Raw genomic sequence first — 57,671 nt, 5'->3', positions numbered from 1 at the left:
AACCGCTGTCCTCAAACTGGGTAAGGTGCTTATGGTTGTTATTTCGGAACTGACCGGCCATAATCTTTACATTACCGAACAACCAGTACATCATATCGATAAAATGACTGAACTGTGTGTACAGCGTTCCCCCATCCTTTTCGAGTGTTCCGCGCCAGCCTCCCGGCAAATAGTAGCGTTCGTCGCGGTTCCAAAAGCAATTTACCTGTACGTGGTATAACTGGCCTAATACGCCGCTCTGTACTATCTCTTTCAGCCATTTTGCAGGAGGGCTGTAGCGGTTTTGCATCACACAAAAAATGCTTCTGTTGCATTCTTCCGCAACAGCTATCATCTCTCTGCAATCCTCAGCTCTAAGTGCCATTGGCTTCTCACATACAACATGTAGTCCATGCCGAAGCCCCGCAATTGTATGTGGATGATGCAAGTAATTTGGGGTGCAGACACATAAGACATCTGCCTGAATTCCAGAGTGCACGAACTCTTCAAGTGATTCAAATTTTGGCACCCCCGAGAATGAGGCTTCATCAAGAAGAAAGCCTTCTATATTATCAATTAAAGCTACTACAACGGCATCTTCATTCTGGCTCAGCAGTTGCGCATGGCGCCTGCCAATGTGCCCTAAACCAATGACTGCAAAACGCACTTTCTTATCCTGGAACTCAGCCATGCTTTTTCACAAATGCTAATACATGCTGGCATATATATACCAATTGTTCCTCTTTCAGCTCAGAGTGCATGGGCAAGGAAAGAACGCTTTTGGAAAGTAATTCAGACACCGGATAGGCACCTTCTTTATTACCCAAATACGCATAAGCCTCCTGCAGGTGCAGTGGCTCGGGATAATACACCATACTTGGAATATGATTATCCCGCAGGTGCTCCTTAAGCGCATCCCGAAGTTCTGGTGCTACGGTAACAGTGTACTGGTGGTAAACATGAGAACTGTATGTTGCCCGATGCGGAGCCTGTACCAGAGGTGTTTCAGCAAAGGCGTTATCATAAAACCTGGCTATTTCCTGGCGGGCTGTATTGTATTCATCCACATACTTTATCTTTACATCAAGCATGGCTGCCTGTAAAGTGTCTAGCCTGGAGTTTACCCCGATAGTAGAAAACTTATACTTCTCCGCCTGACCATGGTTGGCTATTTTCTGCGTGATAGCTGCTAACTTATCGTCGTTTGTAAAAACAGCACCGCCATCTCCCATACCACCTAAAGGCTTGGAAGGAAAAAAGGAAGTTGTACCTAAATGGCCTATGGTACCCGCCTTAACTTCATGACCATCCGGGAAAACATAAACAGCTCCCAGGGCCTGCGCATTATCTTCTATTACCCATAGCTGGTGTTCATGCGCGAGTTCCATAATTTCATGCATGGGAGCACTTTGCCCGAACAAATGCACAGGGATTATAGCCGCAGTGGCAGCGGTAATTACTTTTTTTACCGAAGCCGGATCAATTGTATAGGTATCAGGAAGAACATCTGCAAAAACAGGCTTAAGCCCCAGCAGGGCTACAACCTCGGCCCCGGACACATAGTTAAAAGAGGGAACAATTACTTCTGCTCCTGCAGGAAGTTGTAACGCCATAAGGGCAATTTGCAAAGCATCGGTACCATTCGCACAAGGTATGGCACGCCGCACCTGCAGGTATTGCTCCAAGCTTCTGGCAAAGCTGGCTACCTGAGGTCCATTGATAAACTCCATACTTTCCATTACAGCACTGAAGGCAGCATCCAATTCCGGTTTTAGCTTACCATACTGCGCCTTCAGGTCTACCATCTTAATATCTTCCATGTATGTTGCTCAGATTGGGACATAACAAATATAGCTAAAGCTTTTATTATATAATTCGTAAGCCGTTTTTTTGTGCCTGAAGCCTCCTCTGCTGCACGACCTGAAACCATAGCCTCCTCAGTGCGTTACAGAACATATCAACAAATGAATATAATTATGACCTTATCCATACGCTCCCTCTTTTTTGCAATTTGCTTGTTCGCTTTTATCTCCTGCACTGATCAGGAAGCACAACAGGAACGAGACCAGGCGCTGAACGACTACAGAAACTTTGTAACACAGGTGGAAGAAGATGCCCAAAGAGAATATACTGAGACGGAACTTCGCGCCATGGAAAAAGCAGCTGAAGATGATTCCAGATGGGAAACGGAATCAGCAGAGGTAATGCAGAAGTTCGACGACCAAAAGAGAAAAGTGGTACAGAACATCGACCTTTACGACGAAGCAGAACAACAGGAGGTTCGCGAACTGGAAGAGCGTTATAACAGGGCTTACCAACAGCAGAAAGAAAAATACCAGGAGGTTAGCCGCCGCTATAGACTAAGACGTGACCTGTTAGGTTTACGGGTAAATGCAGATGATATGAGTAGTATCACAGCAGAGGAACTGCCTGCTACCTATGAAAGATTTGTTCAGAACCTGGAGCCTAAAGCAACAGAATTAGAAGGAAGAGAATGGGAGTTGGTAGAAGGATGGTGGGTTGCTTTAAATAATCGTAAAAGAGCCTTGGAGAACGAATTGTCTGCTGATGCAAAAAGCAAAATCGAAAAAGCGTCCGAGCGTTATAGAAACATTCGTCAAGAGACCAAGATTAGCTGAACTAAGAAGTTGTCACTAGCTGGGGCTCCTGTTTTACTTTTAATCCAAACAGGTAAAGCCGGTACATATCATATAAAAGCAAGTTTGGATTTTTAGAATACAGATTTTGCTTAACTATACCCTCTAGTTTGGAAAAACATAAGGTATAGGCATTAACTAGTCCAAGATTTCCTAAAAACTCAAATGTTTTTACAAGCCTTATCTGATCCAATTCTTCTCCATCATGATAAAGTTGCACAAGGTTATGAACCGCCTGACTAGTCTTAATTAACATATCAGAGGTCTGCTCCAAGCCCAAGTGTACAACAGGATTATGTATATGCTTTACCTGTACCTTGTGCCTTCGGAGTTCATGGGCAAAAACAGTATCCTCATGACCATAGCGTTTTAACTTCTCACGCAGAGGAAACATCAGAAAAGTTTGCTTCTTTACTAAGGCATTACAAAGAAAAATATCAACATAAGGTTTTTTTTCGCGCTGCCAGGCACTTTTTGCGCCTCGCTCTTTGCCATATTTCCAGTGTAGTCTGTATGGTTTGTCAGGAGTTTTGGCTACATAAGCGACTCCCCCTATTACAACCTCGTTCTGTACGCCAGCAATCAGGTAATTGTGAAGAAAATTTGTTGAAACAGGCAGGCAATCATTGTCAAGCATAAGTAGGTGTGCATGCGCTGCATCATTCGCCATTTTATTGCGGATAGCAGCCCGCCCTACATTTTTAGGCAACTCCAGGTACACCACATGATCCAGACGGGATAAGGGCCTGTTCAGCACTTTGATTTCCTCTTCTGAACCATCATCATAAAGCCGTATTTCAAATTGTATGGACTGCCGGTTACACTGTGCCAGGAGCGTGTGTACCATGGCCGTAACATCCTGATTGAATACGGGAATAAGTATGGATATCTCAGAAACCATTGATCAGCGTAAACTGCTCCACCTTTGAGTCCAACACTTTTCCGTCCGCGCATTTTAATACGCGCTTCGGGTAACGATTAATGATTTCGTAATTATGTGTAGCCATCAAAATGGCAGTACCGCTATTATTAATTTCCTCGAATAGCTGCATAATTCCATCTGCCACCATTGGGTCAAGATTTCCGGTTGGCTCATCGGCAAAAAGAATAACGGGTTCGTTAAGCAAAGCACGTGCGATTACAATGCGCTGTTGTTCACCCCCTGATAGCTGATGAGGCATTTTACTCGCAGCCGCATCCAAACCAACCCGCATAAGGACTTCTGATATCCTTTGTTTTACTTTTGACTTATCTTTCCAACCTGTCGCTCTTAGCACAAAGCTCAAATTTTCAGCTACAGTTCGGTCGAAGAGCAGTTGAAAATCCTGAAAAATAATGCCCACTTTCCTGCGCAGGTAAGGCACCTGCTTTCGGGGCAGCTTAGTTAGCTTAAAATCAGCCACAGCAGCAGATCCTGTTAATAGCGGAAGATCGGCATAAAGTGTTTTGAGAAGGGAACTCTTACCGCTGCCTGTGCGCCCTACAAGGTATACAAACTCACCTTTCTCTACATCAAAATTAACATTGCTCAGAATAGTATTAACATCCTGGTAAATGGCAACTTCACGAAGCGATACCACAGGGGAAGAGGAAAAATTCATAAGGGCTCTAGATCTCTAGTTTCTGAAGTTTACCGAACTCAAGGGATTCAATAAGAGAGGCAAGAGCCTCTTCTTTACCCTCCAGACCATAACGATCCAGGTTCTTGAGCGGCCGATCAGCTCTAAAATAAGCAATTAGCACAAAATTGTCGTCACGGAGTTGAATATAATCCGGAATTTTAGCCTTGCCTTTTACTTTGATGATGTACATCTGTTAGAATTATGAATTAAAAATTAGAAATTAGAAATGAAAGCAATGATACCTCACTTCTAATTTCTAACTCATAATTTCTAATATAAGTAACTACTTATTTCCTTTCGCGTGATCTGCTAAGAATTGCTCCAGACCAATATCAGTCAGTGGGTGCTTCAGCAGACCTGTAATCACTTTAAGAGGGCATGTTACCACGTCTGCCCCTATCTCGGCACATTGTACCAGGTGCATTACGTGACGTACTGAGGCCGCCAACACTTGCGTCTGGTAACCATAGTTGCCATAGATCTGTACGATCTGCTCAATCAGTTGCAAACCATCAGTAGAAACATCATCTAAACGGCCTACGAAAGGAGACACATACGTAGCACCTGCTTTGGCAGCCAGTAAGGCCTGACCAGCAGAGAAAACCAATGTACAGTTTGTCTTAATACCCTTTTCGCTGAAGTGACGGATTGCCTTCACTCCATCACGGATCATAGGCACCTTTACCACAATGTTAGGGTGCAGCTCAGCCAGGAATTCACCTTCGCGAACGATTCCTTCAAAATCAGTGGCAATAACCTCTGCACTTATATCACCATCAACAAGTTCGCAGATCTGCTTGTAATGCGCAATTACATTATCATGCCCGAAGATTCCTTCCTTCGCCATCAGGGAAGGGTTTGTAGTAACGCCATCCAACACACCTAAATCGTGTGCTTCCTGAATTTCCTGCAGGTTTGCAGTATCAATAAAGAATTTCATAATGCTGGGTTGTAGGTTTTGTACTACAAATCTAACGCATTAATCGGGAATCAGGAAGGAATGAGCAGAAAATTGAGAGAAGGTGGAAAACCTTGAGGAGAGGGCAAAAAAAAGTGGCAAACCGACATCGCGCCGCTCAACCACTTACCCTTGCTACCTTCCGGTCCTGGGGGAGTTCAGCAGGAGCTGGCCGTGCCGATTTGCCGTTGCAAAAGTACACAATATTTCTCACTATGCAAGAACTAATCTCAATTTAAAGCCCCTACACCGGACAATATTTCAAAACTAACTCGCTTTCAAATGATTAATAATCCTTTACAAAAGAATATTTTTATTTTTCTGTAAGCTTTTCTTCTGCTATGCCCTGTCCCTCTTTAACCTCTTCTGCCACCCTGAAGTACAGTTTAAAAGTGCTGCCTTTCTTTTCTTCGCTCTCAACTTTTATGTTCCCTCCTGCATTGCTCATCAATCTTTTAACAATATAAAGGCCCATACCTGTACCGTCCACGTGGGAGTGAAACCGCTTGAAGAGTGTAAAAACTTTGGAAAGATTGTCTTTGCTAAAACCAAGGCCGTTATCCCGCACGGTAACTAGTACATGTCCATCGATACGTTCTGACTGAAGGACTACTTCTGGCTTTCGTTTTGGCGATCTATATTTTACTGAATTACTTAACAAGTTGTAAAGTATGCTATACAAGTTTTTCTTAGAGAAACTAACAAGTGGGGCATTTTTAAAATCAAAAGAAACCTTTGCCCCCTCTTTACTTAGCTGGTCCTGCATACTTTTCTTCACTTCCAGAAAAACCTTTTCCAGGTCCACTGTTTCGATTTCACCGTCAATATCCCGCTGCACCTTAGCGATATCTGTCAGATCTTTAATCACGTTTTTGAAACGAAGGATGGCATCTTTTACCATCTCAAATACAGGCTGTGTAGGCTCTCCTGGTATTGGTCCCATCGACTCTATCTGGTCTTCCAGCAGCAACAGGAGTCCTTCAATATTTGCTACAGGTGCTTTTAAATCGTGTGAGGCAGTATAAACAAAAGTATCCAGGTCTGCATTTACCCGACGTAGATGTTCATTTGTATTTTGAAGTTTCTCCTGCGTGGATTTAAGATCAGTTAAATCAATAAAGGAACCCAGAACCCTGTAAGGTATTTTATATTCATTTTGCATGATGTAAGCCCGGTTGGCCACATACGCATAGGAGCCATTTTCCTTACGGAAGCGGTACTCCGCAGCCCATTGCTCTTTACCATAGTTTATGGCTTGATTGATGGACTTTACAGTCTCCTCTCTGTCTTCTGGATGTATTTTATTTGACCAACTATCAAACCCACGGCCCATTAGTTCTACTTCATAGCCCAGTACGGAAGGAAGATTATCACTCCACCACAATTCATTTGTGACAAGGTTCCAGTCCCAAACCACATCATTTGTAGCCATGGATACGAGTCGGAAGCGTTCCTCACTGGCTGCCAGTTCTTTGGTACGCTCCTCTACCCTTACCTCCAGTTCATTATTAAGCCTGATGAGATCCTCTTCCGCTTTTTTCAGGTTTTCATAAGCCATAAGTATTTTTTCCTCGGCAACCTTCTTCTCCGTAACATCTACCATTGTTACAGTTAAGCCGTCCCCCATCTTTACAGCTGCAATCTCATACCAGGCTTTCTTGTTGTTAAACTCCAGGTATTGTTCTGTGTACAAGGATTGCCCCTGATCCACGACAGCGACAAACTTCTTGAGAAGACCTGTAACTTTAAGGAAAGGCATTTCAGAAAGAACAGTTTTGCTCTGAAGTTGTGAAAGCGATTTATCAAATAAACCCTCTGCCCTCTTGTTTAACAAACTCCAGGAAAAATCCCTTATCTTTTTATCGTCATCCCGGATAGCCTGAAAGGCCATTATGCTGCTAAGGGAGCTATCAAGCACCCCCTGTACCACGTTACTCAGCGCCTTCAGGGCGGTAACTTCCACAAAACTCAGCACCACACCATCTTTATTACCATTATGCTTCAGGTACGGGATGATACGCATCAGGAAGTACTTTCCTTGCTCTGTTTCTACCTCCTGCTCTACTTCAACTGAAGTATGATTTACCTTCTGGATGTCTTCGAGCAGTTTATCGTACTTCAGGTTATAGGACAAATGATGAATTGGCCTGCCAACATCGGTGTCAATAATATTGATCAGCTCTTTTACACTCGGAGTGAACTTTCGGATCACCAGGTGGTGATCAATAAAAAGCTGCCCGATGTTGGAGCTTCGGATATAATTATCTAGGTCTTCGTTCAGCTCCTGCAGCTCTTTGATCTTTAGCTGATGCTCTGAGTTTACAGTGTGTAATTCCTCATTCAGAGACTGCATTTCCTCATTAGAACTCTGCAACTCTTCGTTACTAGACATCAACTCTTCATTACTTGACTGCAGCTCTTCGTTTGAAGTACTTAAATCCTGAACAGTTAAACTCAGGCTTTCACGAGCATCTTTCAACTCCGACTCCAGTACAGCCAGTTGATTGTAATAATCGGGGTCTGAAACCATGGAAAGTTCAGACGTTTTTGGTAAAGGCGTGAGCTCTCCCATCTCCTGCAAAAGGATCAGGATAACCTTTGGAAGGTTTTTTTCTGTCTGAAGCGGCTTTACAGACACATGCAACAACTGGTTTTTGTCACCAATTTTTACAGCAACCTGTCTTGCCACTACTTTTTGATTCTGCTTAAGCGCTTTACGAAGGCCTACGCTAAGTGCCACAGCCAACTCTTCAGGCACCATCTTCAGCAGGTTGAAATGAAGCCTCTTATCCGGGAAATTCAGGAACCGGTTGATATCACCGATACCATGCAGCAGCTGAAAATTTTCATCCACATAAAGCCCTGTAACCTTAAAATCTTCAGAAACGGCATCCATAAAGGCGTCGTTATAACGCGCCAGATGTGACACCTGGGAAGTATCCATGGCATTGCCGGGACGAGATAATGCAGGAGTGTAGTCTGTAATGCCATAAGTCTGCCTGACACCCCTGCTCTCTTTTATCTTCCGGAATATTTTCCACTTTCTGTTTTCCTCCACAAAAAAAGATTTAAGGTCGCCTATGTGCTCGCTTGGCCCCAGGAACAAATAGCCATGCAAGTTTAAGGCGTAGGGGAAAACAGCCATCACCTTGTTCTGCAAACCAGGGTTAAGGTAGATGAGCATGTTGCGGCAAGAAATCAAGTCTATCCGGCTGAAAGGAGGATCTTTCTGTAGGTCATGCTGCGCAAATACAACCAGCTTTCGTATCTCCTCACTTACGATATACTTTTCATTTTTGAAGCGGAAAAAACGATTCAGGCGTTCCTCAGAAACCTCCTTTGCAATGGACAAAGGGTAAACACCTTTTGAAGCCTTTGAAATAGCATCCTGGTCTATATCAGTAGCAAAAAGTTTTACTGTTGCCTCTCTGCCTAACTTATCAAAGGCCTCCTGGAAAAGAATAGCCAGTGAGTATACCTCTTCCCCTGTGCTACAGGCAGTAACCCACACTTTGATAGGTTCTCCCGGCCCTTTTTCTTCTATTATTTTAGGTATAACTTCATTTTCGATAGACTCAAAAGCTTCCTTATCCCTAAAAAATTGGGTTACGTTTATAAAAAACTCCTGACAAAGAATACTTATTTCGGCTGGTTTCTTATGCAGGTAGCCTAAATACTCCTCCAGGCTCTCCACCTTAAGATGGTCCATGCGCTTTTTGACCCTGCGCTTGATGGTTCCTTGTTTGTAGTTTGTGAAATCAGTTTTAGTCTGCGAACAGATCAGGTCAAGTATTTCCTGCAACACTGAATCCTCACTTGGTATATTGCGCTCTATCAAAGACTTCACCAATGGCACTTGCCTGGTATAGCCTATGATCTTGCTTGGCATCATCTCCGGGGAAAGCACATAGTCTACCGATCCTGTATCAATAGCACTACGAGGCATGCCATCGAATTTGGCATTGCCTGGCTCCTGCACCACTACCATACCCCCAGCTGCTTTTATGGCTTTTACTCCACGGGTTCCGTCTGTTCCTGTACCAGACAGAACAACCCCTATAGCATACTTACCAAGGTCCTTTGCCATAGATTCAAAAAAAACATCGATGGCAAAATTAGGCTCTCTTGTTCGCTCTTTATCTGTTAAACGCAGGCGCCCATGCTTTAGAGTAAGTTGCTTACCACTAGGCAACACATAAACACAATTAGGTTTTGTGAGCATCTTATCCTCTGCCTCCTGTACCTGCATACGGGTATGTTTGGAAAGAAGCTCCGCCATCAGGCTCTTGTGGTCGGGCGAAAGGTGCTGAACGATTACAAAAGAGAAACTGGAGTTATTAGGAAAGTGGTCAAACAACTTGTGAATAGCTTCCAGTCCACCCGCAGACGCTCCTATGCCTACCAGGTAGTGGTCTGCTGAAAAAGACTGAGGTTGTTGATTGGGTGCTTGGGTTTTCATCTTTTCAACTGCATTTAATTGTATTGCTCAACTGTAGTTTCCTAGTACCTGTCTCTAACTATTTTTTCAAGAACAGCACTTCTGATAGCCTCCGCCGCCTCTATTTCTTCTGGCTTCCATGGTAAAGATGTAAATTTTACTTGTTCCTGGTAAACAGCAAAAGAGTTACGTGGGTGGTAAGTCTTTCCGTCAGGTTCCATTTGTATGGCTTGATGAGGATTTCCTCCCCAACTTACGGTCTGTGTCACTTCTTTCCGGAAGCCTAGTATAAACTCCCCCTGCTCTGCATTTATAGGCAGGACGATCAACCCACTTGCTATCTCTTTGAAGTCCTTGCTCTGTACAAACTCATTTGGCAGGTTGTCTGTAGAATATATCTTATCAAGCTTGTTTCGTCTGAACCAAGCTATAAGTTCCTTCAACTCCTGGTTCTTAGGCGTACTGCCACTTGTCAGTATACTACCCTCAAAAATTATGGCAATTCCTGATAAATCCAGTAAGCTATGTAGGGACGTTTCACCTTCTAACAGCCCTTCTGCGATAGATGAACTGTTATAAAACTGCTCAAGAAGCTCCGCATGAACACTTTTTAGCTGTGCCTTGAGTTGCACCGAGTTTTCTCTTTCTTTTCCGGATAGCTGACCTGAAACAATGCTACAAAGTAACTCCAGTGCAGAACGAAGCTCATAACCAGGTAATATAGGGGTTTTATGATGGCAGGAAATCAATCCCCACAGTTTATTTCCAACAATCAGGGGCAAAGACATGGATGACATGATCTTGAGATTTGCCAGATACTCCAAGTGCACTGGTGCCACGCTTCGGAGATTGCAATCAGAAAGGTCTGTAAAACGCTGAGTAAGCGGATTGATAACAGGTATTAACCGAACAGGGGTATACTCCCGCGTCGGGATGAGTCGATATGGGTTTCTGAAATATAAATCTCTGGCTTGTTTGGGTACATCGGAAGCAGGAAAACGTAGCCCCATATAATCATCCATGTTCTCTTCCTTAGCCTGAGCGATAACAATACCATTCCACTTCGGATCGAACTGGTAACCCAGCACCCTATCAAAACCTGTTAGCTTTTTTATAGAGTCTACTGCTATTTGTGCTATTTCAGGTATAGATGCAGCATTTTTTAGCTGGGATGTAATGTACTTAACTTGTTGGTAGAGCTCTAGAAAAGAAGTGTCTGTGGCACCCACTGACTGGCTTTTCTCTAGTTCTATCAATACGTAATCTTCTTTAGGGTGAATCAAGGCTGTAAAAGAGTTCTCCCTGCCATTTACTGAGAGTACAACATTTACGGGTATGTTCTCTTCTGTTTTCTGGTTGTTTATTTTGGAAAGAATTTCATCATATTGGTACCCAGGCAGCAAATTGGCAAAGGAATTCTCCAGCATCTCTTCAACCGAAGCAGGAACAAAATCACCCACATTATCACTAATCTGAACGATACGATGCTGCGGCTTATCCAAAACCATCATAAAACCATACGGCTGGATAAGGTTGACCAGATGTAGCGGAATGCTGCCACAAAAATCAGAATCGTAGTCCTTTTTGATAGTCAGGTTGACCATCGCGTTAGTGTCTTTCATAGGGCTTTTAAAATGACTGATAAAGCAGAAGTATGAATGCTTTAAATACAGGTTGAAATTTAGCTGGGTAAGGAAAGTAGTACTATAACCAACAAGATGAGGAGTTCAGGTAAATCATTCTGGCAAATTTTCTAACCAGCACCAACACCAAATTGTTATCAGCTTGTAACCTGTTGAAAAAAGCGAACTTTCGTGCTTCCCGGCACAAGCTTTAGTCCCTTTGGTATTCCCTGGTGCGACTCTTTCATGTGATTCTTGTACCAGTTCTGGTAGTTGCTTTCATCATCCCAAAAGGTGGTAACCCAGATTTCATTCAGATTCTCCTGTGGCGAAAGCACCTTCATCTCCAGGAAACCATTCGCTTTATCAACCAGATGAGGTCTGGACACAAAAGCTTGCTTTACTTCTTCAGCCATATCGTTGGCTACTTCAAAAATACTTACAGCTACAAACATTCTATTTATTTACAGAAAAAGCACCCTGCATAACTCCTGTTAAACAAGACTTAAACATACAGCAGTGAAACAACTGGTGTGGGAAGGGTGTGTAATTTACAATAATAAAGTAAAAAGGGCTCTTTAGCTAAAGAAACAGGCATAAATAATGATTTTCGCGCCTTATTTCAGTACATTTTAGCTATCCTGGCAATGGATTAAAATACTCTTACGCAAGATTAGCCGGGAACGCTGTCTAAGGCCCTGATTTCTGATTTGTAAGCTGAAGGAAGAATAATTGATTTGAGCAGCCAATCCAGGTGTAGCTTCCTACTTACTTTATAAACTCCTATGACTGGTGTTAACAAAGGTAGCTTGCCTAAACCGAGGAGCTTCTTCACTACTTTCGGCACAACCATTTTTTGAGCCTCCAGAAGTAACTTATACCTTACCGGACCCAGGTGCTTTCGGTACTGCTTGTACAGATCAGTGGTGTAGTTACTAAAGGCAAGATTATTTTTGAGATGCTCTTTTCTGGCTATCATCCACTCCTGATAAGTAATGGGTAAACCTTTGATCCCCATGCGGTCTCCTACCCTCCTGAAAACATCAAAAACCTCTGCTTTCTCTTCTTCATAAAGTTTCTGTTCCAGCACTTCATAGGATCGGATAGAGTAGTCGATCAACATGAAGAGCACGTCGCGGTAAGCCCAATCGGGTATAGCCATTCCCCGGGCAGCTTCCACGCCTGCATGTATAGTGGCCATCCTGTCTATCGCTTTGTTGGCCTTCTCTTCTTCAGAAAAAACAATTTGCTGTGCATAACCAACAGTAGAAAACAAGCGCCCCAGGGGGTCGGCAGGCAACCTGCCTGTAAAGTAAAGCCAGTCAACCGCTTTGTTCAAAGCGAACTCAGCCGAAGCACCTGCAAAAATAAAAAGCACAGTGTCACCTTTGCCCCAAATCTTTCTTACTACAGACTCTTTCGCTACGAATAATTTCATACTTCCTTAACGAACTGGGACATTAAATTGTGCCGGTAAAGTAAAAATCAATTAACTAACTCAGCAGGGTCAACTGACGGAGATTTAGGTGTACCACTTAAAGCAAGTATCAGGCTAAAAAAGGCAAGCAGAATAGTTAAAGGGGTAAACACCATTTTCTCTGTTTCATTTTCTGAGAGTAAATTCCCTATTGAATTCAGGAGAAAAATAATAAACATAGCCCACAGAGCGAATCTCACTAACTTACGGGGTATCCTCCACTTTACAAAACCTGCATGGGAAGCTACTACTGCCAACATTACCGTGTTTATAAACACAGAAAGAGACTCAAAAACCAGCATCTGAGAAGTATCTTTTAGTTTTCCGCCCCAAACGATATCGGAGGGTACTACTCCGATAATAACAAGGACATGAAAAACTACGATCCCGCCAAGTATAGTACACAGGCCATAGGGTGCTATAAGTTTTATACTAATCTTATTCATTTGAATCTCTGATATAAGATCCTTCAAATTCAATAAGATCCTGCAATAGGCTAAGCGTTACTTCGCCGGGCTTGCCTTCCCCTATTACGGCCTCATCAACTTTAACAATGGGTACTACCCTTTTTGTAGTACTTGTTAGGAATGCCTCTTTTGCTTGTAAAACATCTTCCAGCGTAATCTCCTCCTCCACTGCTTTAAATTTCCTGGCTGCAAGTGACAGCACATTTTTCCTTGTAATGCCCCGAAGGATATTTTGTGAAGGTGTAGCAACTGTACCATCCTGCTTAACAATGAAGAAATTGCAACGAGGAAATTCTGAAACGGCTCCATTGGTATGATATAGCACATCCGCTGCCCCTTTCTCTTTAACAGTTTTCTGGAGCCGTATTCCCATCGTGTAGTTAATGGTTTTTACCTCCGGAAGCTCCCGCACATATTCATGCGTAATAACTTTAATTCCATTCTCTACCATTTCCTTTCCGGGAAGAGTTAACGACTGCTGCTGAATTAATAAGTTAGGTACAACCGGATCAAAGCCATTTTCAGAGTAACCTCCTGTTAAAATCATTTTCAGACCGGAAGTTCCCAGATCATTCTTCTGAACAAGATCGAAAATAGTGGCCTTCAACTCCTGCTTTGTACAGGGCACTTTTAGGTTAAGCTCACCCGCAGAACTGTAAAACCGATCCAGATAATTTTGAAGGAAGAGGGGCTGTTTCCCTTCTACTTTAATAAAATCAAATACTCCATAGCCCCGCTGAATTGCCAGATCACTGACATGGAGAGTTGCACTTTTAAGAGGCAAGAATTCCTGATTCAGGTAGGCGTACAAAGGTAAGTCAGCTGCCATAGGAAAGGACTTTTTAAGTTGAATCCAAATGTATTGAAAATTATATCTGCTCAGTAACTTATGTCTTTGATTTTTCTCAGCTAACATCAAACAGTAAATGTGAAAAGGTCAGCCGTAAAAAAATACAATTGAAAGTGTGGTTTTTTAGAAATTAAAGACTTAATTCGAACTTAATACAATAAAGAATCCTTTAGGGAGTTTAGCTTTTAAGTTTAAAACCTATGTGTTGGAGTGCAACATCTACGGTTTTGAACATAAAAATGATTTAAGTGTTTTTATTCAATTTATTCCAACCATTTATGAAAGCATTCTTTTTATCCTTGCTCTTTGCATCTTCTCTATCAGTAGTTAATGCACAGGAAACGGCTACAGAAGAAGCTAAAGCATCAAGTAAGTTACAAAGCCAGTTTAACAACCTAAAGAGCAATGCAAACAGCTACAGGGAAGGCAGTAATGAATACAAAGTTGTAAGTGTTAGTGCACTCGACTCTTTCTGGAGTAGTGTGGAGCGAAACCTAAAAGCCACGGAGGGTCAACTAGAAAAAGCCCGTAGCGGCTCAAGAGAAGAGATAGAAGAGGCGCAGGCCGAAATCGAAGCACAGAAAAAGCAGATTGAAGCTTTAAAGACGGACAATGCACTAAAAGATGAAGAAGTAAAGAAGAGTGACAGCATTTCTGTATTCGGTATATTTTATATCCCAAAGGAGGCATTCGTTATCCTGATGTTTTCAGTAATAGCAGTGTTAGTTCTTATTTTGGCGGTAGTATACTTTCAGTTCAAGAACAGCAAAAAAGTTACGGACGAGAAGAAAAGAGCTTACGATGAGATAGACATGGAGCTGAATGAGGTAAAAAAGAATGCACGTGAGCGAGAATTAAGGCTAAAAAGAGACCTGCAGACTGAGATGAATCGCATTGAAGAGCTGAATCAGGAAATTAGTACCCTACAGAAAAAAGTAACGGCGTAGAGATATAAATTCTATTTTGTCAGAACAGCCTGAGAAATCTCTCAGGCTGTTTTTTTTTGCCTGAAACAGTGCTGAATCAAAACTGGTGCTGCTTTTTGAAACAGCAAAGCATCTGTTATTTAGAAAGTAGCAGATGAGCTCTAGTTGTAGCTGAAAAATTATTTCAAAAAAATTGTTGTTACTGAAACTTATGATCGTAATTTTACGATCATATAAACGTATGGGAGCAACTAAAACAGAAGAATTTACTCAGGCCGATATTGTAATTGCAAAATATGCGAAAGCATTGGCACACCCTGCCCGCATTGCCATATTGCGAATTTTGCTGGAGCGTACTTCCTGCATCTGCGGGGATATTGTAGAGGAGTTGCCTTTGTCTCAATCAACCGTTTCTCAGCACCTGAAAGAGCTAAAAGAGGCGGGCCTTATTAAAGGCGACATCGAAGGAAAGAAAGTATGTTACTGTATAGATGAACGTGCCTGGAAAGAGGCACAACAGTTATTACAGGTAATGTTTTCCAGATTTACCTCCTGTAATACCACTTGTTGTTAAATTTTTTTAATTAATTTGATCGTAATAAACCGATAATAAACTTATAAGACTATGAAAAACGCAGAGGATTTAAAGAAAATAGTAAAGGAAAAGTATGGTGAAATAGCCTTACAAAGCAAAGAGCAAAATGAAGCTTCATGCTGTGGCGCCACTGGTTGCAGCACGGTAGATTACGCTATTTTTGCTGACAATTATTCTGAACTGGAAGGCTATAACGCGGATGCCGATCTTGGTCTGGGCTGTGGTGTACCAACCGAATTCGCACAAATAAAGAAAGGTGATACAGTTGTAGACCTTGGCTCTGGAGCAGGCAATGACTGTTTCGTTGCCCGGGCCCTGACAGGGGAAACGGGTAAGGTTATAGGTGTAGACATGACCGAAGCCATGATTGCCAAAGCCCGTGTAAATGCTGACAAACTAAGTTTTAATAATGTGGAGTTCAGACAAGGGGAGATTGAGGACCTGCCAATAGCTGCCAACCGTGCTGATGTGGTTATCAGCAACTGTGTCTTAAACCTTGTGCCTGACAAGAAGAAGGCTTTTGCAGAAACTTACCGCGTACTGAAACCAGGCGGCCACTTTAGTATTTCTGATGTAGTACTGGTCGGTGAATTACCAAAAGGGTTAGTGCAGGCAAGTGAAATGTATGCAGGCTGCGTTTCTGGTGCTATCCAAAAGGAACATTACCTGCAGATAATAAAAAAAGCAGGTTTTGAAAATATCACTGTACAGAAAGAAAAAGTAGTACAGGTGCCTGATGAGATTTTGCGCGATTATTTAACCGAAGACGGTATAAAGCAGTTTCGGGAGAGCAACACTGGCATCTACAGTATCACGGTCTATGGTGATAAGCCAGCCGAATCTAACTGCTGCGCCCCTGGCTCTGGGTGTTGTTGACAAAACTCAGGCTCATAAAGGCTGTCGCCTTTATGAGCTTGTAAAGTTACAGGGTAAGAGGTACAAGTTGTACTGCACTATACTAAAAAAGGGCAACTATATGACAATTCAAAAACAGAAAAGCCTGGGTTTCCTTGATCGCTATTTAACTTTTTGGATACTCCTGGCAATGCTGATCGGAGTAGGCCTCGGGTATTTTATACCGGAAAGCTCAGCTTATGTTAACTCCCTCTCCAGCGGCACAACCAATATCCCAATTGCCATAGGGCTCATCCTGATGATGTATCCTCCATTGGCGAAGGTCAACTACAGACTATTGCCAGAAGTCTTCAGAAATGTAAGGGTGATTGGGTTGTCTCTGCTATTGAACTGGATAATAGGTCCACTGCTGATGTTTGCGCTGGCCATTACCTTCCTCAGTGAATACCCGGAGTATATGACAGGGCTCATACTTATAGGACTTGCCCGCTGCATTGCCATGGTGTTGGTCTGGAATGACCTTGCAGATGGAAGCCGTGAGTATGCTGCTGGTCTTGTGGCGCTTAACAGTATATTCCAGGTTTTCCTGTATAGCTTCTACGCCTGGTTATTCATTACAAAACTGCCGCCACTATTTGGCTTCGAAGGAGCTATAGTAGACATATCCATTGGTGTGATAGCTGAAAGTGTAGCTATTTACCTAGGTATTCCTTTTCTGGCCGGGGTTTTAAGCCGTGTTATTCTCGTGCCGCTAAAGGGGCAGGAGTGGTACCAGACGAAGTTCATACCTGCCATCTCCCCTATCACCCTGGTTGCCCTATTGTTCACAATTTTAGTGATGTTCAGCCTGAAGGGAGATTTGATTGTTTCCATACCTTTTGATGTACTGCGCATTGCTGTGCCCCTGGTACTATACTTTGCCGTGATGTTTCTGGCAAGTTTCCTTTTAGGTAAAGCAGCCGGAGCTGATTACTCCGAAAATGCTTCAGTGGCCTTTACAGCAGCCGGAAATAATTTCGAGTTAGCTATTGCTGTGGCCATTGCTGTGTTTGGACTGAATTCTGGTGAAGCTTTTGCAGGCGTAGTTGGTCCTTTGGTAGAAGTGCCTGCACTTATTGCCCTGGTAAGGGTCTCCTTCTGGCTCCGCGCCAAATTTTACAAGAAACAACTTGTTTAAACGTCAATGGATTTAATACCTACACTTGCTGACACAATCAAAGAGCTCACACTTTCCTTTGATGATATTCCTTCAGAACGGAAGAAGCTTTTGGAGCAGCTTGCACATTTCATCAAAGAGAAAGTTGCCCTAAATAAAACAGTATACCTTGTTTTTATCTGTACCCATAATTCCCGCAGAAGCCACATGGCGCAGATTTGGGCACAGGCTGCCGCTGCTTACTATACAATAGATAACGTGGAGTGTTACTCGGGCGGAACCGAAGCGACAGCTTTTTACCCCGCTGCCGTTAAAGCCATGAACATGCTAGGTTTTAGCATAATGCAGGAAAAGGAGGAAAAGAATCCAACTTACCAGATCCGGTTTTCTGCTGAGCAAGCACCCTTTAGCGTTTGGTCAAAAAGATTTGATGATCCAGCTAATCCGGCGTCCGGGTTCTGTGCCGTTATGACGTGCACAGATGCTGATGAAAATTGCCCGTTTATCCCTGGCGCTGAGAAACGCCTGGCCCTGCCCTACCAGGATCCAAAAACCTCAGATAACACGGCCACCCAGGCCAAAATATATGAAGAGAGGGCAAGGCAAATTGGCCGGGAAATGCTGTATACATTTAGCCTGGTTGAAGTGTACATATAAAACAGGAAGGGCTTCTGCTATGTACAGAAGCCCTTCCTGTTTTACATGAATAATATTAACCTTGCTTTACTAACTGAATATCGCTGTTGAGCCTGATTTCATCACTCACAACAACACTTCCTGCTTCAGTAACAGCATCCCAGGTTAAGCCATAGTCTTTACGGTTAATTTTACCTGTTACAGTGAAACCTGCCTTTGTTTGGCCGTAAGGATCCACTACTATACCTCCAAATTCAACATTCACTGTTACAGGTTTTGTAGTACCACGGATGGTCAGATCACCATGCAGTTTATAATCATCACCTGAAGCCTTTTCGAAATTTTTACCTTCGAATCGAATTTGCTCATGATTAGCTGCATCAAAAAAGTCTTCTGATTTCAGGTGCGTATCCCGCTGCTCATTGTTTGTGCTAATAGAATCAACATCAGCAGTAAAAAGAATCTTGGAAGCTTTGGTGAAGTCTTCCCCCTCAGTCTCTACTTCAACATTATATTCTCTAAAATAACCGGTTACGGTAGTAATCATCAGGTGCTTCACCTTAAACTGTACTTCGCTGTGAGTCGGGTCTAATACCCATTTTGTTGTTGCCATAGTTTTAAATTTTTATATCATTTAATGAGTTGTAGCTGTATGAAGATATACCTGCTAGTAAGGCAGTAAGCTTAAAGCCTATACTTGAGACTTCATGGTTCTTTACATATACTCTGTGACTCAGCTAAAGGTATAAAATTAATGTACATACATCAAATGTATGTACATTAATTTTTACTTAAATGTTGCATCTATTTTTTTAGTGCTTTTGAATTAAAGTTGGATTATGTATAATGCTGTAGCTTACCATATTTGCATCACGTTAAGAGACTATGTCAGAAACCTACAACGCTTATGCTTTTACTGAATTAAGAAGTTGGCAGCATAAAATGCTGAAATCGCCTTCGCTTTTCAACTCAATGGCAAGGAAAGTTCAGTATAAGCTGAATAGCTATATTCCGGAAAAAGTACATGCTGCCATAACCACTGCCATCAAGCAGATGATAAGGGCCATGCTATTTGGCGCAGGCAAACTCACCAAACCACCTTATACAAACCTCCCACTACAGGCAAGAGAATCTATGGCGCTGGAACGTATAAAATTTTACCAGCATGCTGCCGCAGCAGAAGGAGGAGTTACCGGCGCTGGCGGAATTTTATTGGGATTTGCAGACTTCCCCCTGTTGTTAAGCCTGAAACTAAAACTACTTTTTGAAATTGCAGCACTCTATGGATATGATGCAGCCGACTACAAAGAACGTGTATACCTGCTGCATATTTTCCAGCTTGCCTTTAGCAGCCAGGAACACAGACGGCAAGTATACTTGCAAATAGCTGATTGGGATAAAGCAGTACATGAACTACCTGAAGACATTAACCAGTTTGACTGGCGAACATTTCAGCAAGAGTACCGCGATTACATCGATCTTGCCAAAATGGCACAGATGATTCCCCTTGTAGGTGCACCTATCGGGGCAGTGGTAAACTACCAACTCATAAAAAAACTGGGCACCACGGCAATGAATGCTTACCGCATGCGGTTAAAAGAGGAGTCATGAAATTAAGCTTGATTTAAGCCTTCAGAATCAATAGGTTGTCGTATTTACTGCGGCAAGTATGTCCTCAACATATTCACGAGAGTTAGACAGCCTCGGCACTTTGTTTTGTCCACCTAATTTACCTTTGCTTTTAAGCCAGTTGTAGAATGTTCCTTTGGGTAAAATATGAACTACAGGAGGCAAAAGCGCCAGGTCCTTGTGCCGTCGTGAATCATAGTCTGAGTTAACGCTTCGTAATGCTTCATCAAGCGCTTCTTTAAATTTCTCTTCATTATCAGGAGCCGTAGTAAACTCCACCAGCCATTCATGACGTCCTTTTTCACCATTTTGCATGAAAACCGGTGCTGCTGTAAATTCATGTATCAAAGCGCCGGTCGCTTCGGATGCCCTTGCCATAGCCTGCTCCGCATTTTCCACCATCAACTCTTCGCCAAAGGCATTCATGAAATGTTTGACGCGTCCTGATATCTTAAAGCGGTAAGGGACAGTGGATGTAAAGCGAATCGTATCACCTATCTTATAGCGCCACAGACCAGCATTGGTACTGATCAGAAGAGCGTAGTTCTTCCCTACTTCCATACCCTCTAAACCTACAGCTGCTGTACTCTCTTCCCCAGATTCCTCCATCGGTAGGAACTCATAGTAAACGCCATAGTCCAGCATGAGCAACATCTCATCTTCTTCGCAATCACCATCCTGTAATCCGAAGAACCCTTCTGAGGCATTGTAGATATCAATATAATTTACTGAATCTGAAGGGATAAACTGATTAAAAAGCTCTCTATAAGGTCCGAAAGCAACGCCTCCGTGCGCAAAAAACTCTAAGTTAGGCCAAACCTCCAGTATGTTCTTTTTGCCTGTAATCTCCAGCACGCGTTCAAGTACTACTTTTGTCCAGGTGGGGAGCCCCATGATGTTGGTAACATTCTGCTCTGCGATGGACTTGGCCATTGCATCTAGTTTCTCTTCCCAAGGCAAAAAAGCTATGCTCGTGGAGGGCGTACGTGCATACTCGGCCCAGATGGGCAGGTTCTTTGTTATAATTGCCGAAATGGCACCAGTATAGATATCGTCATTCCCTTCATAGGTTTGGAGCGTTCCTCCCACCGACACTGTTTTACCTAAGAAGATTCTGCTGTCAGGGTTCCGGTCTAAATACAGTGTGATAAGATCCTTCCCTCCCCTGAAGTGACAGTCTTCTAATGCCTCCTCAGATACAGGAAGAAATTTACTCCGATCGCTGGTAGTACCTGAGGACTTAGCATACCATTGGATATCAGAGTGCCAGAGCAGGTTCTGCTCACCATTCATCATCCGCTTTATGTAGGGCGACAAATCATCATAAGCAGATAAAGGAACACGCTGCCGGTACTCCTCAGCATTTTTTATGCTGCTGTATCCATACTTTCTACCCCATTCGGTATTCTTTGCCTGAATAAGAAGATTAGAAAGTGTTTCCTGTTGCACTTCATGCGGGTGGTTCATAAAGTGTTCAATCTGTTCTACCCTGGATTTGGTGAACTGAGTTATAAGTAAGTTTAGTAGCTCCATATTTTTTACAGCATACGGAAGCTGCTAAAGAAGGATAAGCTTAAAGTTAAAGGTAAGCAAATTCAGGAGGCTTAGTTTTTTACCTATCCCAGCTTGAATGATGGCAGCACATACCAAGCACTACTCCTTGATAAAAAGATAGTTACATGCAACTTTCAGCATAGCAGACAGGTACACACACGGATAAATACCTAAAGGAGCAGCAGGTTATTAAAATAGGAGCCAACAAAATACAAATCTTTCATATACTATGAAAAAACCATTAGCTGCTTCTAACTTACTATTTCTCCTACTATGTAGTATGTATGCCTGCAAAAAAGAGGCTCCTGCAACAGAACAACCATACCTGTTTGAACCCACTCCCCTTTCATGGCCTATAGAACCAACTATTTCTGGTACATCAGGACTTGCAGATAGTAAGACCTGCGCTGAACATTTATGGGTACAGGAGGATGGCGGCAGCCCTACTCAGCTGATCCTTTTAGGGTATAACGGACAAATAAAGAGGAAAATGTTTTTGAAAGGGGTTGTGAATCGTGATTGGGAAGAATTGCAGGCAGCCGGTAAAGATTTGTTCATAGCTGACATTGGAGATAATAAGCAAACCCATAAAACCTATACCATATATCAGTTTCAGGAGCCGAGCCTGGATGTCGATACCGTCACCGACATAAGAAAAATAGAGTTTATGTATCCTGATGGCTCACATGATGCAGAGGCTTTCATAGTAGACCCTATCACAAAAGAAATTTTCATCCTTACAAAAAGAGATAACCCATCCAGGATTTATAAATTACCTGTGCCCTTCAGTTATACTTCCTTAAATAAAGCTATTTATGTAGGTAATTTACCATACAATGGAGTTGTAGGGGCAGCTTTGTCTGCTAATGGGAAAGAGATTCTGCTTAAAACTTATACTAATATTTTCTACTATACCCGACCAGATGATCAGCCTTTACTAAATGCACTGCAGAAGGAAGGGAAAATACTTACCTACCAGGTTGAGCCACAGGGAGAAGCAGTCGCTTTCACAAACTCCAACAGCGGTTTTTACACATTGAGCGAACAGAATTCCTCATCACAGGCTAGCCTTTACTTTTACAGAAGAAAGTAAAACGTGGTAGCTATGTGGAGCTTCAACAACGAACCATCTGCTTATATAAATCAATTACATTTTACAGGTTAACATGTATGCTGTAACTTTGGTCAGGCAAGATTAAGATAATACCCTGAATGACTAACAGCACACGTTACAATAAGAAGAGGTTTGCAATCAAGGGATGGGAACGAGAGGAGCATTTTCATTTTTTCAGAAGTTTTTCACAACCTTTTTTTAATGTTCATACCGAAGTAGAAATTACTACCCTCTACCAATACTGCAAACAAAATAAGGTTTCTGTATTTCTCTCTTACTTACACGCAGCTACTAAAGGCGTAAGAGCCACAGACAACTTTTTGTTAAGGTTAGAAGGAGATCATGTAGTAAAGTATGACGCCGTGGATATCTCAACTACTGTTCTTAAGGATAACAAGACGGTATCTTTCGTACACCTCCCCTTTTATGACGAGCTTAGCGACTTTTGCCAAAACTCATCTGAGATCATAGAGGAAGTAAAAAAGAGCAACAGGTTATTTTATGGGTATAATGGTCCTGATTTAGTACATGCTACCACTCTGCCCTGGTTCAAATTCAATGGCATGGAGCATGCGCATTTAGATGATGCAGATGATGCCATACCTAAGCTGGCTTTTGGAAGGCTGGAAAAAAGGGATGGGAAGATATTATTGCCTATGAGTGTAAGGGTGCACCATGCCTTGGCCGATGGCTACCATATCCACCTCTTTTTGCAGCAGATGGAGCAGTACATAAACTCAGGTGCAACTGAAGACATTAAGGTGAAGCAAAAGCCCGCTTCTGATTAGTAGCGGGCTTTTGCTTCACCTATCCATAAACTTCTTTCTTGGCTGCTTTCAATGTGTTCTGCATCAACATAGCTATTGTTAGTGGTCCAACACCGCCTGGCACAGGCGTTATATAACTGCATTTAGGGGCTACAGCATCAAAATCAACATCTCCGCGCAAGCGATAGCCCGACTTGCGGTTATCATCAGGCACACGGGTTGTACCAACATCAATTACTACAGCTCCATCTTTTACCATGTCAGGTGTAATCAGACCTGGCCTACCCACGGCGGTAATAATGATATCTGCCTGGCGGGTATGGTAGCCTAAGTCTTTGGTGTTGCGATGGCATAATGTAACGGTAGCATTACCGGGATATGCTGCTTTCGCCATCAGAATACTCATAGGTGAGCCTACAATATTGCTTCGCCCTACGACCACGCAATGCTTTCCGTCTGTCTCAATTTCGTAACGCTCCAGTAACTGCAAGATACCTGCCGGAGTGGCCGGCAGATAAGCCGTTAGTCCGGCTACCATTCTACCCACGTTTGTTGGATGAAAACCATCTACATCCTTTTTAGGATCAATTGCTTCCAGTACTTTCTCCGTATTAATATGCTTTGGCAAAGGTAGCTGCACAATAAACCCATCCACAAGCTCATCCTCATTCAATTCCTTTATTTTATTGAGCAGCTCCTCTTCAGTAATAGAATCCTCATACCGAATGAGAGTAGAACCAAATCCAATACGCTCACAGGCCATAACCTTATTATTTACATAAGTAACAGATCCGCCATCATTGCCAACCAGCACAGCAGCCAAATGAGGCACTTTACCACCTTTGGACTTGATAGCTTCTACTTCTTGGGCGATTTCTTGTTGAATGGCTTCGGATGTTTTTTTACCGTCGAGCAGGGTCATATTCTCTTGTATAATGATAAATAATGTATTAGGAATGATGAATTAAGTCAGTATAAGCACTGGTAACTAAATCTTCGTCACTGATCTGAAGCAGGTCTTTGTAGTAGTCGCACTGCTGCTGCAGCACTTCTAGTCCCACAGAGCCTTCTAAATCAATGGCTTCTATTTCGATAAAGCTCCCCAGTCCTTCAATCTGGTCGAGGTGAAACTTTACGTTATCAATGAAAAATATCTTACGAATTTTCTTTACCTGCCCCAGAACACCTTTGCCATGGCAAATTTCTGCCACAGTGCCGGCACTTGGGTTTTTCAGGTAAAGGAATACTTCAGTTTTCTGTGCCTCCCCCAGATAAGTCCTTCTATAATGGATCAGCACGTTTTCAATATTCCCCTGACGGTGCTTCAATTTGCCATTGTCAGTCTCGTAGTAGGTGTCAGTCTGTACATCCTGCCCCTGAAATACAGCATTCAGGCCCAGTAGTATACTTTCAGCGTCTTCGGGATTCTCGCAACGTGCCTTTATGGTAATATCAGCGTACAAGGTTACTGTTCTTTTAATTTGACTATATGACAAAAGGCAATGGGCTAATTATTAATAGTTAAGTTTTTAGTCCTTAGTCAAAGCCCCCTTTGTCAAAAGTGTATAAGCAACAAGCCCCGGCGCGCAGAGGCACGTCGGGGCTTGTTATATTTTAGTCGAGTTTAAGCACGGCTAAGAAGGCTTCTTGCGGAATTTCCACGTTACCTACCTGGCGCATGCGTTTCTTTCCTTTTTTCTGTTTCTCCAACAGTTTACGCTTACGGGAAATATCACCGCCATAGCATTTGGCCAGTACGTTTTTACGCATGGCCTTTACTGTTTCGCGGGCGATGATCTTCTGGCCAATGGCCGCCTGAATGGCAATCTCAAACATCTGGCGAGGTAGCAACTCACGCAGCTTTTCGCACAGGCGCTTGCCCCAATCGTAAGCCTTGTCGCGGTGTACGATCGCAGATAGTGCATCCACAGGTTCTCCATTCAGCATCACATCCAGCTTCACCATGTTCGACTGCTTGAAACCAATCAGCTCGTAATCAAGGGAAGCATAACCACGCGAAATAGTCTTCAGTTTATCGAAGAAGTCAAATACAATCTCAGCAAGCGGCATCTCAAAGGACAACTCTACCCTATCACTGGTCAGGTAAGTCTGGTTCTTCAGAATACCGCGCTTATCCATACAAAGCGTAATGATCGGGCCAACAAATTCAGACTTAGAAATGATCTGTGCTTTAATGAACGGCTCCTCTACGTGGTCAATATAATTCGGCTCCGGCATTTCAGACGGCGCGCTCACTTTTAGTAATTGCCCCTTTGTAGTATGTACATGGAACTGCACGGACGGCACAGTGGTGATCACCGTCATGTCAAACTCACGCTCCAGACGTTCCTGCACGATTTCCATGTGCAGCATTCCCAGGAATCCGCAACGGAAACCGAAGCCCAGTGCAGCAGACGTTTCAGGCTCCCACACAAGGGAGGCATCATTCAGCTGCAGCTTCTCCATAGAGGCACGCAGTTCTTCATACTCGCTGGTCTCTACCGGGTAAATACCGGCAAATACCATCGGTTTCACATCCTCAAATCCCTGAATACCCTTCGCCGGGCGATCTACGTGCGTAATAGTATCCCCTACTTTTACCTCTTTCGCGTTCTTGATACCTGAAATCAGATACCCTACGTTACCGGCCCCCATTTCAGTTCGAGGCTCCTGGTTCAGTTTAAGCACACCTATTTCGTCAGCCTCATAGGTCTTCCCGGTATTGATGAACTTAACTTTTTCACCTTTCTTAAGTGTACCGTTGAAAATACGAAAGTAAACTTCGATACCTCGGTAAGAGTTGAAAACTGAGTCAAAAATCAAGGCTTGCAAAGGTGCTTCAGGATCTCCCTTTGGAGCAGGAATCCTGTCACATATAGCGTTAAGGATATCCTCTATACCGATACCAGCCTTACCCGAAGCATGGATGATATCATCTTTGTCGCAGCCAATGAGCTCAATGATCTGGTCAGAAACCTCCTCCGGCATCGCGTGCGGAAGGTCAATTTTATTCAGAACCGGAATAATCTCCAGATCATTGCCAATAGCCAGATAAAGATTTGAAATTGTCTGAGCTTCTATGCCCTGGGATGCATCCACGATAAGCAGTGCTCCTTCACAGGCCGCAATAGAACGGGAAACTTCGTAAGAAAAGTCTACGTGGCCTGGCGTGTCAATCAGGTTAAGGACGTAATCCTCTCCCTTATAATGGTAGTTCATCTGGATAGCATGGCTCTTTATTGTAATACCACGCTCACGCTCCAGGTCCATGTTATCTAGCAGCTGATTTTGCATCTCACGCTCAGCGACTGTAGAAGTAAACTCCAGCAGGCGGTCAGCCAGGGTACTCTTACCATGGTCGATGTGGGCGATGATGCAGAAATTTCGAATGTTCTTCATAAATATCTATACGAAGAACAAAGTTAAGAAGAATGTGGCTTTGTTGCTGCTTTCAACCTAAGATTTATGAAGGGATAAGTTTGTATGAGCTATTTGCTTTGATCATTTTATCCTAACCCGGCTTCTTTAGCCAGGGAAACGAGGTCTGCTACATTGGTGGTGCCAAGCTTTTGCTGTATGTTCTTCCGGTGAGTGCTTACGGTATTAGCGCTGATAAAAAGCTTTTCAGCAATTCCCTTTGTACTCATTCCTCTGCATATCAGGGAAAGAACCTCTACTTCTCTTTTACGAAGGCTCTTTACAAGAAGCTTGTTCTTCTCTTTCAGGTTATCTCTTAAAGCCTGCACCAGCTGCTCACCTGTATTCATCTGAGGACTCATATCCACATCCACACAAAGAATTTCTTTTACTTTACCCTCTCCATTCTTTTGAAAAGGTCTGGCCCAGCCTATGAACCATTTATATTCTTTCTGCTCCTTGTGCTTGGCCCTGAAAACGCCACCATATTCCGTTCCATTGAAGTTCTGGTAATGATCGATACTATTATCAGGCACAGTATGATCATCAGGGTGTACAATTCTATACATGTACTCTATTCCGCCTAATTCTTTGATCTCCTCCAGTGTATAACCTAAGGTTTCTTCATTAGTTCTATTGCACCAGATTACCCCTGCTTCCAGATCAGAAATATAGATACTGGCTGGTACTTCGTTCACAACCCTTTCAAGGAAAGTACACTTCTGCTGTAATTCTGACAATTCTTTCTCTAATTCGCTTATTCTCTCCTCAGCAGACATAGTTGTTTCTTTATCCGGTATACTTTGAGTCATCTAAAAGTTATAGGCTACCTCATCACCACTACATTCACTAAATATAATATTATATATTTAAAATGAAAAACCTGAAGTTAATCTAGTTTTCAGGGTAATTGAATTCGGGCAGATCTTTAACCTAACGTCCAGCTGATACAGTTCCCTGGCTGTAAATCCTCATCAAAAATGACTATATTCGCATCAATTTTGAAATAACCTTGTTAAGTATACATGCAAGCAACTACTGTAGAACCATACAAGCCAGTCAATCATATCCGTATTGTTACGGCAGCGTCATTATTTGACGGTCATGATGCAGCGATCAATATCATGCGTCGAATTATTCAGGCATCAGGTGCAGAGGTAATTCACTTGGGGCATAATCGTTCGGTGCAGGAAATAGTTGACTGTGCGATCCAGGAAGACGCCCAGTCTATTGCCATCACTTCTTATCAGGGTGGTCATATTGAATATTTCAAGTATATGTATGACCTGCTGAACGAGCGGGGAAGCGGCCACATCCGCATCTTTGGCGGTGGTGGCGGTGTTATACTTCCTACCGAAATAGAAGAACTGCACGAGTACGGAATTGCACGCATTTACTCTCCTGATGATGGCCGTGCCATGGGTCTGCAGGGTATGATAAACGATATGCTGGAGAAATGTGACTTCCCTACAGGTAAGAATCTTAATGGCGAGGTAAAGCACCTGCAGGAAAAAGATCCGAAGTCAATTGCCAGATTGATCTCAGCTGCAGAGAATTTCCCTGAAGAAGCAAAGGCTATTCTGCAGGAGGTGAAAGAGCAGGCAAAAGAAGTAAAAACTCCGGTTTTAGGTATCACTGGTACGGGAGGTGCAGGTAAATCATCTCTTGTAGATGAACTGGTGCGCCGTTTCCTGATGGACTTCCCAAAAAAGAAGATAGCCATTATTTCGGTTGACCCTTCTAAGCGTAAGACTGGTGGAGCCTTACTTGGCGACAGAATCAGGATGAACTCTATCTCTAATGAGAGAGTGTACATGCGCTCCCTGGCAACACGCCAAAGCAATCTGGCCCTGAGTAAGTATGTGCAGGATGCTGTGGATATTGTAAAAGCAGCAAACTTCGACCTGATCATTCTGGAAACTTCCGGTATTGGTCAGTCAGACACAGAAATCATTGAGCACTCAGACACGAGCTTATATGTGATGACACCGGAATACGGTGCCGCAACGCAGCTGGAAAAGATTGATATGCTGGACTTTGCTGATGTCATCGCGCTGAACAAGTTTGATAAGCGCGGTGCCTTAGATGCCCTTCGTGATGTAAAAAAGCAGTACAAGCGTAATCACCAGCTATGGGACGTGAACGATGAGGATATTCCGGTTTTCGGGACTATCGCCTCTCAGTTCAATGATCCTGGTATGAACCAGTTGTACCGGGCTATTATGGCTAAGGTAACGGAAAAAACCGGTGTAGAATTTAATTCTAACCTTCAGACATCCAAAGAAATGTCGGAGAAGGTTTTCATCATCCCTCCCAGCCGCACGCGCTACCTTTCCGAGATATCAGAAACTATACGTAGCTATGACAAGTGGAGTAAGGACCAGGCAGAGGTAGCACAGAAGCTCTTCGGTATCAAAAAGTCTATAGAGGCTGTGCAAAGCATAGAGGTTGAAGATAAAGACCGCCTGGTGAAGCAACTGGAGCAGGCCTATGCTGAAGTAGAGTTGAGCCTGGACGGCCAGAACAAAAAGATACTGGAGAACTGGAAGGAGAAAGTACAGGCTTATAAAAATGAGTTTTATATCTTTAAAGTGCGTGACAAAGAGATCAAGATCAAAACGCATACGGAGTCGCTTTCTCATTTACAAATACCAAAAGTAGCTACTCCCCGCTATGAGGCCTGGGGTGACTTGTTAAAGTGGAACCTGCAGGAAAACGTGCCAGGAGAGTTCCCTTACACAGCGGGCGTATTCCCGTTCAAGCGGGAGGGTGAAGACCCGACCCGTATGTTTGCCGGTGAAGGTGGACCAGAGCGTACAAACCGTCGTTTCCACTACGTAAGCTTAGGTATGCCAGCCAAACGTCTGTCAACAGCCTTTGACTCAGTTACGCTTTATGGTGAAGACCCGGATTTCAGACCAGATATCTATGGTAAAATTGGTAACTCCGGCGTAAGCATCTGCTGTTTGGATGATGCTAAAAAGCTGTATTCCGGCTTTAACCTGGCAGATCCTAAAACTTCTGTATCCATGACCATCAACGGTCCGGCAGCTATCCTGACTGGCTTCTTCATGAACGCCGCAATAGATCAGCAGTGTGAACTGTACATTAAGGAGCATGGCCTGGAGGAAGAAATTGAGAAGAAGATTGAGGCTATCTATAAAGAAAAAGGCGCTGAGCGTCCGAGTTACCAGGGTCCGTTACCGGAAGGTAATGATGGACTAGGCTTGATGCTATTGGGCGTAACCGGTGATGAGGTGTTGCCGGCAGAAGTTTATGAGCCGATTAAGGAGCGTACATTAGCGGCAGTTCGTGGTACAGTACAGGCAGATATTCTGAAAGAGGACCAGGCACAGAACACCTGTATCTTCTCTACAGAGTTTTCCCTTCGCTTGATGGGTGACGTGCAGCAGTACTTTATCAATAATAATGTTCGCAATTTCTATTCAGTATCTATTTCAGGATATCATATTGCTGAGGCAGGTGCTAACCCTATTTCCCAGCTTGCCTTTACATTGGCCAACGGCTTTACGTTTGTTGAGTACTATGTGAGCCGCGAGATGGATATAAACAAATTTGCTCCAAACCTAAGCTTCTTCTTCTCCAATGGTATTGATCCGGAGTATGCAGTAATCGGCCGTGTGGCACGCAGAATCTGGGCGAAGGCGATGAAGCATAAGTATGGGGCGGATTCCCGTTCGCAAATGCTGAAGTACCATATTCAAACCTCTGGCCGTTCGCTGCATGCGCAGGAAATCGACTTCAACGACATCCGTACAACGCTGCAGGCACTTTATGCGATTTATGATAACTGTAATTCGCTGCACACTAATGCTTACGATGAAGCCATTACGACTCCTACAGAGGCTTCTGTTCGTCGTGCGATGGCCATTCAGTTGATCATTAACCGTGAACTAGGACTGGCGAAAAATGAGAATCCACTTCAGGGCGCCTTCATTATCGAAGAACTGACAGACTTAGTGGAAGAGGCTGTATTGACTGAGTTTGACAGGATCACAGAACGTGGCGGAGTGTTGGGTGCTATGGAAACGATGTACCAGCGTGGTAAAATACAGGAAGAAAGCTTGTATTATGAGACCCTGAAGCATACTGGTGAATACCCTATCATAGGAGTAAATACTTTCTTGTCATCTAAAGGCTCTCCAACCGTTATCCCGACAGAGGTAATACGTGCTACGGAAGAAGAGAAGCAGTACCAAATTAAAATGGTGCATGCCCTACAGGAGCGAAATTCAGACAGAGCATCAGAACTCCTAAAGCAGTTGCAGCAGGTAGCCATCCAAAATGGCAACATTTTCAGTGAACTAATGGAAACAGTAAAACACTGTTCACTTGGTCAGATTACGAATGCCCTTTTCGAAGTAGGCGGGCAGTACCGCAGAAACATGTAAGTTGCATCTGTTTTTATAATAAAGAAGGGGGCCCGAATAACCGGGCCCCCTTCTTTATTATAAAAGTCATCCCTGTTAATATTAACAAGCTGCTTCTCATCACGTATGAAGAATTCAAACGTAAAGAAAATGATATGAACCGGAATAGCACAACTCCGCTTTTAATATTTCTGGGAACTGTTCTGTTAGCTGGCACCGCTGTTTGTTTGCTGGTTTACAGCAGCTTCGACGAGGATGAATTTGAATTCGATACCTACGATGAGCATAATGAAGATTATCTGTAGATCAACTGATTACCACCTAAACAGCAACCCCTGTCCTACAAAAAATGGGGTGGCTTTATAGGTTGTATTTCATTTTCTGATCTTGTCATCCTGCCTCACTATCTGAAGTATAGATCCCAGGTATTTTCACCATAAGGAAGCAGGTTTTAAAACTGTCTTAAATATTACATTTTAAAGAAACCTTCAGGCAGGTTTACCGTTCAAATGGGCAATTATCCCCCTTACAAAACGAACCAGAGCCATGAAAAACTTCTCTACAATTACCTCGTTGTTACTCCTTAGTACTACAGCCGGACTATTACTTAGAAGCTGGGCTGTCCTGGCACCTGCACGAATAAAGAGCTTAGAAGAGGACGTTCCCCTTTATTTGTAGAAGAAAGACTGCTGCTTAAAAGAACGTTGTTGCCCTTATCGTGTAGATGAGGACGTGCTTTACACTTTGTTTATTTACAATCAAACCAGCATAATACTGCTATTTTAGCTAAAATTGAGTATTTTTGGCTTGATCAAACATGCATATCTATTTTTTCCATAGCACTAGCAAGTGCAAATACATACTCTATGAATCTTAAAGAGAAAATCAGTTACATCATTGGCCGGGACATGGCAACCAACCTTAAAAAGCAAGGCATTGATGTAGAAGCAGATCCATTTATGACTGGTCTTAAGGAAGTTTTGGCAGGCAAGCCTTCAACTCTTTCTGAGCAGGAAGTACAGCAGGCAATGATGGCACTGCAACAGGAAATGACAGAGAAACAAAGTGCGGTAGGCAATGTAAATAAGCAAGCTGGTGAAGAATACTTAGCCGCAAATAAAAATAAGCCAGGCATTCAAACTTTACCTAGTGGTCTGCAGTACGAGGTTTTGGAAGAGGGTAATGGAAAATCTCCTTCAGCTACAGACACAGTTACAGTGCACTATAAAGGCACATTGATTGACGGTACTACCTTTGATTCTTCTTATGATCGCGGGCAACCAGCTACTTTCCCTGTAAATGGTGTTATAGCTGGCTGGACAGAGGCACTACAGAAGATGAAAGAAGGCTCTAAGTGGAGATTGTTTATACCATCTAACCTGGCATATGGAGCACAGGGCGCAGGTGATGTTATCGGGCCACATTCAGCGCTTATTTTTGATGTAGAACTCCTGTCAGTGAAGTAAAAATACCGATCAGTCTTAGATTAAGGTTTAAAAGGCCTGCGGCAATATTCTGCCGCAGGCCTTTTATATTTTGTTTAATAAGGTCACATCTTCCAGCCAACGGCGCCCCTCTTCCTCATAAAGAAAATGATTTATAATCAGCAGATTGCCTTCAAAAATAAACTCATCTCCATTCAGTTCGCTCACCAATGTCTGGTAGGACTGAACAGGAAGAACCACAGCAACAAATATATCCCGACATAGTAGCCTCAAAGCCTGAGAGAAAATGTTCTTCAATACCCACTGCTGATCTTGGCTTTTGATTTGTTCCCGTTGGTGAACATCAATAATCCATTTATGTGGCTTAATTTCCTCAACTAGCTTTAATATAGCTTTATAACCTGCTCTTATTTCTTCAGAACTTACTGCACCAGCCCATTTTATTACCAATGTTTCACTGCACGGCTCAAAAGCCAGGCTTAATTTTTTATTTAAATAATCTTTATGCAAACTATAATTTGAGGCTGGGTATAAATTTGCCTCACTCAGATAGTGTCCCTCCATACGTTACGCTCTATGCTAATCTGATAAGTTGTTTGTTAATTATTGCTACTACCTTAAATACAGGACAATTGCTGTAGCAGCTGTGCCGACAAAGTTGACCATTAAATTGATTCTAAACAAGAATAATTTAAATTTATATAAGCTATTATGTCTATATGTTTATTCTTTCATAAAAATAACGTAACAATGCTTACATTATTTTAAACATTAAGCAGATTATATATCGTTATTTTAAAATATCTGAACAAAACAAGCTCATAACCGTTCAAAAATCATTGACTCACACATATAAAAAATAAAACTTGTATGGGAAATAGCCATAACGAAGGCAAAAAATTCTTAGACAGTGTACATCAGTATTTTGATCATGCTGCTAAGTTTTCTCGACTCGACCAAGGTATTCTAGCTCAAATCAAGGCCTGTAACAGTGTCTACAAAGTATCATTTCCAGTTGAAGTAGACGGAAAGATTGAGGTTATTGAAGGTATACGCGTTCAGCACAGCCATCACAAGCTTCCATCTAAAGGAGGAATCCGGTTCAGTATGCAGGTGGATGAAGAGGAGGTTAAAGCACTTGCCACCCTCATGACCTTTAAGTGTGCTGTTGTGGACGTTCCTTTTGGTGGTGCCAAGGGTGGCGTAAAAATTAACCCGCGTACCAGCTCCGTTAAAATGCTGGAGAAAGTAACCAGAAGATATGCAGCAGAACTGATCAAAAAGAACCTCATTGGCCCAGGAATTGACGTCCCAGCCCCGGATTACGGCACAGGGAGCAGAGAAATGGCCTGGATTGCAGATACTTATCAAGCGTTTAATTATGGTGAGATAAGTGCTCTAGGTTGTGTGACAGGTAAACCCATAGGACAAGGTGGTATACGAGGACGCGCAGAAGCAACTGGGTTGGGTATATACTTTGGAATTCGGGAAGCCTTGCAGGACACGGAACTTTTAGAAGGACTGGGTCTGGAAGGTACTACCATGGAAGGCAAGCAAATTATCGTTCAGGGTTTAGGTAACGTAGGTTACCATGCTGCCTTTTTCTGTCAGCAGGATGGGGCTATCATCACAGGGATTGCTGAACGCGAAGGAGGTATTTTCAATGAGAAGGGCATAGACGTACAGGAAGCTTTCAAGCATCGTAGTGAAACAGGTTCTATTCTGAACTTCAAAGACTGCAAGAATGTAGAGAACTCTACTGACCTACTGGAGTATGAATGCGACATACTTATCCCTGCAGCCCTTGAAAATCAGATTAATGTAAAGAATGCCGCCAGTGTTAAGGCTAAGATTATAGCTGAAGGGGCAAATGGCCCTGTAACACGCGAGGCAGATGATATACTAATAAAGAACAAAGTTGTAATTCTGCCAGACCTTTACCTGAATGCAGGTGGTGTTACGGTATCTTATTTTGAGTGGCTCAAGAATCTTTCTAATGTTCGTTTTGGACGCATGGGCAAGCGTGCCGAGGAAGCAAGCTATCGTAGACTAGTAAATGCCATTGAGTCCTCTTCTGGTAAAACTATGTCTGTTACAGAAAGAGCTTTGTTAACCAAAGGGTCGGATGAGATAAGCTTAGTACGTTCAGGATTAGAGGATACTATGATCAACGCCTATCATGAGATCCGCGGAGTAATGAAAGAGAAAAAAATTCCTGACCTTCGTACAGCAGCTTTCTTAACAGCAATAGAAAAAATTGGTGTAAGCTACGAGTCTCTAGGTATATTTCCGTAAGCATCATAAATTTTTAGTTAAAAGAAAAGCGGTGAGACTCTGGTCTCACCGCTTTTCTTTTACATTTCTATTTGCTAGGCATTTTCAATTTCAAGCCATTTTCTCAAAACAGCTTGCTGTAATTGGGTTGGATTCTCTACCTGCTGAAAACGAAAACGCACATTGTTGTCAGGCAGCATTGGTACTTCAAGTTTCATTAGCTTACCGTCACGGGCAACAACAATCTCTACCTTCTCCCCTACTTCACGGTCGCTAATGTAGCGGGTAATGTCATCCCCCACCCGATAACCATCCACAGCAATGATTTCATCGTTAACATTGATACCTGCTTCATAAGCACTGCTGCCTCTACTAACAGCCTTTACCATTAACTTACCATCAGAAAGAGAAGTAGAAGCTCCCCAACTTGTACTTTTGCTACCCTCATTCAGATTTACAAGCCTAAGTCCAGCTGCGTCAAAGTAATCATTATAATCTGGAGTTGCTGTTCCGTTCACATAGTTACGGAAAAAGGCATCCATGTTCTTACCTGAGATCTTTTCAACAGCAGCCTTAAATTCCTTCTCAGTAAAGCCCCTGTTAAGTTCTTTGTAGTAGCGGTTATACATGTAACGCATCACATCATCAAGGCTTTTTTTACCTTCTGTGCCTTCCATAATCTCCATGTTCAGTAAATGGCCCAGCACACCACCTTTTGTGTAATAGGAAACTTCAGCGTTATTAGAATTCTCATTACGTCGGTAATACTTTATCCAGGCATCATAGCTAGACTCTGCCACAGCCTGCACTTTATTACCCGGTGTATTTTCTACTGAATTGATACTTCCAGAAACAATATCAAGGTACCTGTCAGGGCTCGTGAAACCAGCGCGACGAACGATTAAATCATCATAGTAGCTTGTAATTCCCTCCGATACCCAAAGCAAGTCCGTATAGTTCTCCTGGTTATAATCAAATGGTCCAAGTGGTAAAGGGCGAAGACGCTTTACATTCCATAAATGAAAGTATTCGTGTGCTACAAGGCTAAGAAAGCCTCTGTATCCGGCCTCTGTTCCATAATTCCAGCGGCTTGTCTGCAGGGTTGTTGAGTTAAGGTGCTCCAGTCCGCCGCCGCCGCGGTTCAGGTTGTGCACAATAAAAACATAGCGGTCTACCGGAAGTTCCCCCATAATGTTTACTGACTCCTCAATAACCTTGGTCATGTCTTTCATCAACTGATCAGCATCATAATTACCCTCGCCATACATGGCAATTTCATGAGGAACACCGGCTGCAGTAAACCTGTAAACATCATGTGTGCCTATCTCTAGTGGAGAATCACCGAGAATGTCATAGTTAGGGAATGTATAAGTGAACTGACCAGTACTCTTCAGCCCGGTTGATACTTTATCCCATCCTTTAAAAGGCTTTACTTCTAATGTCCCCTTCATATCCTGGTATCCTTCAGGAAACATGAATACGCTCGTTCCATTCACATAACCGTGCGAAGCATCTAAGAAGCTTGTGCGCACACTCATCTCAAAGGCATAGACATCGTAGCTAACACGAATATTATCCGCTTTATCAGAGTAAACACGCCAGGTATTTTTGTCTATTTTTTCGGATCGTAGTACTTTGCCTTTTTTATCAGTTGCTTTAAAATCTTCAACATTCTTAGCAAATTCGCGAACCAGGTATGATCCAGGCGCCCATACAGGCAAAGTAAAATCAACGTACTTTTTCTTTACACCCGACAACTCCGCCTCTACTTCAAAATAGTGGGTATGTGGGGCTGGCATAGAAAGAGTATAGCGAAGTTCTGCGGCAAGTGCAGCAGCTATGTTGCCAAAGCAAAGGAATATGACTACAAGAAGGGAAAGTTTAAATCTCTTTTGTTTGAACATGTTTATAGTTTAGGATTAAGATAAAGTTTTGTCATTTTACAACAAAAACCGTGCTTTTCAAAACCCTTACCTATAAATCAATGGTAATTCTACACTAAGAAGCCTTATTTATCCTATGCTTTTTAAGCCATCTGGAAGCTTCATCTAAGTTATAAAAAGTGTTAATTATAATGAAAGAATTGTAGCTCTTAAGCCCGAACTTTCCTGCTTCTTTTAGCAGGACCTCATAGCATTTTTCAGAAAGAACAATGGCAATGTAGTTGGAAGTGCCTAACCTCATCATTATCTTAGGAAACAGGTAAGACTGTAACCAAGCATCCTCATTTTCATCTAAAGAACCGATTTCTCTAAAGTCTAAAAGCCATTGTTTTACCTGGTTCTCTTCAGCAAATTCCAATGCCTTCTCAAGGCTTTCTCTAAATTCCTTTGATTCCAGCTTCCCAAAGCAACGTAGACACAGCCATCCATGGTCTGCATGGTAATCCACTTCAAGAAAGTTAGAACTGTAAACCTTCATCTTATGCCTCCTTCTAAAGTATACGGCAAAAATATAAACTATCTAACAATAAAGTGAACATATTATATTGCCCGCGAATAATTAAGTCGCGTTTTCGTGTAGAAGCATTATAACTAGCGGTGAACTGCCTAATTTTCAGGGTAAACTTTTTTTGTCTGACAACTTGTTCTAATAATCTATGATCATAGCCATTGGTACTTAATTGTATCTGGAACTTAATAGAATGGGTTTGGCATGGTTTTTCCATAACATCAAATGAATCTATATTAAAATCTATGAAAAAGCATATCCTCTTGATAACATTGCCCCTGCTGTTGTTGCTTGTTTTGGTGTGGACAGATTCCTTATCTGGAATGGTTTCGCAGCAGGAATCGTCTGAGACCTTTGCCTCTATAAATTTTACTAATGAAAAAGAGGGGAGTTATGACAAAACCTCTGACCACGTGCTTTCTTCTAAATCACCAAAAGAAGATTTTGTACCGGCAGGAGAAGCTAACAAGCAGGAGAGTATCATATCCTATGCTATGTCTTTCCTTGGCACACCCTATATCTATGCAGGAATGAGCCCTCAAGGGTTTGACTGCTCTGGCTTCATTACCTATGTTTATCGCAACTTTGATGTTGAGCTACCACACTCTTCTGCAATGCAGGCAGAAGAAGGAAAACCGATACCAAAAGACGAAGCGAGAACCGGGGACTTAGTCATATTTACAGGCACTAATCCAGATATAAGAGAACCTGGACATGTTGGGATAGTAATCTCATCACCAGGCGACACTATAGAATTTGTTCATTCGTCTTCTAACGGAGGAGTGAAAGTAAGCAAGGTTCAGGGCACACGCTATGATACCCGCTTCTTAGAGATCAGAAGAGTTCTGTAAGGGCGCTCTAAACAACAATGCAATTAAAAGGAATAAGTATAACACTTATTCCTTTTTTCGTACATAGCCATGAGGAGCCTTCTGAGCTAAACTATAAAAACGCATGACTATGTTACATCCTTACATAATTAATACTCTTAATGCCTTTGTTCTGATTATAGCAGGACTGATTGCTTATTTCGCAAACCCCGCTAAACCACCCACCGCTCTCATTGCACCACTTTTTGGTTTACTCTTACTGGCCGCAACCTATCACATGCGTAAGCACAATCGCTTTGTAACGCATACGGTTACTGCACTAACTATTCTGGTTGGACTAATAGTGATCACTCGCATTGATCCGGAAACTTTCGAATGGAACAGGCGGAATGTGCTGCTGCTATTGATGGGAGTAAGTTGTTTTATAGCAGCTGCTTTTTATGTAGGAACATTTGTACGGGAAAGGCGGCTGCGGAACAACACTATTTACAAAGATGATCTCTAAGCTATAAAAAAAGAAACACCTGATGTAGCCCGTCAAGTTACATCAGGTGTTTCAGGAATCCCTCAACTTCAGAGTAAGCGGTGTACTGTGTTTCAGTATCACCATCCTAAAAAGAACCAGAGGTAATGTCGCTATCCGCGTAAGCAGTAGCTATACTGCTTACTAAGCCTGCTCACCTTTTGAGTGAACATTATTACCTAGGCTTACTAAGACGACCGATGGATTAGACATAGCACCTCCTTTCTCTTTAATTCAACATAGACCCCGAGCATCCCTTAAGGACTTATTTGCTCAAAGCTGTAGCACTCGCTACTGTACTCTAAAGATAAAATAACGCCTAAAAGTTCACAAGGTTTAGGTAGTTTTTTTGCCTTCGGCTTAACAGTATTTATAACTTTTTATAAACCAAGCTCTTCCTTTATAGGATGGCTTCACAAAAGAGGGAAATAGATTAAAATGGACTAAAAGAAAAAAGTAATCATGCACCGTTCACCTATTATATCATAGCCAAAAGCACTTATTGAGTGTAGAAAATAAAATATTTTCATTGATTTGAATTATTTTTGATATATTACGTTGCATAATACAACTAATCGTAACAATAATGAAAAAGCTTCTAACTCTTGCACTGTTCATGCTATTTACCACTTTCGCATGGGCTCAAAAGATGTCACCTTTGGGTGTTTGGACTAATGAAGATGGGAAAGCAAAATTTGAGATCTACAAATGCGGCACAAAACTTTGCGGCAAGATCGTCTCTCTTCGTGAGCCAAACCGGAATGGAAAACCAAAAATGGATGACAACAACCCGAACAAAAGCGCTCGCAACCGTCCGTTGCTTGGGTTAGAGTTCCTGAAAGGTTTTGAATATGAAGGCGACAATAAGTGGGAAAGTGGCACCATTTACGATCCTGAAAGTGGTAAAACCTATTCTTGTTATATGAAAATGCTAGGTAAGGATAAAATGGAAGTAAAAGGCTATATCGGCATTTCTTTGATAGGACGTGCTCAGACCTGGACAAGAGTAGACGGAACTGCCTCTACAAATTAGATAAGACTCAAATTGATAAAAAATGAAAAGGTTAGCTGAACAGCTAACCTTTTCATTTTTCAACCCTTTACTTTCTATTAAACTTCTAATTATTGCGAAAAGTTTTAGAATTCGCGGGTTAAAAAATCTGAGTTATTCGGTACTCCTTATCTCTGAATACAAAAGTTTCCCCCGTTTTTTTCCCTGCCATAGCTTTAAAAATTGGAGACATACTGGAGATCGCGTAAAAAGATTCTCCATCTACTTTTAACTCCCCAAGGCTTACACCAATAAAATAATTCTGAAGCTCCGAATGCACAACTGCACCAAACGCCACTTCCGAGCTTGTTTTGGTAGCATTTATCCTGCGTAAAAGCGCCATGGTAGAAATTAGCTCATCTAACTGGCGTGCATACATGTCACGTTGTATCTGACAGTTTTCTCTAAAAGACTCAAATTTGTCCTCCATTGCACCCTGATGTTCATTGGCACTCTTCTGCGCCTCATCCATAGCTTCCTTCGCTGCATTGATTTGTGCATTAAGAACTTCAATGCTCCCTTGGAGCAAGCGTTTCTTGGTTTCTAGTTCTTGTGTTAACATTTCCATAGGAGTAACAAATCTTATATCAAAAATCTTTTTTTACATAAATAATGATGGATACCTGAATCATTTAAACCTATCGCTTGTAACAGATTCCTGCATCTAAAGTAATAATCGCTTAAAATTAAAATAAGTACTGAGCCACAAGAAAAACTATTTAAATTATTCTATGTTTAAGAATAAATTATTGAATGTCATATAACGATTTTTTACACCGATTGTTTGGCATGGGGAAAGGAATGCCCACTTGCCATAATCTACGACGCTCATCAGCGTATTCAACTGCTTATAAGGCATGGGTAGAGGCACAGGTGTATCTGAACTGGACTGCTCCTTTATTTAAAGCCTATCATTACCAAAAGGCACAACTAAACAGCGATTTAAGGGTACAGCTGATGTCAGAAGTTCATCGAAACGGAGCTGTTTTCTTTTATTGCCCCTCAATTGGAAAGGAAAACTTTAAATTTATTTTTGATCTACTTAAAGATAGGGTATTACAACTTGGTTATGCCCTAAGAAGCTCTGATAAGCAGGAAGTGAGGCATAAGCGTTATTATGAAGTAGTAGAGCGTCATTTCCTCGTGCCCCCGGCCTCGGACCTTCCGGGTAGTGATCTTTGCAACCAGATGTACGGAAACATCACCATTGAATTAATTCTTATAAATAAGTTACCCGGATACATCCGCTTTGTCGCAAATTCGTATGCTGATGTATATTTTAGTAAACCTTTACCTTTTCCCGTGTTACTTGAGAATGTTCTGCAGCCGAATGAGCAGTCAAAGCAAAAGCAGGATAGGACACGAAGGTGACTCAGCCGATACTTTACATATTTTAATATTTAGCAGTCTTTTTTTTATCTCAATCCTTTTAGATATATTTAAGGAGCATTCTGATCTTACACAATTGTTTTCTACTTATGAAGCTTCGTGTACTACTATTGGCTTTCACCCTCCTGGTCTGCTTTAAATCTTATGCAACTCATATTGTAGGAGGTGAATTTGAGCTAAAGCATATTGTTAATTACAACTACAGGCTCACATTGAACTTGTACTTTGATGACATAAATGGACTTCCCGGAGCTCTTGATCAGACCATAACCGTAAACTTCTTCGAAAAAGGAACAAACAGGCTGATCATGACGCAGCAAATGTTCATGCGGTCAAGAACTCCTGTTAACTACACCAACATTGACTGCACAGTTGGAAATCTTAAAACAAGTAAGATTGTATATTCCGAAACAATCTTACTTGATCCAAACACCTTCAACAGTCCCCAAGGCTATTATGTGACCTGGGAAAGATGCTGTCGAAACCGCACAATCAACAACATTGTCAGGCCGGAAGATGCTGCTCAAACCTTTTACATGGAATTTCCGCCAGTGGTAAAAAACGGAGCCCCTTTTCAAAACTCCTCCCCTGTTCTTTTTCCTCCTCTCAGCGACTACGCCTGCGTAAATGAATTATTCTATTATGAATTCAATGGAACTGACCCTGACGGCGACTCCATTGTTTACGACATGGTAACTCCTTTGAATGGCTATACCACACCGGCTATGCCCGTTTATACCATCACACCAAGGCCTGCCCCTTATCCTACCATTACCTGGTTACCGGGCTATAGTGCCGGAGTACAGGTTCAGGGAAATCCACCCATCAACATTGATAAAAACACCGGGCAACTGATAATGAGACCCAGCAGCAAAGGCCTCTATGTGTTTGGGGTAAGGGCACAGGAGTTCAGGAACGGACAAAAAATTGGTGAAGTTCGGCGTGACTTCCAGGTGCTTGTACTTGATTGCCCCAAAAATCAAACACCTGTAGTTGTTGCCAAAGAGCAAGGAAAGAAGGATTTTTATAAAAAAGGTGATGTATTAAGAATAGATCCTAATGGCAATCGCTGTATAGATGTTTTCTTTTCCGACCCTGACAGATCAGAGTTTGTTTCTCTCCGTGCCCGCCCGGTAAACTTTTCACGCCAGGATTTTACCCTGCAGGGGGTTACAAGTGGCATGATAAATCAAGGTACTTCCACAGACTCCTTAAAGGCTACATTATGTTTCGCCGAGTGTTTTGATACAGAAGGAAAGGTTTATCAACTTGATTTAATTGTTAAAGATGATGGCTGTAGTCTACCCCGTCAGGATACGGTACGGCTAAATTTTATTATAGAACCTATTCCCAACACTCCACCTACTGTTGATTTATCTACAACACAGCGGGTATTTAATGTTAAGAATGGTGATGTACTTTCTTTTGATGCCTTAGGCTTTGACGCAGACAATGATAATGTCACCATTTCTGCCAAAGGGCAAAACTTCGACTTTGGTTCTCAGGGAATTACCTTTCAAACGAAGACAGAACAAGGTCAGGTGAGTTCCCCTTTTCAATGGAATATAGACTGTAACGCCCTAAAACAAGATTCCTATAAAATTGATTTTATAGTGAGCACGGTCGTCTGTGACAAAACCGTTACCCGTACGGAAACAATAGAGGTCAGGCCAGATAACACCAATAATGCTCCAACCATCTCAACAGACAAACAGACACGTGTCTTTGATTTAGTTGTAGGTGAAGAATTTGAAGCTAAAATCTTTGGCAATGACGTAGACATGCATTCACTAGCCTTACTGGCCGCTGGTAATGGCTTTAACTTAAATGACCTGGGTATGAGTTTTACCAGCACCGGTGGCGCTGGCACTGCAGAAGGTACGTTTAAATGGACAGCTACCTGCAGGTCTCCTCAATCCAATACGCTTCGTGTTACCTTCAATTTGAAAGAAGCAGCCTGTAATCCTTCGCCTGATCAGACCCTGGTGTTCGAATTCAGGGTTTCGGCACCGAATAATGCACCAACATTAACCACAGACCAACCTGTTAGAACCTTCGAGTTAGAGTTAAATGAGCCTTTCGAAGCTAACTTCTTTGGAAATGACGTCGATCTCAACAAATTGAGCCTTGTAGCAGCCGGAGAAGGGTTCTCTTTAGAGGATATTGGCATGACCTTTACCAGTCAGGGAGGAGATGGTACGGCAAATGGTAAGCTGGTGTGGATAGCAAATTGTATAGGTGCTGAAAAAGGGCCGTTGCGTATAAAAGTAAATTTAAATGAACAAACTTGTTCACCAGCTCCTGACCAACAGATTACAATGGAATTCCGAGTGAAAGTGCCTGTGCTGGCAGACTATGTACCTGCTAATATTTTTACACCCAATGGCGATGGCTTGAACGACTATTTTGAAATACCTGCCTTACCACAAGACTTCTGTACTGCCCAGTTTGCCAACATAAAAATATTTAACCGTTGGGGTAAAGAAGTTTTTTTGAGTAAGGACAACAGGTTTAAATGGGATGGTAAGGACGTAAATGATGGGGTCTACTTCTATGTGATTGATTATGGAACAACAACCTATAAAGGATCTGTAACACTGGTGAGGTAACTTAAGCTAAGCGTTAATTTATAATTATTAAGCCATAAAAAGGAAAACCAGGTACAGGCCCAGCCACAGAAAGTCCATGAAATTCCAGTAGCTACGTAGCATCGTTAGCTGAAGATAACGAAAAGGATCTCGTATGAACACCAAGCTTCTGACGCCGTCAGCGGCTACATGTGCGGTTTTAAAGAACAAAAAGGACAAGAAGATAAGCCCGCCCAGTAAGTGTAATATATGAAGGGCGGAAATGAGGTATAAATACGTACCTGACGCCTTACCTGTGAAATACACACCTTCTTTGGTCATTTCGTTCCAGCCAATCAATTGAGCCCCGACAAATAAAACACCGAAGCCAAGTGTAAAGCCAAGAAAACGGGTCATCTTTTTTAGCTTATCTTTTTTATAGATACCTGGCACTTTACTGATGGTATAGCTGCTAAAGAGAAGGAGCAGTGTGCTCACGCTAAAAAATTTAGGGAGTTCAAAACTTTCATTCTGAAATCCGCCCGTTCGGGCAAAAGCAATAACCAATATAAAAAAAAGGACACCTATACCAATCATACTAAGGTATAGCAACATCCTGATAGGGTGCATTCTCTCGATTTTACCAAAAGCCGAGAGCTGTTTCGAATCAATTTTGTTTTTTTTATCAGAATCCATGAACTGCCTCCATCTGCTGCACCAGGTAAGAGATTTGTCTGATGCCCAGGAAATGCCAAAACGGTTTATTATACTATTACTTTATACCGTTCAGGGCAACGTATAGTTTTGTATTTGGAGTATTTTAATTTAGCCTTAAAATCAAATAAAAGTGCTTTTAAACCAAAACCAGTCGAATTTTATATATTGACTGCCTATCCCCTTTCTTTAAAAACTTTCAGATTACCTTTCTATCCTGAAATCCGTTACAAGTATATACTTTACCCGGATACAAAATGAGAAGATATATACCCGAAATCTTTCTACCCCTTTTGTTGCTGCTGCTCATGCTTTACTCCCCCGCAAAGGCTCAAACTAATGCGGTTTATACAGGTGACAACAGAGCTTTCGTAACGCTGGACGGAATAACAAAACCTTATACTTTTACTTCAGACCAAATGCTGGTTAAGTATAACAAAACCACTCAGAGGCTAGAGTGTATCTTAGACCTTGCCACCTTATACCCGGCGAACGATTCGACACCCCCCACAATGGCATATGATGTTTTCTTCGGAGCCAAATACCCGGATTTGGTAATTTATATTGATGCACCCGTAGAAAAGATTAACGCCCGAAACCTATATGCTGAGTCGATGGAGAAGAAAGCTACGGTTACTGTACAGGGAGTCGCGAATCAGACAGTCATTCCTGTTGTCTTTACACCTGATAAAAATTCTTTCATCTTCAGTACAAATTTTGATCTGATGCTGGATGACTTCGAGGCCAGTATTCCTATAAAGTATATTCCTGTACTCTCTGGCCGTGTTGTAATTACTATAAACAATGCCCGCTGGATTGATATGCAGATGAGATAATGCTTCTGCTAAATGAATTGAATAACAAGAGATAACACCTGATGCTGACACCCTGTATCAAGCGGCTCTACACTAATCTGTTGGTGCTTCTTTTGCTTTCCTGCTATACCCCTGCCACAGCTCAGAAAGTAGCTCTGGTTCTAAGCGGAGGAGGCGCAAAGGGTATTGCTCATATAGGTGTGCTAAAGGCACTGGAAGAAAACAACATACCGATAGATTATGTAGTAGGCACATCCATGGGAGGCGTGGTAGGAGGCTTGTATGCGGCTGGTTACTCACCAGCAGAAATAGAGTACTTGTTTAACACAAAAGAATTTCAGGACTGGGCCCGGGGACGAATGGAGGAGAACTACACCTACGACTTTGCTGCTCCAGACCCAACTCCTACTTTACTGAACCTCAACCTGTCTTTGGATTCTACTTTACAGATGCATGTGAATTCGAATTTGATCAACGGAGCTTCCTTAAATTTTGCTTATGCTCAGCTTATGGCTCAACCTGCCGCCAAAGCAAAGTATAATTTCAATAAGCTGATGGTACCATACCGTAGTTTAGCCTCTGACATTTATACTCAAAAACAGGTGATACTGAAAGAGGGCCAGCTCGCAGACGCTGTGCGCGCTACCATGACTGTGCCATTAGTATTCCGGCCTATTAGAATTGAGAGGCGACTATTATATGACGGAGGCTTGTACAACAACTTTCCTGTAAATGTAGCCAGGAAAGAATTTGCACCCGATGTTATAATAGGAGTTAACGTCTCCTCAAAAATATACAATGAATATCCCTACGGTAAAGATGACTTTGACCTTCCCCAGACGCTTCTTTACGCCATGATGTCTAACAGCGACTCTTCTTCGCTTGGTCCGCACGACATTTACCTGCAACCAGACATAGGCAACATGACCTCGCTAGACTTCAACAGTGTAAAAATTCTTTATGAGGCGGGCTATCAGGCTGCTACAGAAAAAATGGATGAGATAAGGAAGCAAATCCAAAGACAGGTAACACAAGAGCAAATTAATGCAAAAAGGGAATCTTTCAGAAATGATTTTACGAGTCTTTCTTTTGAAGATATTACAATAAGAGGTTTAACAGAAAAACAAAGTACCTATGTTCGAAAGTTCTTCAGAAAGGAGGGGGATGAATTCACCATGCAGGAAATTAAGAGGGGGTACTTCAGGTTAGCTTCTTCATCTAATTTCAGAAACCTGTATCCTTCTATAGTTTATAACACTAAAAACAGTAGCTATGACTTTGTGCTGGACATGGAGCACGATGACGCGCTAAAAGTTTCTGTTGGAGGAGTATTAGCCTCCAGGCCAGTTGATAACATCTTTGCTGGTTTCGAGTACAGTCTTCTTAGAAAAAACTTATACACCTTCTCAGCCGGCTTTAATACCGGCAGATTCTATCAGGCAGTACGCCTTAGGGTACGCATGGATGTACCGGCTCGCTTCCCTTTTTATGTTGAGCCCTCTTTCACTTATAACAATTGGAGCTATCTATCAACTAAAGGCTTTTTACTGGATCGGGATGAACTTCCCTTTATAGAACAGTCTGACCGGAACTATGAGGTAAGCATGGGACTCACAAACACCTACAAAGGTAAACTGGTTTTGAATGGTGGTTTTATTCAGACGATTGACAGGTACAGTAACCGGCTGGACATACTTAGTACAGATACGCTGGACAAGACTTTATTTAATGCTTTTTCTACTGGTTTAATTTTTAAAAGAGGCCAACTGAACCGAAAACAATATGCTTCGGCTGGCCGATTGATAACTTCTACTTTAAGCTATATAAATGGCACAGAGGAATTGAATCCTGGCTCCACCAGTGCCATCGGAGTAAAGATGCAAAATGACCACGATTGGTTCAGACTCAAAGTTACCTTCGAGAGCTTTGTCGGTGAAGGAAAACATAGGTTTGGTTACTTAGTAGAAGGCTTGGCGTCAACTCAGCCTTTCTTTTTTAACTACAGATCAACTCTTACTGCTGCTGCTGCTTTCACTCCTCTACCAGATAGTAAGACACTGTTTCTCGATAGCTTCAGGGGACATCAATATCTGGCTGCAGGAGTTAAGTACATTTACATGCTTAGAGAACGAATGGAGGCCAGAACAGAAGGATACTTGTTCCAGCCATACAAGCCATTGCTTCAAAATAAAGAACAGCAGGCATACTATGGGAAAGCCCTCAGAGGCACATCCTTTATTGGCAGTACAAGTCTGGTTTATCACAGCCTGTTAGGCCCTGTTGCTGTAAGCATTAACTATTACGATGATACGGCTAAACGCTGGGGATTACTTTTCCATATAGGCTATATCCTCTACCAGGATCGAGCATTGGATTAAACCAAAGCAATCATAAGCTTAAACTTACACTTCACTTATTAAACCATTAACACTGATTAACAACACTTTAAATATCAAGCACTATTTTTATATCTTTTAAATAGAGCTAAGTTAAAATTAAAGGATAAAGTTAAAGGAGCGCGTGTAAAATATGTGTAAAAAGATAAATGTGTTTTTTAAATTATGAAAGCAGCTGTTACTATATGTGCAAAAACTATGGTTAGCTAAGGGAGAGTATTTTAATTGATACAATTTGATCGAATTTAATTTAAAGTTTCAAAAAAATCTATAACAAAAAACATATGTAACTTATTTTCAATTTTTTAAATACTATCCATTAAACTTAAACATTAATTTATTTTAATTTCATGCTATATGTTTACCTCTTTAAAACATATCTTTGAATGCTAGGGTAATAATTATCTTTTAACTGATAAAATTTACCTTCATAACATCAAAATTAGTTTGGCAATAGTTACATTTACATTGTAATTACACCACCAGAACCATGAACAAACTACTTCTCACATGCTTAGCGGCTAGCCTGCTTTTTTCGTGTAACCAGACAGATAAAGTTACACAAAGCGCCTCCGGTATTAAAAACGAAACAACTTCTGCCGAAAAACAAACCTTTGGAGCAGCTTTTACTGAAGAGAATGTTATAAATACCTCTGCCCTACAGGAGTTAGCTCAGGGAAAAGATTCCGTAGAAGCGGTTGTCTCAGCTGAGATAGTCGAAAGTTGTCAGTCTAAAGGATGTTGGATGGATGTGAAGCTTGCAGATAAAAGTACTATGAAAGTTACTTTCCGTGACTATGGTTTCTTTCTGCCCGTTGAAGATTTAAAAGGCCGAAAAATCATTTTTAAAGGTACAGCGAAACGGGAGGTGATATCTGTAGAAGATCAACGCCATTATGCCAAAGATGCTGGCAAACCAGAAAATGAGATTGCCGCCATCACTGCTCCTAAGGAAGAGCTTCGGTTCGTAGCAGATGGAGTTATCTTGAAATAAGATTCATAACAATTAAACAAGAAGAGGCTTCCCATCAGAAGCCTCTTCTTGTTTAAAGCATTCCCCATTTCTTCTATGAACGGTTAGCTGGAAATTCCACGGGTATTTCTTGATTCTCTTTCCTATTTTTACGGAAGTATAATTGTATAAGAATGGCCATAGAGAAAGACCCTGCTCTGGAAATCAAAGAGCTGACACAACGTATAAATCATTTAAATTTCCAATATTACCAGAACAGTATTTCAGAGGTATCTGATTTTGAGTTTGATCAGATGCTAAAACGACTTCAGAATTTAGAAGAGCATCATCCCGACTTACGCCAGCCTAACTCCCCTACCCTGCGCGTTGGCGGCACCATTACCAAAACTTTCAAAACGGTTTATCATAAATATCCCATGCTTTCCTTGAGTAACACCTACTCTGAGGAAGACCTCCGTGAGTTTGATAAGCGGGTTCGAAAGGCTGTAGGCAATGATGTAGAGTATGTGTGTGAGCAAAAGTTTGATGGAGTGGCCATAAGCCTCACGTATGAAAATGGGCAATTTGTTCAGGGTGCTACACGCGGAGACGGTACCCGTGGCGATGACATAACAGCCAACGTTCAGACTATCCGGGATATTCCTTTACAGGTACATGGAGAGGGATTTCCTAATTTGTTTGAGGTAAGAGGAGAAGTTTTTATGCCCCTTCAGGTTTTTGAGCATTTGAATACTGAACGGGAAGAAAGTGGTGAACAACTCTTGGCTAACCCGCGAAATGCAGCTTCGGGCACCTTAAAGCAACAAGACTCCTCCATCGTTGCAAGTCGGAAGCTTGGTTGCTTCTCCTATGGCTTTTACAGTTCACCGAATCCATTCGACACACATTCCGAAAGCCTGCAGGCCATACAGAAATGGGGTTTTAAAGTTTCTGATACCTGGCGTAAGTGCGGCTCTATAGAGGAAGTGTTAGCCTACATTAATGAATGGGAAGACAAGCGGCTAAAACTGCCTATTGCTACAGATGGTGTTGTAGTAAAGGTAAACAGCTATGCATTGCAGGAAGAGCTTGGCTTTACCTCAAAGAGTCCGCGTTGGGCAATTGCCTATAAGTATGCCGCTATGAGTGCAGCCACAAAGCTTTTGGGTATCCAGTACCAGGTAGGACGAACAGGGGCAGTAACTCCCGTGGCTCTACTGGAGCCTGTACAATTGGCTGGCACTGTAGTGAAACGTGCCTCTGTGCATAATGCAAATGAGATACAGCGGCTGGATCTACGAATTGGAGATACTGTATTTGTAGAAAAGGGAGGAGAAATCATTCCAAAAATAACTGAGGTTGACTTCAGCAAGCGCCCAGCAGATAGTGAATCAATTCACTACCCGGAGAACTGCCCTGCCTGCGGAACCCCTTTGGTGCGTGTCGAGGGCGAGGCAAACCATTATTGCCCCAACGAAAAAGGATGTCCTCCTCAGATTATGGCTAAACTGGAACATTTTATATCCAGAAAGGCCCTTTACATTGATAGCATTGGTCCCAAAACGATTGAGCAGCTTTACGCTGCAAATTTGGTAAAGGATCCAGCAGATCTTTACGACCTCCAGTTTGACCAGCTTATAGGCTTAGATAGAATGGGTGAAAAGACTGTTAATAACATCCTGGAAGGTCTTCAAAAATCAAAAGAGATTTCGTTTGACAGGGTTTTATTTGGACTGGGAATTCGCTTTGTTGGCAGCACGGTGGCTAAAAAGCTTGTGGAGCATTTTCCGGATATAGAGGCGCTTAAAGGAGCCACTTATGAAGAGTTGATTGCAGTTAACGAAATAGGTGACCGTATTGCTAACTCTATCAAAGAATACTTTACTAATCCGGAGCATGAAATGTTAGTTGAACGATTGAAGCAAGCTGGACTTCAGTTAAAGGCCGAATCCAAGGCTACTGAAATGGAAAGCGATAAGTTAGAGAATAAGACCTTTGTTATCTCAGGCGTTTTCCAAAGTGTTAGTAGAGATGAATTGCAACAACTGATTCAAAGCCATGGTGGTAAGGTTGTTTCATCTATCTCGGCAAAACTATCTTACCTTGTTGCCGGTGACAAAATGGGGCCAGCAAAACTAGAGAAAGCTACAAAATTGGGGATTGCTATACTTTCAGAAGATCAGTTTCTGGAAATGATTCGCTGAACTTAAATTTCGAATCAAAGAAAGGGGGTGGTAGTTAATTCTGCTGCCCTTCTTTATCCAAAAGAATAACCAACTAGGAAGTTGCCTTAACTGCCTAGTTCTATGAAGCTGCTGAAAACAATGCGAGCCAACCCCGAGTTTATGTGTTCTTCAAAGAAGAAGGATTTGTTAAAGTAAACTTGCCTGGACTAAAAGGAAAAAGATTTAAGTAAATACTACAAAAAGAGCAGCCCAAGGTATTCAGCACCTTCTTTATTAAGAATTCAAACCTACCCTATGATTTAAGTCTATCATGTTACTTTATAGGTTAAAGCTTTACAATAAATCAGCAAGTGTTTTAAATTAAGTGTGAAAGTAGGTAAACTGACGGAAAGTGATTTAATCTTCTAAAAAATACCTTTAATCGGTTCTTTATAGTCATTGGTATATACAGGGCAGCAGATAAGTAATAATATGCAGGAGTTTAATTATCTTTAAACTATAAAAGAGGAGACTCATTTTGGATTCAAAACGTGATCCGTAAGATTTCGTCTCCTGTGTTAATAACACTCTGTGAATAAAGTTACTATAACCCTACCCGTGGTACCTCTAAAGAAGCGCTATACCGTTGCCATGCATGTGGTCGGATGGCTTATTTTTGGAACATGGATTTTTTACTTGGTTTACTCCACGCGTACCCTGACTTTTGGCAAAGGTCTGGATGTTGTTGTGGGGCTCCTATTCCACGTTGGGCTGTTTTACTTTAACTGGTATTTCCTGATCTCTAGGTACCTGGCCAAGAATAAGATCTTCCTGTATATCACAGCTGTACTGGTCACGTTACTGGCTATGGCAGTTATTCAGGCTCCAATTGATTATTACATATTCCCACAGTATAACCCCGGCATGACTACTCTGTATAGTTCAGAGCGGTTTATACAGTACATGGTAAGTGGGCTAGTGACAGTATTTATAAGCTCAGCTTTAAAAGTAACGGGTAATTACATCCGTAACGAGCGCTTAAACAAAGAATTAGAAAACCAAAAACTAAGTACCGAGTTAGCTTACCTCAAGTCACAGGTTAATCCTCACTTCCTTTTCAACACGCTGAATAATATTTATTCCCTGGCTTACAAGCAATCTCCTGATACACCGGACGCTATCATGAAACTGTCTTTGCTGATGCGTTACATGCTGTACGAAAGTAACGACACTTTAGTAAGCCTTGAGAAAGAAGTGGACCACATTAAAAACTTCATTGACCTTCAAAAACTGCGCCTTCGGGAGCAGACGAGTATAAAATTTAATATTCAAGGTAACTTGGAGGGTAAGCAAATTGCCCCTATGCTGCTAATGACACTCGTCGAAAACGCCTTCAAGCATGGATTGGTTAGCAAGAATGAGGTCGGCATTATCCTGGATCTCGTTGTGGAAAATAATTCATTGCTTTTTAGTACCATAAATAATACCAGTAACCATAAAAAAAAGGAGTTTGGTGGTATAGGCCTGGAAAACCTGAAGCGTCGCCTTAACTTACTTTATAACAACCGCCACACCTTATCTTTCGAAGAAAAAGACGGTACATTTTACGCTACATTAAGAATTGACTTCCAACCAAAAAACATAAAACTATGACTATCCGCTGCATTGCCGTAGATGATGAACCACTGGCCCTCGATATAATCGAAAGCTATGTTAGTAAGCTTCCTTATCTGGAGCTGGTAAAAACCTGCTCCAGTGCAACGGAAGCAATGCAGGTACTACAGGAAGAGCAGATCGATCTTATGTTTCTGGACATTGAGATGCCTGAGTTAACGGGAATTCAGTTCCTGAACATTTTAAAGCACCAACCGCTTATAATTTTCACAACTGCCTACCCCGATTATGCCCTGGAGGGATTTAATCAGGATGCAGTAGACTACCTACTGAAACCCATTCCATTCGACCGTTTCCTAAAAGCCGTAACTAAAGCACAGGAGCGGCTGCAGCGTAATGGTAAACAAAATGAAAGTTCCACAACACATGCTGCTCCGCTTCATCAGCCTCCCCACCATGAGCAGGATTTTATGTTTGTGAAAGCCGATTATAAAACCATTCGTGTCGACTTCAGGGACATCCTTTGGATTGAGGGTTTAAAAGACTACATCATTATTCAAACGAAAGATCAAAAGATTATCACGCTGCTTTCTATGAACAAGATGATGGAGAAGCTTCCGGATACAAAGTTTCTGCGTGTACACAGGTCATTTATTGTTTCGTTGCAGAAGATAGACAGCATTGAAAAGAGCCGGATTCGGATAGGTAATAAAGAAATTCCAATTGGGGAAGTATATAAGGAGCAGTTCCTGAAATGGGTGGAAGAGAATAATATCCAATAATGTCTTCTACGAATGTACTTGTAGGCTTGCAGAATCCAATACATAATCAGAACTTCGTATTTCGTAATTCTGAATCATGATAAGAGAGAAACTTAGAGGAACAGGTGTGGCTCTGGTAACACCTTTCGCCGCAGACCTGTCCATAGATTACCCGGCTTTTGCAAAGCTGCTTGATTTTGTTCTGGATGGTGGGGTTAACTATGTAGTCATTAACGGCACCACAGCTGAGTCTGCAACTACAACCACAGCAGAAAAGGCCGAGATCTTAAAATTTGTAAAGAACCATGTAAACGGACGGGTACCGTTAGTTTATGGTCTAGGTGGCAATAGCACTCAGCACGTTCTGGACACCTTTGCAGAAGTTAACTTCGAAGGTGTAGATGCCATACTCTCTGTAAGCCCGTATTACAATAAGCCATCACAGCAAGGCATTTACCAGCATTACATGCAGATTGCTGATATTTCTCCAGTGCCTGTTATACTTTACAATGTTCCGGGCCGCACTGGCAGCAATGTTACTGCAGAGACTACACTGAAACTGGCTCTGCACGACAACATCATTGGCATAAAAGAGGCATCTGGTAACCTGGAGCAATGCATGCAGATTGCAAAGCATAAACCACAAGAATTTATGCTGATAAGCGGCGATGATTTGCTTACAGTGCCGATGACAGCCTTTGGTGCCGAAGGAGTTATTTCTGTATTGGCAAATGCTTTCCCGGAGAAGTTTAGCAAAATGATCCAGCTTTCCCTGGATTATAAATTCAAAGAAGCTACAGAACTTCTGAATGGCTTTGTAGACATCAACCCACTCATGTATGAAGAAGGGAATCCTGTTGGTGTAAAAGCGGTATTGGAGCGCTTTGGCGTTTGCTCAACCTTTGTAAGGCTGCCTCTCATAGAAGCGTCTGCAGGACTAAGAGACCGTTTGTACAAACTACTGTAGTTGATTACAAGATCATGACTTTAGGCCAGCGTATGCTGGCCTAATCTTTAAAAGTTGTAATAAGACTAAATTACTATTTCAGGTACTTCTTTCGAATACCCTTATGCGTAAACTGCTATTGTTAGCTTTACTCCCTTTCTTAAGTTGCAAACATGCACCGGAGAACCCCAATGTTACACCTCCCACTGATCATTCTGTAACTGAAAATGCAAAGGCAGGTACTGAGCCGCATGAAGACTCCACCTACATCACCTACCTGGTCGACACTACTGGTCTTGCTCAAGAGCCAGATACTCCCATAAAACTTCTCCTTGAGGGAACCTTTCACAAGAGAGAAGTCTGGAAGGGTGCTGAAAAGAATAAATGGTTTGGGCTGTTCTATGAAAACAAGAAGTACATTTTGAAACCAACTTCATTTCAGGTTATTCCAACTTTTGATCCAGTAGCGGACGCCACCCATTCAGAAAAAGGCAAAAAAGTAATATCGGGTAGAGAGATTGTTGGTGAAACTCCTAATACTCTGTTTTTTATAAGCGGATTAAGTGGTATCAAAGAAGGGATAGTTGATACTGCTTCCTTTAATAAAGTTGTTCTGCCTGTAAACAAATCATTAAGCTACACTTTAAACAAGAAAGAATATACTATACAGGCTTTTGGTGACAGCGTAAAGCTTCCTTCCAAGGAATATGCCTATCAGAGCTATGGCTGGAAAGTGAGCGGTAACAAAAAAGGACAAAGAATTGAGCAGACGCTGGCAGAAGATGATTTTTTTGAAGACTCTATCTACGTCTTACTCTGGGCCGGCGATCTAGATCGTGACGGCATTCCAGATCTTTTACTCGATTTGTCTAATCACTATAATATTTCGCGTGTTGCGCTTTTCCTCTCTTCAGAGGCTGAAGCAGGAAAACTATACAAGAAGGTTGCTGTTTTCGAAACCAGCGGAAGTTAATTTCTTTCTATAGATAAAGCGCAGCAGAAGTATTTGATTGCTAAGCTTTAATAAGAACCTTTGTTGTCTAACAATATTTCTGATCCAGTTTTGAGCATATCGCCCTTTTTTCAAGCTCTGCATGTTGTAGCTTACTTGAACACAACATGTAAAGGCGCCTTTATATAACTGACTTTTTATTGGACGACTTTTCCAGGTAAGAAAAAAAAGGCCACAGCAAATACTGTGACCTTTTATCAGATGGAAATTTAATACTAATGTACTAGTGATGCTTTTACGATGATTAGCATCTGTCAGTTTTAATTGGCTCTACCGGTTTAATCCTCCAAAGTGACCGTAGTACCGATTTCCAATCCTGTCGCTGATGCCATACCGGTCATTGCCAAAGTCAATGAACCTGTCTTCATTTCCATAGGAAGCATCATGACGGTATCCGTGGTTTCCCCGGCTATCAAAGGCTCTGTAGCGATCACCTTCTTCTGGATTATCGTAGTTTGGATTGTATCCCATATTATAACGATAATGGCGCTCCCGTCCTGCATAAGGCCCTTCTTGGGCATATGGGAAATACCCTACGTCTGTCAGGTCATTTTCCGCCGATCTAGGCAAGCCATAATCCTCATGTCGTGGCTGGTCCGTGTAATTACTGATTTCGTACATCTGCTCATAGCGCAAATCATCCATCCCTACACGACCACCTCTTCTACCATACTCACGGCTTTTCTGGATTCTGTAATCTTCACCTGGTTCATGCCTTGTGTCTCCTAGGTAGGCATGCCGTCTTCCCTGGAATGGTCCGCTATTATGCTCACCTTCCATATTATACCGGCGGCTATAGCTACCGTAATTTGTTCCTCTATCGTTTCTCATTGGTTTAATTTTTAGTTTTGTGTCGCCCAGACACGGCAGACACAATTAGTTTCACAATTTACTCCTTACATGTGTCTGTCACGCTCCCGCATATAACGCTCATACTGCTGCTCATTACCACGGTCTTCCCAATGATCTAAATTGCTATAGGTCTGGCCTTCACCATAATGTTTTTCTCCCCGTACATAGTTACGCCCGGCAAAGCCTGTAGTATAGTCATTGTCATAATTTGGATTTCCCTGCTCATATCGTCGGTAGGACTCGAAGTCACCTCGTGAACCTCTACTCCGGTACTCATCGTTACCACCTCGCCTTACATCATGACCAAAACGTTCATCAGCCATTCTGTACCTGTAATTAGGCTCTCCTTTTCTTCTCAGGTCATCATAGTCTCTGTCGCTGTAATCTGCACGGGGATCATAATGGCGCCCAGAGTTAAATTCATCATCATTGAAGTAAGACATTCCATAAGGATTATCAGCATTCCGATTACTATTCGTATAGTCCTCTCCACTGTAATGTGCACCTCCAGCTTGGAAACGCCCCTGCGGGTACATCTGACGTTGATCTGCATTGCTGTTAAAGCTGGCAGAGTCACCATACTGGCTATAGTCGTTGTCTCCGTATCCGCGATTAAAATGCGTATCTATCGTATAGTTGCCACGATCAGAGTTTTGACCTTGATGATGGCCATGAAGCCATCGTGCGTCTCTGTCTTCTCTATAGTTATCCCGGTCTCTGTAATTTTCACTTCTGTCGTTTTTCATAGCTTGTAAATGTTTAAGTACTGTTTGGTTTACTACTTATTACGGTATGCAGATAGCAATAGGTTAAGGCAATGATAGAACAAACAGGTAAACCCCAAGCGTGATCATGCGTTAAAAAGTATAACTAAAACCACAAAAACACTATGGAAAGAAACGACTGGAATAACCGGAATAATAGAAATAACCCAAGCGTAGAGAGATCTTACCCTGACCAGGACAGGCAGGTAGATGAAGATATGTACAGAGGCGCTTACCGTTTTGATAATTCAAGCGACCATCATAACCAAACAACATGGGATGGGTATGGCAGCACGGATAGAAACCGCAACCGTGAACAAGACTACAACAGGGACTATAACCGAAGCTACAATTCGTCACAGCGACACGACAGAGGTTACGACCACGACAACTACAACTTAGACAGCCGCTACCGTAATCAGAACAACCGCTACCGCAGCAGTAACAATGCGGATTGGGATGAGCAGTACAGACCAACCAGCGGTGGTTATAACACAAATTCAGGTGGTTCTCAAGAACATCGGAGCGTACGTAACCGAATAGAGGACAGAGATCCTTGGGGAGCCGATAATTTTAATGCTGACTATGGTCCGGACCGCTATCACCACGGCGAAGGAGAAAACTATGGGAATATGGCTGGTTCCTTAAGCTATGGATATGACGGTACCAGCACTTATGATCCGGACTGGAACAGCCACTATGACCCTCAAAGCGGCCAAAGGCGTAGTTATCATGGCAATTATACAAGCAGACATCCTGAGCAGGACCAATACAGGGAAAACGCCACCCGTAACCCCTCTGACCATGATCAAAGAAACAGATACTATTAATAGTAGAACCATAAAATTAATTACACACAGAAGCAATAGCCTCTGATCATTAAACTAAAATTTATAAAAATGGAAAATAAGGATAAGAATATAGATAAGTTGAAAAATGAAAACGAAAATAAAACGCTGAATAAAGGGAATAAAGTACCTAACATTCACCCCACTGCACAAAAGCAGGAGAAAGTGGATGAAGAGCAAATAAAGAAAGGT

52 protein-coding genes and 1 other RNA gene (1 of these 53 only partly in view) are annotated in these 57,671 nt (G+C 42.1%); 27 read left to right on the top strand and 26 right to left on the bottom strand.

Annotated features, from left to right (window positions below):
* A protein-coding gene (locus ACFSRY_RS16780) for a Gfo/Idh/MocA family protein (protein WP_377510443.1) crosses the window boundary here: on the bottom strand, nucleotides 1-670 show its 5' portion. 395 nt of this gene lie to the left of the window's left edge; the window shows 670 of its 1,065 coding nt (coding positions 1-670); the start codon lies at nucleotides 668-670; the stop codon falls past the left edge of the window.
* Nucleotides 663-1,799: a DegT/DnrJ/EryC1/StrS family aminotransferase gene (locus ACFSRY_RS16775; RefSeq protein WP_377510440.1), complete on the bottom strand. Its 1,137-nt coding sequence runs from the start codon at nucleotides 1,797-1,799 to the stop codon at nucleotides 663-665. Before ACFSRY_RS16775 ends, ACFSRY_RS16780 begins: the two co-directional genes overlap by 8 nt.
* Before the next feature lie 156 nt (nucleotides 1,800-1,955).
* Between ACFSRY_RS16775 and ACFSRY_RS16770 the strand changes: the two genes are divergently transcribed.
* Nucleotides 1,956-2,618: a hypothetical protein gene (locus tag ACFSRY_RS16770; protein ID WP_377510437.1), complete on the top strand. Its 663-nt coding sequence runs from the start codon at nucleotides 1,956-1,958 to the stop codon at nucleotides 2,616-2,618.
* A gap of 1 nt (nucleotide 2,619) precedes the next feature.
* On the opposite strand, the gene ACFSRY_RS16765 is transcribed toward ACFSRY_RS16770, so the two are convergent.
* From ACFSRY_RS16765 to ACFSRY_RS16715, 11 genes are all read right to left on the bottom strand, one after another.
* Nucleotides 2,620-3,537, bottom strand: coding sequence for a glycosyltransferase family 2 protein (locus ACFSRY_RS16765; RefSeq protein WP_377510433.1), 918 nt, complete (start codon nucleotides 3,535-3,537; stop codon nucleotides 2,620-2,622).
* Nucleotides 3,527-4,237 carry a cell division ATP-binding protein FtsE gene (locus ACFSRY_RS16760; protein ID WP_377510430.1) on the bottom strand — a complete coding sequence of 237 codons (711 nt, stop codon included), beginning with the start codon at nucleotides 4,235-4,237 and terminating at the stop codon, nucleotides 3,527-3,529. Before ACFSRY_RS16760 ends, ACFSRY_RS16765 begins: the two co-directional genes overlap by 11 nt.
* Before the next feature lie 7 nt (nucleotides 4,238-4,244).
* The gene (locus ACFSRY_RS16755) at nucleotides 4,245-4,448 is read right to left on the bottom strand and encodes a fructose-6-phosphate aldolase (RefSeq protein ID WP_377510427.1); all 204 of its coding nucleotides are present in this window, start codon (nucleotides 4,446-4,448) and stop codon (nucleotides 4,245-4,247) included.
* Between the two features lie 93 nt (nucleotides 4,449-4,541).
* The gene (gene fsa / locus ACFSRY_RS16750) at nucleotides 4,542-5,198 is read right to left on the bottom strand and encodes a fructose-6-phosphate aldolase (protein WP_377510424.1); all 657 of its coding nucleotides are present in this window, start codon (nucleotides 5,196-5,198) and stop codon (nucleotides 4,542-4,544) included.
* 110 nt (nucleotides 5,199-5,308) lie between these two features.
* An RNA gene (gene ffs / locus ACFSRY_RS16745) (signal recognition particle sRNA small type) lies at nucleotides 5,309-5,405 on the bottom strand.
* Nucleotides 5,406-5,529: 124 nt separating this feature from the next.
* Nucleotides 5,530-9,675, bottom strand: a complete 4,146-nt coding sequence (locus ACFSRY_RS16740) for a chemotaxis protein CheB (protein ID WP_377510421.1) — start codon at nucleotides 9,673-9,675, stop codon at nucleotides 5,530-5,532.
* 41 nt (nucleotides 9,676-9,716) lie between these two features.
* Entirely contained in the window at nucleotides 9,717-11,276 is a 1,560-nt protein-coding gene (locus ACFSRY_RS16735; RefSeq protein ID WP_377510418.1) for a GAF domain-containing protein, read from the bottom strand.
* 158 nt (nucleotides 11,277-11,434) lie between these two features.
* Nucleotides 11,435-11,731, bottom strand: coding sequence for an antibiotic biosynthesis monooxygenase family protein (locus tag ACFSRY_RS16730; protein ID WP_377510415.1), 297 nt, complete (start codon nucleotides 11,729-11,731; stop codon nucleotides 11,435-11,437).
* A 218-nt stretch (nucleotides 11,732-11,949) separates the two neighbouring features.
* Nucleotides 11,950-12,714 (bottom strand): oxygenase MpaB family protein, encoded by a 765-nt coding sequence (locus ACFSRY_RS16725; RefSeq protein ID WP_377510412.1) that lies wholly within the window; start codon nucleotides 12,712-12,714, stop codon nucleotides 11,950-11,952.
* 47 nt (nucleotides 12,715-12,761) lie between these two features.
* Complete coding sequence (locus ACFSRY_RS16720) at nucleotides 12,762-13,199, bottom strand: hypothetical protein (RefSeq protein ID WP_377510409.1); 438 nt, start codon at nucleotides 13,197-13,199, stop codon at nucleotides 12,762-12,764.
* Nucleotides 13,192-14,049, bottom strand: a complete 858-nt coding sequence (locus tag ACFSRY_RS16715; RefSeq protein ID WP_377510406.1) for an aminotransferase class IV — start codon at nucleotides 14,047-14,049, stop codon at nucleotides 13,192-13,194. Before ACFSRY_RS16715 ends, ACFSRY_RS16720 begins: the two co-directional genes overlap by 8 nt.
* 299 nt (nucleotides 14,050-14,348) lie before the next feature.
* Between ACFSRY_RS16715 and ACFSRY_RS16710 the strand changes: the two genes are divergently transcribed.
* From ACFSRY_RS16710 to ACFSRY_RS16690, 5 genes are all read left to right on the top strand, one after another.
* Complete coding sequence (locus ACFSRY_RS16710; RefSeq protein WP_377510403.1) at nucleotides 14,349-15,017, top strand: hypothetical protein; 669 nt, start codon at nucleotides 14,349-14,351, stop codon at nucleotides 15,015-15,017.
* A gap of 220 nt (nucleotides 15,018-15,237) precedes the next feature.
* The gene (locus tag ACFSRY_RS16705) at nucleotides 15,238-15,570 is read left to right on the top strand and encodes an ArsR/SmtB family transcription factor (RefSeq protein ID WP_377511226.1); all 333 of its coding nucleotides are present in this window, start codon (nucleotides 15,238-15,240) and stop codon (nucleotides 15,568-15,570) included.
* A 51-nt stretch (nucleotides 15,571-15,621) separates the two neighbouring features.
* Nucleotides 15,622-16,467 carry an arsenite methyltransferase gene (locus tag ACFSRY_RS16700; protein ID WP_377510400.1) on the top strand — a complete coding sequence of 282 codons (846 nt, stop codon included), beginning with the start codon at nucleotides 15,622-15,624 and terminating at the stop codon, nucleotides 16,465-16,467.
* Between the two features lie 100 nt (nucleotides 16,468-16,567).
* Complete coding sequence (gene arsB, locus ACFSRY_RS16695; RefSeq protein WP_377510397.1) at nucleotides 16,568-17,623, top strand: ACR3 family arsenite efflux transporter; 1,056 nt, start codon at nucleotides 16,568-16,570, stop codon at nucleotides 17,621-17,623.
* 6 nt (nucleotides 17,624-17,629) lie between these two features.
* Nucleotides 17,630-18,259, top strand: coding sequence for a protein-tyrosine-phosphatase (locus tag ACFSRY_RS16690; RefSeq protein WP_377510394.1), 630 nt, complete (start codon nucleotides 17,630-17,632; stop codon nucleotides 18,257-18,259).
* A 55-nt stretch (nucleotides 18,260-18,314) separates the two neighbouring features.
* Here the strand turns inward: ACFSRY_RS16690 and ACFSRY_RS16685 are convergent, their stop codons facing one another.
* The gene (locus ACFSRY_RS16685; protein WP_377510390.1) at nucleotides 18,315-18,851 is read right to left on the bottom strand and encodes a YceI family protein; all 537 of its coding nucleotides are present in this window, start codon (nucleotides 18,849-18,851) and stop codon (nucleotides 18,315-18,317) included.
* 272 nt (nucleotides 18,852-19,123) lie between these two features.
* Here ACFSRY_RS16685 and ACFSRY_RS16680 point away from each other — a divergent pair, with 272 nt between their 5' ends.
* Nucleotides 19,124-19,849 carry an EcsC family protein gene (locus ACFSRY_RS16680; RefSeq protein WP_377510387.1) on the top strand — a complete coding sequence of 242 codons (726 nt, stop codon included), beginning with the start codon at nucleotides 19,124-19,126 and terminating at the stop codon, nucleotides 19,847-19,849.
* A gap of 27 nt (nucleotides 19,850-19,876) precedes the next feature.
* On the opposite strand, the gene ACFSRY_RS16675 is transcribed toward ACFSRY_RS16680, so the two are convergent.
* The gene (locus ACFSRY_RS16675) at nucleotides 19,877-21,400 is read right to left on the bottom strand and encodes a GH3 auxin-responsive promoter family protein (RefSeq protein WP_377510384.1); all 1,524 of its coding nucleotides are present in this window, start codon (nucleotides 21,398-21,400) and stop codon (nucleotides 19,877-19,879) included.
* A 250-nt stretch (nucleotides 21,401-21,650) separates the two neighbouring features.
* On the opposite strand from ACFSRY_RS16675, the gene ACFSRY_RS16670 reads away from it, so the two are divergent.
* Together ACFSRY_RS16670 and ACFSRY_RS16665 are read left to right on the top strand one after the other, a co-directional pair.
* Nucleotides 21,651-22,514, top strand: a complete 864-nt coding sequence (locus ACFSRY_RS16670) for a hypothetical protein (RefSeq protein WP_377510381.1) — start codon at nucleotides 21,651-21,653, stop codon at nucleotides 22,512-22,514.
* Nucleotides 22,515-22,633: 119 nt separating this feature from the next.
* Nucleotides 22,634-23,323 carry a CatA-like O-acetyltransferase gene (locus ACFSRY_RS16665; RefSeq protein ID WP_377510378.1) on the top strand — a complete coding sequence of 230 codons (690 nt, stop codon included), beginning with the start codon at nucleotides 22,634-22,636 and terminating at the stop codon, nucleotides 23,321-23,323.
* Between the two features lie 19 nt (nucleotides 23,324-23,342).
* Here the strand turns inward: ACFSRY_RS16665 and ACFSRY_RS16660 are convergent, their stop codons facing one another.
* The 4 genes from ACFSRY_RS16660 to ACFSRY_RS16645 all read right to left on the bottom strand — a co-directional run bounded on the left by ACFSRY_RS16660 (nucleotide 23,343) and on the right by ACFSRY_RS16645 (nucleotide 27,531).
* Complete coding sequence (locus ACFSRY_RS16660; RefSeq protein WP_377510375.1) at nucleotides 23,343-24,224, bottom strand: bifunctional 5,10-methylenetetrahydrofolate dehydrogenase/5,10-methenyltetrahydrofolate cyclohydrolase; 882 nt, start codon at nucleotides 24,222-24,224, stop codon at nucleotides 23,343-23,345.
* A 28-nt stretch (nucleotides 24,225-24,252) separates the two neighbouring features.
* Entirely contained in the window at nucleotides 24,253-24,765 is a 513-nt protein-coding gene (locus ACFSRY_RS16655; protein WP_377510372.1) for a class IV adenylate cyclase, read from the bottom strand.
* Nucleotides 24,766-24,916: 151 nt separating this feature from the next.
* Nucleotides 24,917-26,701 (bottom strand): translation elongation factor 4, encoded by a 1,785-nt coding sequence (lepA, locus tag ACFSRY_RS16650; protein ID WP_377510369.1) that lies wholly within the window; start codon nucleotides 26,699-26,701, stop codon nucleotides 24,917-24,919.
* A 107-nt stretch (nucleotides 26,702-26,808) separates the two neighbouring features.
* Nucleotides 26,809-27,531: a LuxR C-terminal-related transcriptional regulator gene (locus ACFSRY_RS16645; RefSeq protein WP_377510366.1), complete on the bottom strand. Its 723-nt coding sequence runs from the start codon at nucleotides 27,529-27,531 to the stop codon at nucleotides 26,809-26,811.
* Between the two features lie 213 nt (nucleotides 27,532-27,744).
* Here ACFSRY_RS16645 and ACFSRY_RS16640 point away from each other — a divergent pair, with 213 nt between their 5' ends.
* From ACFSRY_RS16640 to ACFSRY_RS16630, 3 genes are all read left to right on the top strand, one after another.
* Nucleotides 27,745-31,131, top strand: a complete 3,387-nt coding sequence (locus ACFSRY_RS16640; protein ID WP_377510362.1) for a methylmalonyl-CoA mutase family protein — start codon at nucleotides 27,745-27,747, stop codon at nucleotides 31,129-31,131.
* 134 nt (nucleotides 31,132-31,265) lie between these two features.
* Entirely contained in the window at nucleotides 31,266-31,415 is a 150-nt protein-coding gene (locus ACFSRY_RS16635; protein ID WP_377510359.1) for a hypothetical protein, read from the top strand.
* A gap of 561 nt (nucleotides 31,416-31,976) precedes the next feature.
* Nucleotides 31,977-32,576 (top strand): FKBP-type peptidyl-prolyl cis-trans isomerase, encoded by a 600-nt coding sequence (locus ACFSRY_RS16630; RefSeq protein ID WP_377510356.1) that lies wholly within the window; start codon nucleotides 31,977-31,979, stop codon nucleotides 32,574-32,576.
* Between the two features lie 63 nt (nucleotides 32,577-32,639).
* Here ACFSRY_RS16630 and ACFSRY_RS16625 read toward each other — a convergent pair whose 3' ends face one another.
* Complete coding sequence (locus ACFSRY_RS16625) at nucleotides 32,640-33,119, bottom strand: hypothetical protein (protein WP_377510353.1); 480 nt, start codon at nucleotides 33,117-33,119, stop codon at nucleotides 32,640-32,642.
* Between the two features lie 306 nt (nucleotides 33,120-33,425).
* On the opposite strand from ACFSRY_RS16625, the gene ACFSRY_RS16620 reads away from it, so the two are divergent.
* On the top strand, nucleotides 33,426-34,850 hold the full coding sequence (locus tag ACFSRY_RS16620; protein ID WP_377510350.1) for a Glu/Leu/Phe/Val family dehydrogenase: 1,425 nt from the start codon (nucleotides 33,426-33,428) through the stop codon (nucleotides 34,848-34,850).
* A 74-nt stretch (nucleotides 34,851-34,924) separates the two neighbouring features.
* Here ACFSRY_RS16620 and ACFSRY_RS16615 read toward each other — a convergent pair whose 3' ends face one another.
* Entirely contained in the window at nucleotides 34,925-36,733 is a 1,809-nt protein-coding gene (locus ACFSRY_RS16615) for a M61 family metallopeptidase (protein ID WP_377510347.1), read from the bottom strand.
* Between the two features lie 94 nt (nucleotides 36,734-36,827).
* Nucleotides 36,828-37,250, bottom strand: a complete 423-nt coding sequence (locus ACFSRY_RS16610) for a hypothetical protein (RefSeq protein WP_377510344.1) — start codon at nucleotides 37,248-37,250, stop codon at nucleotides 36,828-36,830.
* Nucleotides 37,251-37,525: 275 nt separating this feature from the next.
* Between ACFSRY_RS16610 and ACFSRY_RS16605 the strand changes: the two genes are divergently transcribed.
* The 3 genes from ACFSRY_RS16605 (at nucleotide 37,526) to ACFSRY_RS16595 (ending at nucleotide 39,666) form a co-directional block, all read left to right on the top strand.
* A complete protein-coding gene (locus ACFSRY_RS16605; protein ID WP_377510341.1) occupies nucleotides 37,526-38,131 on the top strand; it encodes a C40 family peptidase in 606 nt (201 codons plus the stop codon).
* A 109-nt stretch (nucleotides 38,132-38,240) separates the two neighbouring features.
* On the top strand, nucleotides 38,241-38,615 hold the full coding sequence (locus ACFSRY_RS16600) for a hypothetical protein (protein WP_377510337.1): 375 nt from the start codon (nucleotides 38,241-38,243) through the stop codon (nucleotides 38,613-38,615).
* Nucleotides 38,616-39,219: 604 nt separating this feature from the next.
* Nucleotides 39,220-39,666, top strand: a complete 447-nt coding sequence (locus tag ACFSRY_RS16595) for a DUF2147 domain-containing protein (RefSeq protein ID WP_377510334.1) — start codon at nucleotides 39,220-39,222, stop codon at nucleotides 39,664-39,666.
* A gap of 118 nt (nucleotides 39,667-39,784) precedes the next feature.
* Here the strand turns inward: ACFSRY_RS16595 and ACFSRY_RS16590 are convergent, their stop codons facing one another.
* Nucleotides 39,785-40,252, bottom strand: a complete 468-nt coding sequence (locus ACFSRY_RS16590; protein WP_377510331.1) for a hypothetical protein — start codon at nucleotides 40,250-40,252, stop codon at nucleotides 39,785-39,787.
* 185 nt (nucleotides 40,253-40,437) lie between these two features.
* Between ACFSRY_RS16590 and ACFSRY_RS16585 the strand changes: the two genes are divergently transcribed.
* A complete protein-coding gene (locus ACFSRY_RS16585) occupies nucleotides 40,438-41,055 on the top strand; it encodes a hypothetical protein (protein WP_377510328.1) in 618 nt (205 codons plus the stop codon).
* Between the two features lie 107 nt (nucleotides 41,056-41,162).
* Nucleotides 41,163-43,682, top strand: a complete 2,520-nt coding sequence (locus tag ACFSRY_RS16580) for a gliding motility-associated C-terminal domain-containing protein (RefSeq protein WP_377510325.1) — start codon at nucleotides 41,163-41,165, stop codon at nucleotides 43,680-43,682.
* A gap of 27 nt (nucleotides 43,683-43,709) precedes the next feature.
* Here the strand turns inward: ACFSRY_RS16580 and ACFSRY_RS16575 are convergent, their stop codons facing one another.
* Nucleotides 43,710-44,336: a cytochrome c oxidase subunit 3 gene (locus ACFSRY_RS16575; RefSeq protein ID WP_377510322.1), complete on the bottom strand. Its 627-nt coding sequence runs from the start codon at nucleotides 44,334-44,336 to the stop codon at nucleotides 43,710-43,712.
* A gap of 275 nt (nucleotides 44,337-44,611) precedes the next feature.
* On the opposite strand from ACFSRY_RS16575, the gene ACFSRY_RS16570 reads away from it, so the two are divergent.
* The 8 genes from ACFSRY_RS16570 to ACFSRY_RS16535 all read left to right on the top strand — a co-directional run bounded on the left by ACFSRY_RS16570 (nucleotide 44,612) and on the right by ACFSRY_RS16535 (nucleotide 54,976).
* Nucleotides 44,612-45,190: a hypothetical protein gene (locus ACFSRY_RS16570; protein WP_377510319.1), complete on the top strand. Its 579-nt coding sequence runs from the start codon at nucleotides 44,612-44,614 to the stop codon at nucleotides 45,188-45,190.
* A 41-nt stretch (nucleotides 45,191-45,231) separates the two neighbouring features.
* Nucleotides 45,232-47,547 (top strand): patatin-like phospholipase family protein, encoded by a 2,316-nt coding sequence (locus ACFSRY_RS16565; RefSeq protein WP_377510316.1) that lies wholly within the window; start codon nucleotides 45,232-45,234, stop codon nucleotides 47,545-47,547.
* A 508-nt stretch (nucleotides 47,548-48,055) separates the two neighbouring features.
* On the top strand, nucleotides 48,056-48,559 hold the full coding sequence (locus tag ACFSRY_RS16560; protein WP_377510313.1) for a DUF4920 domain-containing protein: 504 nt from the start codon (nucleotides 48,056-48,058) through the stop codon (nucleotides 48,557-48,559).
* Nucleotides 48,560-48,711: 152 nt separating this feature from the next.
* Nucleotides 48,712-50,721, top strand: a complete 2,010-nt coding sequence (ligA, locus tag ACFSRY_RS16555; RefSeq protein ID WP_377510310.1) for an NAD-dependent DNA ligase LigA — start codon at nucleotides 48,712-48,714, stop codon at nucleotides 50,719-50,721.
* Between the two features lie 552 nt (nucleotides 50,722-51,273).
* Entirely contained in the window at nucleotides 51,274-52,335 is a 1,062-nt protein-coding gene (locus ACFSRY_RS16550) for a sensor histidine kinase (protein ID WP_377510307.1), read from the top strand.
* Nucleotides 52,332-53,078, top strand: a complete 747-nt coding sequence (locus ACFSRY_RS16545) for a LytR/AlgR family response regulator transcription factor (protein WP_377510304.1) — start codon at nucleotides 52,332-52,334, stop codon at nucleotides 53,076-53,078. Before ACFSRY_RS16550 ends, ACFSRY_RS16545 begins: the two co-directional genes overlap by 4 nt.
* Before the next feature lie 76 nt (nucleotides 53,079-53,154).
* Nucleotides 53,155-54,024 carry a 4-hydroxy-tetrahydrodipicolinate synthase gene (dapA, locus tag ACFSRY_RS16540; protein WP_377510300.1) on the top strand — a complete coding sequence of 290 codons (870 nt, stop codon included), beginning with the start codon at nucleotides 53,155-53,157 and terminating at the stop codon, nucleotides 54,022-54,024.
* A gap of 103 nt (nucleotides 54,025-54,127) precedes the next feature.
* A complete protein-coding gene (locus tag ACFSRY_RS16535; RefSeq protein WP_377510297.1) occupies nucleotides 54,128-54,976 on the top strand; it encodes a hypothetical protein in 849 nt (282 codons plus the stop codon).
* Between the two features lie 309 nt (nucleotides 54,977-55,285).
* On the opposite strand, the gene ACFSRY_RS16530 is transcribed toward ACFSRY_RS16535, so the two are convergent.
* Nucleotides 55,286-55,846, bottom strand: a complete 561-nt coding sequence (locus tag ACFSRY_RS16530) for a hypothetical protein (RefSeq protein WP_377510294.1) — start codon at nucleotides 55,844-55,846, stop codon at nucleotides 55,286-55,288.
* Nucleotides 55,847-55,911: 65 nt separating this feature from the next.
* A complete protein-coding gene (locus ACFSRY_RS16525; RefSeq protein WP_377510291.1) occupies nucleotides 55,912-56,613 on the bottom strand; it encodes a hypothetical protein in 702 nt (233 codons plus the stop codon).
* A gap of 143 nt (nucleotides 56,614-56,756) precedes the next feature.
* Here ACFSRY_RS16525 and ACFSRY_RS16520 point away from each other — a divergent pair, with 143 nt between their 5' ends.
* The gene (locus tag ACFSRY_RS16520; protein WP_377510288.1) at nucleotides 56,757-57,461 is read left to right on the top strand and encodes a hypothetical protein; all 705 of its coding nucleotides are present in this window, start codon (nucleotides 56,757-56,759) and stop codon (nucleotides 57,459-57,461) included.
* Nucleotides 57,462-57,671: the final 210 nt, after the last annotated feature.

Source organism: Pontibacter locisalis, assembly GCF_042684605.1.
GTDB classification, from domain to species: domain Bacteria; phylum Bacteroidota; class Bacteroidia; order Cytophagales; family Hymenobacteraceae; genus Pontibacter; species Pontibacter locisalis.
This window is presented reverse-complemented; position numbering and strand designations above follow the sequence as displayed.

What these genes read in the sequence shown, in the direction of transcription:
- ACFSRY_RS16560 (WP_377510313.1), top strand. Translation starts at nt 48,056, where the DNA reads ATGAACAAACTACTTCTCACATGCTTAGCGGCTAGCCTGCTTTTTTCG.
- ACFSRY_RS16725 (WP_377510412.1), bottom strand. Translation starts at nt 12,714, where the DNA reads ATGAAATTATTCGTAGCGAAAGAGTCTGTAGTAAGAAAGATTTGGGGC.
- ACFSRY_RS16760 (WP_377510430.1), bottom strand. Translation starts at nt 4,237, where the DNA reads ATGAATTTTTCCTCTTCCCCTGTGGTATCGCTTCGTGAAGTTGCCATT.
- fsa (WP_377510424.1), bottom strand. Translation starts at nt 5,198, where the DNA reads ATGAAATTCTTTATTGATACTGCAAACCTGCAGGAAATTCAGGAAGCA.
- ACFSRY_RS16730 (WP_377510415.1), bottom strand. Translation starts at nt 11,731, where the DNA reads ATGTTTGTAGCTGTAAGTATTTTTGAAGTAGCCAACGATATGGCTGAA.
- ACFSRY_RS16665 (WP_377510378.1), top strand. Translation starts at nt 22,634, where the DNA reads ATGACTAACAGCACACGTTACAATAAGAAGAGGTTTGCAATCAAGGGA.
- ACFSRY_RS16685 (WP_377510390.1), bottom strand. Translation starts at nt 18,851, where the DNA reads ATGGCAACAACAAAATGGGTATTAGACCCGACTCACAGCGAAGTACAG.
- ACFSRY_RS16660 (WP_377510375.1), bottom strand. Translation starts at nt 24,224, where the DNA reads ATGACCCTGCTCGACGGTAAAAAAACATCCGAAGCCATTCAACAAGAA.
- ACFSRY_RS16710 (WP_377510403.1), top strand. Translation starts at nt 14,349, where the DNA reads ATGAAAGCATTCTTTTTATCCTTGCTCTTTGCATCTTCTCTATCAGTA.
- ACFSRY_RS16775 (WP_377510440.1), bottom strand. Translation starts at nt 1,799, where the DNA reads ATGGAAGATATTAAGATGGTAGACCTGAAGGCGCAGTATGGTAAGCTA.
- ACFSRY_RS16630 (WP_377510356.1), top strand. Translation starts at nt 31,977, where the DNA reads ATGAATCTTAAAGAGAAAATCAGTTACATCATTGGCCGGGACATGGCA.
- ACFSRY_RS16605 (WP_377510341.1), top strand. Translation starts at nt 37,526, where the DNA reads ATGAAAAAGCATATCCTCTTGATAACATTGCCCCTGCTGTTGTTGCTT.
- ACFSRY_RS16570 (WP_377510319.1), top strand. Translation starts at nt 44,612, where the DNA reads ATGAGAAGATATATACCCGAAATCTTTCTACCCCTTTTGTTGCTGCTG.
- arsB (WP_377510397.1), top strand. Translation starts at nt 16,568, where the DNA reads ATGACAATTCAAAAACAGAAAAGCCTGGGTTTCCTTGATCGCTATTTA.
- ACFSRY_RS16625 (WP_377510353.1), bottom strand. Translation starts at nt 33,119, where the DNA reads ATGGAGGGACACTATCTGAGTGAGGCAAATTTATACCCAGCCTCAAAT.
- ACFSRY_RS16615 (WP_377510347.1), bottom strand. Translation starts at nt 36,733, where the DNA reads ATGTTCAAACAAAAGAGATTTAAACTTTCCCTTCTTGTAGTCATATTC.
- ACFSRY_RS16755 (WP_377510427.1), bottom strand. Translation starts at nt 4,448, where the DNA reads ATGTACATCATCAAAGTAAAAGGCAAGGCTAAAATTCCGGATTATATT.
- ACFSRY_RS16575 (WP_377510322.1), bottom strand. Translation starts at nt 44,336, where the DNA reads ATGGATTCTGATAAAAAAAACAAAATTGATTCGAAACAGCTCTCGGCT.
- ACFSRY_RS16590 (WP_377510331.1), bottom strand. Translation starts at nt 40,252, where the DNA reads ATGGAAATGTTAACACAAGAACTAGAAACCAAGAAACGCTTGCTCCAA.
- ACFSRY_RS16635 (WP_377510359.1), top strand. Translation starts at nt 31,266, where the DNA reads ATGAACCGGAATAGCACAACTCCGCTTTTAATATTTCTGGGAACTGTT.
- ACFSRY_RS16640 (WP_377510362.1), top strand. Translation starts at nt 27,745, where the DNA reads ATGCAAGCAACTACTGTAGAACCATACAAGCCAGTCAATCATATCCGT.
- ACFSRY_RS16620 (WP_377510350.1), top strand. Translation starts at nt 33,426, where the DNA reads ATGGGAAATAGCCATAACGAAGGCAAAAAATTCTTAGACAGTGTACAT.
- ACFSRY_RS16715 (WP_377510406.1), bottom strand. Translation starts at nt 14,049, where the DNA reads ATGGCAGCTGACTTACCTTTGTACGCCTACCTGAATCAGGAATTCTTG.
- ACFSRY_RS16675 (WP_377510384.1), bottom strand. Translation starts at nt 21,400, where the DNA reads ATGGAGCTACTAAACTTACTTATAACTCAGTTCACCAAATCCAGGGTA.
- ACFSRY_RS16580 (WP_377510325.1), top strand. Translation starts at nt 41,163, where the DNA reads ATGAAGCTTCGTGTACTACTATTGGCTTTCACCCTCCTGGTCTGCTTT.
- ACFSRY_RS16705 (WP_377511226.1), top strand. Translation starts at nt 15,238, where the DNA reads ATGGGAGCAACTAAAACAGAAGAATTTACTCAGGCCGATATTGTAATT.
- ACFSRY_RS16690 (WP_377510394.1), top strand. Translation starts at nt 17,630, where the DNA reads ATGGATTTAATACCTACACTTGCTGACACAATCAAAGAGCTCACACTT.
- ACFSRY_RS16520 (WP_377510288.1), top strand. Translation starts at nt 56,757, where the DNA reads ATGGAAAGAAACGACTGGAATAACCGGAATAATAGAAATAACCCAAGC.
- ACFSRY_RS16700 (WP_377510400.1), top strand. Translation starts at nt 15,622, where the DNA reads ATGAAAAACGCAGAGGATTTAAAGAAAATAGTAAAGGAAAAGTATGGT.
- ACFSRY_RS16720 (WP_377510409.1), bottom strand. Translation starts at nt 13,199, where the DNA reads ATGAATAAGATTAGTATAAAACTTATAGCACCCTATGGCCTGTGTACT.
- ACFSRY_RS16525 (WP_377510291.1), bottom strand. Translation starts at nt 56,613, where the DNA reads ATGAAAAACGACAGAAGTGAAAATTACAGAGACCGGGATAACTATAGA.
- ACFSRY_RS16585 (WP_377510328.1), top strand. Translation starts at nt 40,438, where the DNA reads ATGTCATATAACGATTTTTTACACCGATTGTTTGGCATGGGGAAAGGA.
- ACFSRY_RS16735 (WP_377510418.1), bottom strand. Translation starts at nt 11,276, where the DNA reads ATGAAAGACACTAACGCGATGGTCAACCTGACTATCAAAAAGGACTAC.
- ACFSRY_RS16670 (WP_377510381.1), top strand. Translation starts at nt 21,651, where the DNA reads ATGAAAAAACCATTAGCTGCTTCTAACTTACTATTTCTCCTACTATGT.
- ACFSRY_RS16530 (WP_377510294.1), bottom strand. Translation starts at nt 55,846, where the DNA reads ATGAGAAACGATAGAGGAACAAATTACGGTAGCTATAGCCGCCGGTAT.
- ACFSRY_RS16740 (WP_377510421.1), bottom strand. Translation starts at nt 9,675, where the DNA reads ATGAAAACCCAAGCACCCAATCAACAACCTCAGTCTTTTTCAGCAGAC.
- ACFSRY_RS16545 (WP_377510304.1), top strand. Translation starts at nt 52,332, where the DNA reads ATGACTATCCGCTGCATTGCCGTAGATGATGAACCACTGGCCCTCGAT.
- ACFSRY_RS16610 (WP_377510344.1), bottom strand. Translation starts at nt 37,250, where the DNA reads ATGAAGGTTTACAGTTCTAACTTTCTTGAAGTGGATTACCATGCAGAC.
- ACFSRY_RS16565 (WP_377510316.1), top strand. Translation starts at nt 45,232, where the DNA reads ATGCTGACACCCTGTATCAAGCGGCTCTACACTAATCTGTTGGTGCTT.
- ACFSRY_RS16680 (WP_377510387.1), top strand. Translation starts at nt 19,124, where the DNA reads ATGTCAGAAACCTACAACGCTTATGCTTTTACTGAATTAAGAAGTTGG.
- ACFSRY_RS16645 (WP_377510366.1), bottom strand. Translation starts at nt 27,531, where the DNA reads ATGACTCAAAGTATACCGGATAAAGAAACAACTATGTCTGCTGAGGAG.
- ACFSRY_RS16595 (WP_377510334.1), top strand. Translation starts at nt 39,220, where the DNA reads ATGAAAAAGCTTCTAACTCTTGCACTGTTCATGCTATTTACCACTTTC.
- ACFSRY_RS16765 (WP_377510433.1), bottom strand. Translation starts at nt 3,537, where the DNA reads ATGGTTTCTGAGATATCCATACTTATTCCCGTATTCAATCAGGATGTT.
- ligA (WP_377510310.1), top strand. Translation starts at nt 48,712, where the DNA reads ATGGCCATAGAGAAAGACCCTGCTCTGGAAATCAAAGAGCTGACACAA.
- ACFSRY_RS16770 (WP_377510437.1), top strand. Translation starts at nt 1,956, where the DNA reads ATGACCTTATCCATACGCTCCCTCTTTTTTGCAATTTGCTTGTTCGCT.
- dapA (WP_377510300.1), top strand. Translation starts at nt 53,155, where the DNA reads ATGATAAGAGAGAAACTTAGAGGAACAGGTGTGGCTCTGGTAACACCT.
- ACFSRY_RS16600 (WP_377510337.1), top strand. Translation starts at nt 38,241, where the DNA reads ATGTTACATCCTTACATAATTAATACTCTTAATGCCTTTGTTCTGATT.
- lepA (WP_377510369.1), bottom strand. Translation starts at nt 26,701, where the DNA reads ATGAAGAACATTCGAAATTTCTGCATCATCGCCCACATCGACCATGGT.
- ACFSRY_RS16535 (WP_377510297.1), top strand. Translation starts at nt 54,128, where the DNA reads ATGCGTAAACTGCTATTGTTAGCTTTACTCCCTTTCTTAAGTTGCAAA.